This window comes from Janthinobacterium sp. AD80 (assembly GCF_002878455.1).
Lineage (GTDB): Bacteria > Pseudomonadota > Gammaproteobacteria > Burkholderiales > Burkholderiaceae_D > Janthinobacterium.
The window spans coordinates 1-57,346 of sequence record NZ_NRDQ01000060.1 but is presented as its reverse complement, the minus strand read 5'-3'; the positions used below and the strand labels follow the sequence as shown (position 1 = coordinate 57,346).

Here is a 57,346-nt window from a genome sequence, read left to right as displayed (position 1 = left end):
CGGGCAGGCGGTTATTGCTGCCCATGAATTCCGCCGTGAACAGGGTGTCCGGCGTTTCATACATGCTTTGCGGCGTGCCCTGCTGCTCGATCTTGCCGTTATTGAGCAGCAAAATGCGGTCCGAGATCGCCATCGCCTCGCCCTGGTCGTGCGTCACCATCAGGGCCGACAGGCCCAGGCGTACGATCAGTTCGCGCAAAAAGGCGCGCGCCTCTTCCCGCAGTTTGGCGTCCAGGTTCGACAGCGGTTCGTCGAGCAGGATCACGGGCGGGTTGTACACCAGCGCGCGCGCAATCGCCACGCGCTGCTGCTGGCCGCCGGAGAGTTGATGCGGATAGCGCTCGCCCAAATGCCCCAGGCCCAGCTGCGTCAGCACCTCCTTCACGCGCCCGGCGATATCGCTCGTGCCCATCTTGCGCAGTTTGAGGCCGTAGGCGACGTTGTCGAACACGGTCTTGTGCGGCCACAGCGCATACGACTGGAACACCAGACCCAGGTTGCGCTGCTCGGCCGGCATCTCGAAGTGTTTCGCGCCATCGTAGACATTGCGCTCGCCGATCTCGATGGTACCCGCCTTCGGGCTTTCCAGCCCGGCGACGGCGCGCAGCAAGGTGGTCTTGCCGCTGCCCGAAGGCCCCAGCAGGGCCACCACTTCGCCTTTTTTCAGGTGCATGGAGACACCCTTCAGGATCTGGTTGGCGGAAGCGCCGGTGCCGTAGTCCAGGTACAGCTCATTGACGGTCAATTCATTCATGATGTGGTCTCAGTCTTTGTATTTAGTTATGCAGCTTGACGCCAAAGCGCAGCGCGATGCCCAGGCCGATGGCCACCAGGGTGATATTGATGAAGGACAGCGCCGCCACCAGGTCGGTCGAGCCGCCGGCCCACAGCGATACCAGCATGGCGCCAATCACTTCCGTGCCCGGCGACAGCAGGTACACGCCCGTCGAGTATTCGCGCTCGAAGATCAGGAAGACCATCAGCCAGGCACCCAGCAAGCCGTATTTGATCAGCGGCAGGGTGACGTCGCGCGTCACCTGGCCGCGGCTGGCGCCGACGGCGCGCGCCGCCTCTTCCAGCTCCGGCCCCACCTGCAGCAGCGCCGTGGAAATCAAACGCATACCGTAAGCCATCCACACCACCGAATACGCGAGCCACAGGGCGAAGATGGTCGAGCGCAGTTCGCGCAGCACGGGGATCGCATGGCCGCTCAGCCACAGGGCCACGCCGTTGTCCATGCCTTTCAATATGCCGTCAAGCCAGGCCGGCACGAAGAGGAACACCCACAGGAACGACAGGCCGGCCAACAGTCCCGGCACGGCGCGCGGCACCAGCACGCTGTAGTCGAGCAGGCGCGTGATGCCGTCCTGCTTGCGGTGCATGGCCAGCGCGATGAAGCTGTAGCAGCCCACGGCCAGCGCGCCGCCGACGACGCCGATCAGGATGGTGTTGACGATGCCGCGCACCAGCGACGGCTGGTCGAAGATGTCGCGGAAATGCTGCAACGTCAGCACGTCGGCCAGGTGCACGCCCTCGCCCCAGTACTGCACGAAGGAGCGCAGCACGATACCCGTCAGCGGCAGGATGATGGTGAAGATCAGCCAGCCGGCCAGCAGCGCGAACGCCAGCCACTTCCAGCGCCCCAGCGGCATGGCCTTGCTGCGCGCGCCCTTGCCCTTGATCGACACATACTTGTTGGCGGACTTGAGCAGCCAGCGCTGTATCATCACCAGCGGCATGGTCACCATCACCAGGCAGACGGCGACGGCGGCCATCAGGTGGTAGGACGGCGTACCCAGTTTATTCGTCAGCTTGTACAGATAGGTCGGCAGCACCAGGTGGCCTTCCGGATCGCCCAGTACCAGCACCAGGCCGAACACCTCGAAGCCGAGGAAACACACCAGCACGCCCGCATACGCCAGCGCCGGCATGATCATCGGCAGCGACACGTTCATCATCACCTGCACCGGCGAGGCGCCGGCCACGCGGGCCGCTTCTTCCACGTCCGAGCCCAGGCTTTTCAGGGCCGACGATGCATACAGGTAGACGTGCGGCACGTGCGTCAGGCCGGCGATGATGACGATACTGGTGAAGGAATAGATATTCCAGGGCACGAAGCCCAGCAATTCCTTGGCCCAGATCGAGTAAAAGCCCACGGGACCCATCGAGACGACGTAGCCAAAGCCCATCACCATCGGCGAGACGAAAATCGGCACCAGCAGCATGGGCGCCACCCAGCTGCGGCCGGGCAAATCGGTGCGCACCATCAAAAAGGCCAGCATACCGCCCAGCGGCACGGCGATGATCGTCAGCCCTATGGCCAGCATCAGGCCATTCTTGAAGGCCATCGAGAAATCAGGATCATCGAAGATGAAACGGTAGGAGTCAAAGCCGAATTCGCGCACCGGCATGAAGAATGGCGCGTTCAAAAAACTCTGGTAAAAAATCAGGAACAGCGGCAGGAAAATGGCGACCAGGGTGATCGCCACGACCACGCCGCGCGACCAGTTCAGGCGCGACAAGGGAGAGCGCGACCGTGCAGGCAGCGGCAAGATGGCAGTTTGCATGATGAATCCAATGAATGAAGGGTGCGGCATCCGTCCGCGGGCACGCGCCTGCGGACGGCCAGGACGGCGTTACTTCTTGCCGGCTGTCTCTTTCCACTGCTTCAGGAACGCCATGCGCTTGGCCGGCCCCAGAAATTGCAGGATGATCGGATGCACGGGAATCGGCTTGACGTTGGCCGCGCCGATTTCCTTGATCAGGTCGGCCGACGTCGTTTCGCCCGTGACGTCGGCGCGGATGGCAAACAGCTTGGCGCCGTTCGAGATGATGGTCTGGCCCCGGTGCGACAGGATGTAGTCGAGCCACAGCTTGCTGGCGTTGACGTTTTTCGCGTTCTTGTTGATGAACTGCACGCGCGACAGGATCAGGGTGTAATCCTTGGGCAGCACCACGCCGATCGACGGATCGGTCTTGGCGCGCACCAGGGCATAGGATCCCAGCACGTTGTAGCCAATCAGGTTTTCACCGGACGAAATGCGCTCCATCATGGTGCCTGTCGACGACTGCACGCGCACCTTGGCCGTGCCAAAGGCGTTTTGCAGGGCCAGGAACTGCGGATACTCCTTGGCATCCTGCGACATGAACATGAAGCCGACACCCGATTTCTCGATATCGTAGGTGGTGACCTTGTCCTTGAATTTTGGCGTCGTGATCAGCTTGGCGAAATCAGCGTGGTTCTTCGGCACTTCCTTGGGGTCGAGCAGGCGCTTGTTGTAGACGATGGCGGCCGGCTCGAACGTGGTGCCGTAGGCCTGGTCATCCCACATGGCCCAGCCGGGGATCTTCGCCGCTTCCACGGATTTGTATTTCAATGCATAGCCGTCCGAGGCCAGGCGCATCTGCAAGTCCATGGCCGACGACCACATCACGTCGGCCGTGTTGCCGCCGGCAGCCACTTCGGAAATGAAGCGGTTATACACTTCGGTGGAATTCATGTCGTTGTATTCGACCGAAATGCCCGGATACAGGGCGCTGAAATCCTTGATCAAAGGCGCGGCGGCCTTGCTGTCGGTGGCGCTGTAAATCACCACCTTGCCTTCCTTCTTGGCCGCGTCGATGATCTTCTGGTAGTCGGCCGGATAGCCGGGCGGCACTTGCGCGAAGGCGGCGCCGGCCAGGCTGGCGAACGCGGTGGCAATGGCGGCTTGAAGCAGGGTCTTGGTTTGCATGGGGGTGTCTCCGTCTGTCAATGTTTTTAATAAGTTGTCGTTCAACGCATCAGGCCAAGTTCAGTCGCCTGCCTGGCATACTCGTCGACGGCCTTGCGCACATACGCCGTCAGCTTCGGCCCCGTCAGGGCGAATGGATACAGGCCGGCCTGCGCGCGCCATTCGGCGAATTGCGGCGTGGCCATGGCGCGCTCGAAAGTGGCGACCCAGCGCTGGTAGTCCGCCTCGGGCACCTGTGGCCCCATCCACACGCCGCGGATGATGGGCCAGACCACGTCGACGCCCTGTTCGCGCGCCGTCGGCACGCCGGCCAGCACGCCGGGCAGGCGTTTTTCCGACAGCACCGCCAGCACGCGCGCGTGGTTGGCGCTGGCGTTCAAGGTGGCTTCGGAGGTGTCGCCCGAGACCACCTGCACGTAGTCGGCCTGCATCGCCGTGAACACTTCGCCGCCGCCTTCGAGTGCCACGAAACGCAGCACTTTCGGGTCGATGCCGGCGTGGCGCGCCACCAGCGCCATCTTCAGCCAGTCCTGGCTGCCGATGGTGCCGGAGACGCCGATCAGCACCTTGTCCGGATGCTGGCGCAAGGCTGCGATCAGGTCGGCCAGGCTTTTGTAGGGCGAATCGCTGCGCACGGCGATCATGCCGTAGTCGGCGCCCACGGCCGCCACCCAGCGCACATCGCCGGCCTTGGCGTTGCCGAACTTGCCCTGCGCCAGATTGAGCAGCGAACCGCCCGAAAAGGCCACCAGGGTGTTCGCCTCGGCGCGGCGGCGCTGCGACGCCATCGAATGCCAGGCCACGGCGCCGATGCCGCCGGGCAGATAGCTGATGCGCATCGGCGCCGCGGCACCCGCCACGCCCTCCTGCGCCAGGCTTTTTTTCGCCAGCTTGCAGGTCAGGTCCATGGCGCCGCCCGGCTTGGACGGCACCACGCACTCGGCGGGCGCGGACGCGGGCGCCTGTGCCGCCGCGATGGCGGGCAGCAGGCAGCACAGGGACAGGAACAGGGAGCGCAGCATGGCCATGGCTTAGAAGCGGTGCTGGATGCCGGCGATCAGGCCGCGCTGCGTGTCGCCGAAACCGGCGTCGTCACGCGACAGGCTGACCAGCTGATTGTGCTTGGCCTTGGCATAGGCGCCGGCCACATACAGGTCGGTGCGCTTGGACAGGGCATAGCGCACGCGCGCCACATACATGATCGGATCGGCATCCAGGTTGGACGCCACGTTTTTCACGTCCTGGTAGTAGATCACGCCCGTCAGTGTGACGACCGGCGTGGTCTTGTAGCTGACGCCGCCCCAGTACAGGGTACCGCGCACATCGGCCTTGCCGGTCGCTGCCGGGTCGAGCTTGTAGTCGCGCGCCGCCGCCTGCACCTTCCACGGGCCCTCGTCGTACATGGCACCCAGGTGGTAGACCGTGGTCTTGTCGCGCGCGCCACCGGGAACGGTATTGCCGTTGACCTGCTCGTACGTGGCCAGCAGGCTGACAGGACCCGTTTTATAGGTGACGGCCGTGGACAGCTTGGCGCTGTCCGAGCTGCCCGTCGTCTGCTCGCCGAAGCCGTACGATGCGCCGTAGCTGAAGCCACCGGTCTTGCCCGAATACTTGACCATGTTGTCGAAGGCGGTCGTCATGCCATACTTGCTGGGCCCCGTAGCGTTGGCCGAAGTGGCCCACGAATAGAAAGGCGCGTACGCCATCGGGTCGAAGGGCAGCACGAAGTCGTACACGGTGGTAAACGAGCGGCCCAGCACGACGCGGCCAAACGCACCTTCCAGGCCTACGTTGGCCTGGCGCTTGAACAGCGCGCCGTCAGCCGCGCCCGTGTCGACCAGGATGCCGCCTTCCAGATTGAACACGGCTTTCAGGCCGCCGCCCAGGTCTTCGCTGCCCAGGATGCCCCAGCGCGAAGTGTTCATGCCGCCCGAGCTCACTTGCGTCATCGAGCTTTTGTTCGGACCGGCATTGCTGGTATTGCTGATGCCGGCGTCAAGACGGCCATACAGGGTGACGCTCGATTGGGCCTGGGCGCTGCCGGCGGCGACTACCGCCATGGCGGCCAGCGAGAATGCTGTTTTCTTCATGTAGAGTGTCTCCCTCAGATATAGTTATTGGTGATATGCCTGATCAATTTCATGAATCAGGATCACACTATATGAGCGCGATCCTTTCAATTCGCTTTCAGACTGACAGGTGTCGCCGGCCAGCCACAAGCGGTACAAACATATTCATGCACGCCCTGTCGGCAACGCCCCGGCAGGCTTACACTGCACCAATTCAAACGAATGGCGGAGACCATGCGCATATTATTAGTGGAAGACCATCTGGAGCTGTCGCACTGGCTGGCAAAAGCCCTGCGCGACGCGCACCTGACGGTGGAGACGGCCCACAACGGCGCCGATGCCGACGCCCTGCTGCACACGCAGGAATATTCGCTGGTGCTGCTCGACCTGACCTTGCCGAAAATGGATGGCCTCGACGTGCTGCGCCGCCTGCGCGCGCGCGGCGGCACGCGCGGCAAGACCCCCGTCATGATACTCACGGCGCGCGGCGGCCTGGATGAAAAAGTGCAGGGCCTGAACCTGGGCGCCGACGACTACATGGCCAAGCCGTTCGAGCTGGCCGAACTGGAAGCACGCGTCAAAGCCCTGCTGCGCCGCAGCCAGGGCAACGAAGCGCTGGTGCATACCTGCGGCGCGCTCAGTTTCGACACCGTCACGCGCATGTTCAGCTATAGCGGCGCGGCGCTGGCCCTGACGCCGCGCGAACATGCCGTGCTCGAAGCGCTGATCACGCGTTCCGGACGCGCCGTGTCGAAGGAAAAACTCTTCGACGAAGTCTTCGCGCTGGCCGACGACGCCAACCTGGATGCCATCGAACTGTACATCCACCGCGTGCGCAAGAAACTCGAGAACGGCGTGGAAAGCGGTTCGCCCGACGGCGCCGTCATCACCACCCTGCGCGGCATCGGCTACCTGCTGCAGCCGCGCAGGGCCATGGCGCCAGCCGCGCCAAAATGAACGTGCCCCGTCAGCCGCTGGCCGAGCGCCTGCGCCGCTACGCGCATGGCAGGCCACTGGGCAGCCTGCGCAGCCAGCTGCTGCGCTGGCTGCTCATCCCGCTGGTGATGCTGGTGCTGCTCGACGCCTTTTTCGTCTACCGCAATGCGCTCGACGCGGCCGACATGGCGTATGACCGCTCGCTGCTGGCGTCGACGCGCGCGCTGGCCGAGCGCGTCTCCATCGTCGGCGGCAAGGTGGTGGCCGAGGTGCCGTACGTGGCGCTCGACAGCTTCGAGACCGATACGCTGGGGCGCATCTACTACAAGGTCACGGGCATCAACGGCGAGCTGGTGTCGGGCTATGGCGACTTGCCGGCGGTGCCGAAAAACGTGCCCCGCTCGCAGAATTATCCGGCCCTGGTGCGCTTCTACCACGCCGATTACCACGGCAAGCCGATCCGCATCGCCGCCCTGCTGCAGCCCGTGTACGACGATTCGATGCGCGGCATCGCCCTGATCCAGGTAGGCGAAACGCTGGACGCGCGGCGCGGCCTGTCGAACCAGATCCTGTTCGATACCCTGAGCTGGCAGGCGGCGATGATACTGGTGATGGCGGCACTCGTCTGGTTTGCCGTGCGCCTGGTGCTGCAACCGCTGATGCGCTTGAAAACGGAAGTCGAGACGCGCGCCCTGTCCGACCTGTCCGACGTCGATCCCACGCTGGTGCACAAGGAAATGCGTCCGCTGGTGAGCGCCATGAACGGCTCCATGTCGCGCCTGCAGCAGCTGATCGCCAGCCAGCGCCGCTTCATCGCCGACGCCTCGCACCAGCTGCGCACGCCGCTGACGGTACTGAAAACCCAGGCCGAACTGGCCTTGCGCGCGTGCGACCGGCAAGGCGCTGCGGCGCAGGACGTGGCAGCCCTGCGCGACATCGTGCGCTCGATCGCCGCCACCACCGATTCGACCGTGCTGCTGGCCAACCGCCTGCTGACGCTGGCGCGCATCGAGCATGGCGGCGAGAACCTGGCTATGGAAACGGTGCCCTTGCGTGAGGTGGCGCAGCAGGTGGGGCTGGAAATGGCCATGGTGGCCGTCGGCAGGCATATCGACCTGTCGCTGGAAGCCCCCGATGACGCACCCGTGCATGGCCAGGCCCTGCTGCTGCATGAACTCGTAGCCAACCTGGTCGACAATGCCCTGCGCTACACGCCGCACGGCGGCAGCGTGATCCTGCGCGTGCGCGCCGCGCAGGCGGCGAGCGGACAAGAATACGGCGCCGTGCTGGAAGTGGAAGACAGCGGCAAGGGCATCGCGCCGGCCGAGCGTGAGCGCGTGTTGACACCGTTCTACCGGGTCGGCGCGGCGCTCGAGAGCAACCCCGGCGGCGCCGGCCTGGGCCTGGCCATCGTGCGCGACATCGCCGCCCTGCACGGTGCCCGGCTGGAACTGGCGACGGCGGGCAATGGCCATGGCTTGAAAGTGCGCGTGCATTTCGCCGCCGCGCCAGTCGGTGCTACCATCTCGCCCTGAGATTTTAAGGAAGGCACCTAGCCATGATGACCAAAGACGACGTAACCGAACTGTTTGCCAATATCGCCGAGAACGCGCCATGGGACTTGTCCCAGCCGCTGCTGTGGGGCTATTACTTCACCAACCCCACGTCCGCACCGCTGGAACAGGCGGCCGCCCTGCTGGCGGTCGAGGGCTATCGCCCGGTGGAACTGTACCAGCCGGAACTCGACGATCCTGCCGCCGCCCCCGTCTGGGTGCTGCACGTGGAAAAGGCCGAAGTGCACGGCGTCGACAGCCTGCATGCGCGCAATGGCGAACTGATGGCGTTTGCGCAGGAAAACCAGCTGGCCAGCTATGACGGCATGGACGTCGGCCCCGTCGCCGCACATTGAGCGGTGTACGAGCAGGTCGTCAGGTCCGAAGGGCCGTAATCCGACAGCACCATCGGCCATGCCAACAAGGTTGTCGGATGACGTGCGGCCTTGCCGCACCAATCCGACCTGCTGGCCATGACCACATGGACGTGGGCGCCGTCATCCGGCAACATCACGCATAAAAAAACGGCGCCCGCGGGCGCCGTTTTGCATGGCTCGCTGCAAACGCTCAGCTGAGGTTTTCCAGGCGGATCTTGGTGACCGTGCCCACCACGCTGTTCAACGCTTCCATTTTTTCGATGGCGGCCGTGACGTTCTTTTCCTGCGTCTGGTGCGTCAGCATGATGATGTCCGTGTGCGTCTCGCCCTCGGCCGGCTCTTTTTGCAGCATGGCATCGATCGAGATGCCGCGTTCGGCCAGGATGCGCGTCAGGTCGGCCAGCACGCCGGGCTGGTCGGCCACGTGCATGCGCAGGTAGTAGCTGGTGGTGATTTCCGACATCGGCAAAATTTCGATGTTGGTCATGGCATTCGGCTGGAACGCCAGGTGCGGCACGCGGTGTTCCGGATCAGCAGTCGCCAGGCGGGTGATGTCGACCAGGTCGGCGATCACCGACGACGCTGTCGGCTCGGCGCCGGCGCCGCGGCCCGAATACAGGCTGGCGCCAACGGCGTCGCCATGCACCAGCACCGCGTTCATCGCGCCTTCGACGTTGGCAATCAGGCGCTTGGCCGGGATCAGGGTCGGATGCACGCGCAACTCGATGCCTTCCACGCCATTGACGGTGGTGCGCTTGGTGATGCCCAGCAGCTTGATGCGGTAGCCCAGCTGCTCGGCATAGCGGATGTCGATGGCATTGAGGTTGCTGATGCCTTCCACGTAGGCTTTGTCGAACTGCACCGGGATGCCGAAGGCGATGGCCGACATGATGGTGGCCTTGTGCGCGGCATCGACGCCTTCGATGTCGAAGGTGGGATCGGCTTCCGCGTAGCCCAGTTCCTGCGCCTGTTTCAGCACGGTGGCGAAATCGAGGCCCTTGTCGCGCATTTCGGAGAGGATGAAATTGGTGGTGCCGTTGATGATGCCGGCGATCCATTCGATGCGGTTGGCCGTCAAGCCTTCGCGCAGCGCCTTGATGATGGGGATGCCGCCGGCGACAGCCGCCTCGAAGGCCACCATCACGCCCTTGTCCTGGGCGGCGGCGAAGATTTCATTGCCATGCACGGCCAGCAGGGCCTTGTTGGCCGTGACCACGTGCTTGCCGTTGGCAATCGCCTGCATGACCAGGGTTTTCGACAGGTCGTAGCCGCCAATCAGTTCGACGACGATGTCGATCTCGGGATCATTGACGATGATGGCGGGGTCGTTGACCACCTTGCAGGCGCCGGCGACGAGCGCTTCGGCGCGCGCCACGTCGCGCACGGCGACGGCGACGACTTCAATGCCGCGGCCCGCGCGGCGCTTGATTTCTTCCTGGTTGCGTTGCAGGACGCTGAACGTGCCGAAGCCGACATTGCCCAGGCCCAGCAGGCCGATCTTGATGGATTTCATAGTGTGCTTGACTGCTCATTAAGTGGCGCCGCCAAGTGCGGCGCCAGGTTGATCGGTATGGTTGATCGAGATTGCCGCTGGCCGGCTCAGCCCCGGCTGTGGCGCTTGCGGTAACCTTCGAGGAAGCGCGCGATGCGGCCCATGGCCTCGGTCAGGTCATCGGAATTGGGCAGGAAGACGACGCGGAAATGGTCGGGCGCGATCCAGTTGAAGCCCGTGCCCTGCACGATCAGGACCTTCGCTTCGGCCAGTAATTCATAGGCAAACTGCTGGTCGTCGGCGATCGGGTAGATAGCCGGGTCCAGCCGCGGGAACATGTACAGCGCGGCCTTCGGCTTGACACAGGTGACGCCCGGAATATCGGTCAGCAGCTTGTGCGCCAGGTCGCGCTGTTTCAACAGGCGCCCGCCAGGCCCCACCAGGTCTTGTATGCTCTGGTAGCCGCCAAGCGCCGTCTGGATGGCGAACTGCCCCGGCGCGTTGGCGCATAGCCGCATCGAGGCCAGCATGTTGAGGCCCTCGATGTAATCCTTGGCGTGCCGCTTTTCACCCGAGACCACCATCCAGCCGGAACGGTAGCCGCAGGAGCGGTAATTCTTCGACAGGCCGTTCATGGTGATGAACAGCACGTCGTCGGCCAGCGAGGCGATCGACACGTGCTCGGCTTCGTCGTACAGCACCTTGTCGTAGATCTCGTCGGCGAAAATGATCAATTGATGCTGGCGCGCCAGTTCGACGATCTGCAGCAGCACTTCCACCGGATACAGCGCACCGGTAGGATTGTTCGGGTTGATGACGACGATGGCCTTGGTCTGCGGCGTGATCTTGCGGCGCATGTCGTCGATGTCGGGATACCATTCGTTCTGCTCGTCGCACACATAATGCACGGGATTGCCGCCGGACAGGCTGACGGCCGCCGTCCACAGCGGATAGTCGGGCGCCGGCACCAGCACTTCATCGCCGCTGTTGAGCAGCGCGTTCATCGACATGACGATCAGCTCCGAGGCGCCATTGCCCAGGTAGATGTCATCGATGGTGACGCCGGCGATACTCTTGCCCTGCGTGTAGTGCATGACGGCCTTGCGCGGCGCGAACATGCCCTTCGAATCCGTGTAGCCTGCCGCGTTCTGCAGGTTGAGCATCATGTCGCGCACGATCTCGTCGGGCGGATCGAAGCCGAATACGGCCAGGTTGCCAATATTGAGCTTGGTGATCTTGTGGCCTTCTTCTTCCATTTGCCTGGATTTTTCCAGGACCGGGCCGCGGATGTCGTAGCAGACGTCCGCCAATTTATTCGATTTCTGAATCGGTCGCAAAATAAATCCCTGTCGTGATGCGGCGCGGCCGGCCTACGCTTGCAGCATGAAAGCCGCGCCAGAACTGTGAACCCGTGAGACTGCAATGCGAAAACAACCATTCTCGCCGAAAGCAGGCCATTTTATCAAATTAAACATGGCAAATTGCAGCATTTCGCGCTGTTTATGCCACGCCCGGCGGCGCGCGCGGGCATTTTCCGCCGCGTCATCTTCATCTTCCCTTAATCTTTGCCTACTACTATGGCAAGCGCCGTGTGCCACCGTTGCAGCGAAGATTGCAAATTGGAAAGGTTGTTGCTTTTCAGTCGCTCTTTTCTGTCATTTATGGCATGCTTACGCCCTTGGCCGCAGCGCCCATCCGCACAGCGCGCGCACCGATCAACCGACACGAACAGCTCTCACATCGCCATGAAACTCCATGCCAGCAGTACCCAACAATACCAAACCGTCACAGGCTACGATGAAAATGGCGTGGAGATCAATGCCCAGCCCTACCACTATAGCCTGATCGTCATGCCGGAAGCGCCGCCGCGCGCCTGGGAAGTGGCCAGTTTCGAGCAGCTGAGCGAAGCGCATTTCGCGCAAATCCTCGAGGACGCGCCCGACGTGGTGATCCTCGGCACGGGCGAACGCCAGCGCTTCGTGCATCCGAAGCTGACGGCCGCGCTGACCATGCGCCGCATCGGCGTCGAATGCATGGATAGCCAGGCCGCCTGCCGTACCTACAATATCCTCATGGGCGAGGGCCGCAAAGTGACCCTGGCGCTGATCCTGGCACCGGGCGCAGGCCAGGCCAAATGAAAATCAATGTGAACGAGCTGCACGCCTCGCGCGTGCTGATGTGGTCCTTGCTGGGCATCTTCATCGTCGTGACCCTCTATGCGCTGGGCATCCGCACCCTGGTGCCGCCCGACGAAGGGCGCTACGCCGAGATGGCGCGCGAAATGTTCGCCACGGGCGACTGGATCACCACGCGCCTGAACGGCATCAAATACTTTGAAAAGCCGCCGCTGCAAACCTGGATGAACGCGCTCACTTTCGCCGCCTTCGGCCTGGGTGAATGGCAGGCACGGCTGTGGACGGGCCTGTGCGGCATCATCGGCGTCTGCATGACGGCGTATGCCGGCAAGCGCGTCTTCGGTCCGCGCGTGGGCCTGTATGCCGGCCTGGTGCTGGCATCGAGCCTGTTCTGGCTCGCGTCGGGCCAGATCAATTCGCTGGACATGGGCCTGTCGGGCATGATGACGGTTACCCTGGCCAGCCTGCTGGTGGCCCAGCGCGACGAGGCAAGCGAAACCGAGCGGCGCAACTGGATGCTGGTGTGCTGGGCAGGCATGGCGCTGGCCGTGCTGTCCAAGGGCCTGATCGGCATCGTGCTGCCTGGCGGCGTGCTGGTGCTGTACTCGCTGTGCGCACGCGACTGGCGCATCTGGACCCGCTTGCACCTGGTCAAGGGCTTGCTGCTGTTCTTCGCCATCGCCACGCCGTGGTTCGTGCTGGTGGCCCAGCGCAATCCCGAACAGCCATATTTCTTCTTTGTCCACGAGCACTTCCAGCGCTTCCTGATGAAGGGCCACAAGCGCGAAGGCGCCTGGTACTATTTCCTGATCCTCCTCATTCCCGGCATCCTGCCATGGATAGGCGTGCTGCCGCAAAGCCTGGCGGCCGCTTTCAAGCGCCAGGAAGGCGCCTTCCAGCCGCGCCTGATGCTGCTGATCTGGGCCGTGTTCATTTTCTTTTTCTTCAGCTATTCCACCTCGAAGCTGCCCGGCTACATCGTGCCCGTCTTCCCGGCCCTGGCGCTGCTGATCGCGCTGTTCCTGGAATCGGCCTCGCGGCGCCAGCGCATGCTGGCCGCCAGCCTGCTGTGCGTGCTGGGTGCGGCCATCCTGATCGGCGGTCCGATCGCCTTCGGCAAGGCCAGCGCGCGCGATCCCGCCGCCCTGATCGCCCTGAAAGGCTATCAGCCCTGGCTGATGGCGGCCGGTTTCTTCGCCCTGGCCGGCGGCGCGCTGGCCCTGCTGCATGCGCGCCAGCTGCGCCGCGACATGACCGTGCTGACCATCGCCGGTGCCGGCTTCCTGGCGACCCACTGCATCCTGGCCGGCTCCGAGCTGTATGGCCAGAACCGCGCGGGTACCGATCTGCTGCCGCAGATCCAGGCCGAGCTGACGGCCGATACCAAGCTCTATTCGGTAGGCATCTATGAACAGTCGCTGACCTATTATTTGCAGCGGCCCGTGATCCTCGTCGCTTACTGGGATGAGTTTACGTTTGGCCTGAAACAGCAGCCGGAACTGTCCATACCGACCATCGAGCCTTTCATCACGCAATGGACCGACGATGCCAACGCCGGCGTGCGCGACATGGCCATTATCAGCCTGGACCGTTACAAGGAACTGCAGCAACGTGGCGTTCCCATGCGTGTAGTGGCCGAGGATGCCCGCCGCATGGTAATTGCCAATAAGTAAGAGAGAAAAGTAAGAGAGAATCGTACAACAGGACGCGCGCCACGCTGGCGGCGTCCGCCGGCGCGCCTGCCCCGCCCCCGCATCAGCGAAGCAAGTCCCCGCTGAAACGGCTGCGCCGTCACATTAACGTTTTAAAATAGTCATGCCAGCCTGCGGCCATTGTTACCGCCGGCGGCTGCCGCGACGCCGATACACCGATACACATTTACCCAAGAACAAGACGAGCGACCCATGACCTCTGCCCTGCCCTTTTTGCCTTTTTCCAAACCCACCATCGACGAGGCAACCATCGCCGCCGTCGGCGAGGTGCTGCGCTCAGGCTGGATCACCAGCGGCCCGAAAGTGCAGGCCTTTGAAGCCCAGCTGTCCGAATACTTTGGCGGACGCCCCGTGCGCACCTTCAATTCGGGCACCTGCACCATGGAAATCGCACTGCGCATCGCCGGCATCGGGCCAGGCGACGAAGTCATCACCACGCCCGTGTCGTGGGTAGCGACGGCGAATGTCATCATCGAAGTGGGCGCGACGCCCGTGTTCGCCGATATCGATCCCGTCACCCGGAATATCGACCTCGACAAGCTGGAAGCGGCCATCACGCCCCGCACAAAAGCCATCATCCCCGTCTACCTGTCGGGCTTGCCCGTCGACATGGACCGCCTGTATGCGATTGCCGACAAGTACAAGCTGCGCGTCGTGGAAGACGCGGCGCAGGCCTTCGGCTCCGAGTGGAAGGGCAAGCGCATCGGTTCGTTCGGCGACTTCGTCTCGTTCAGCTTCCAGGCCAACAAGAACATCACCACGGGCGAAGGCGGCGCGCTGGTGCTGAACAACCTGGAAGAGGCGCGGCTGGCCGAGAAATACCGGCTGCAGGGCGTCACGCGCAGCGGCGTCGACGGCATCGATGTCGACGTGCTGGGCGGCAAGTACAACATGAGCGACATCATGGCCGCCATCGGCCTGGGCCAGTTTGCCAATATCGACGCGATCACGGCCCACCGCCGCGCGCTGGCGCGCCATTACTTTGCGCAGTTCGGCAGCGACTTCGAGGCGGCCAGCGGCGCCCAGCTGCCCGTGCAGGACTTCGACAACAGCAACTGGCATTTGTTCCAGATCATCCTGCCCGATCAGGGCCCCGGCACGCGCGCCGCCTTCATGCAGGCCATGGCGCAGCAAAACGTGGGAACGGGCTATCATTACGCACCGATCCACCTGTTTACCATGTACCGCGAACGCGGCTTTACCGAAGGCATGTTCCCCGTCTCGGAAAAGATCGGCCGCCTGACCGTGACCTTGCCCATGTTCTACGCCATGACCACACAGGACGTGGAACGCGCCGTCGCCACCGTCAAATCCATTCTCATCAAGTGAGCAGCGCGCCGATGAAACCTGAACTGTCCATTATCATTCCAATCTACAACGAGCAGGATGGCCTGGCCAGCCTGTTCGCCCGCCTGTATCCGGCACTCGATGCCTTGCAGACGAGCTACGAGATTATCTTCATCAACGACGGCAGCCGCGACAACTCGGTTGCCATCCTGGCCGAACAGTTCCGCCAGCGCCCCGACGTCACGCGCGTGGTCCTCTTCAACGGCAACTATGGCCAGCACATGGCCATCCTGGCCGGCTTCGAGGCATCGCGCGGCGATATCATGGTGACGCTCGACGCCGACCTGCAAAACCCGCCCGAGGAAATCGGCAACCTGGTGGCGAAGATGCGTGAAGGCTACGATTACGTGGGCTCGATCCGGCGCAAGCGGCAAGATTCCGCCTGGCGCACGCTGGCATCGAAGTTGATGAACCGCTTGCGCGAGCGCATTACCAATATCAAGATCACCGACCAGGGCAACATGCTGCGCGCGTATGGCCGCAACGTGATCGACCTGGTCAACCAGTGCGCGGAAGTCAACACCTTCGTGCCGGCGCTGGCCTACACCTTCGCCCGCAAGCCGACGGAAATTACCGTCGAGCACGAGGAACGCTCGGCCGGCGAGTCAAAATATTCGCTGTACAGCCTGATCCGCCTGAATTTCGACCTGGTGACGGGCTTTTCGCTGATCCCGCTGCAAATCTTCTCGATGCTGGGCATGCTGCTGTCATTCAGTTCGGCCGTGCTGGTGATCTATCTGCTGGCGCGCCGCTTCCTGTTCGGCGCCGAGGCGCAAGGCGTGTTTACGCTGTTTGCCATCGCCTTCTTCTTTATGGGCGTGATCCTGTTCGGCATCGGCCTGGTGGGCGAGTACGTGGGCCGCATCTTCCAGCAAGTGCGCGCCCGTCCCCGCTACGTGGTGCAAACCATCTTGCAGGACGGCATGGCCCAGGCGCAAGCGGAAGCAGAACCGCACGTGCGCCTGGAAAAGCGCCAGGTGGCCCGCTGATGGCCGCGCCACGCGCCGTCGTCTTCGGCTATCACAACGTCGGCGTGCGCTGCATCAAGGTGCTGCTGGCAGGCGGCGTCGATATCGCCCTGGTCGTGACGCACGAAGACAGCCCCACGGAAAACCTGTGGTTCGAATCCGTCGCCAGCCTGTGCCGCGATGAAGGCATCCCGTACATCACGCCGGGCGACGCCCGTTCGCCCGAACTGCTGGCGCAGGTGCAGGCGGCCCGGCCGGACATGCTGTTCAGTTTTTACTACCGCCACATGCTGCCGGCTAGCATCCTGGAAGTCGCTCCCGCCTACAACATGCACGGTTCGCTGCTGCCGCAATTCCGCGGCCGCGCGCCCGTCAACTGGGCCGTGCTGCATGGCGCCACGCAGACGGGCGCCACCCTGCACGAGATGACGGTCAAGCCGGACGCAGGCGCCATCGTGGCGCAGACGGCCGTGCCCATCCTGCCCGACGACACGGCCTTTGAAGTCTTCGGCAAGGTCACCGTGGCGGCGGAGCAAACCCTGTGGGGCGTGCTGCCCGCCTTGCTGGAAGGCACGGCGTCGCGCCAGCTCAACGATTTGCGCCAGGGCGGCTACTTTGGCGGACGCACGCCGGAAGACGGCCGCATCGACTGGACATTACCGGCGCAGCAAGTCTACAACCTGCACCGGGCCGTCGCGCCGCCGTATCCGGGCGCATTTACCGAAGTCAACAATGTCATTTACATCATCGAAAAAGCCCGTTTAAGCCCACTGCCTGCGGGAAGTTTGCCACCGGGCTTGGCGGTAGTGGATAATTGCATCTTTGGCGTCTGCGGAGACGGCCGCATGCTGGCCATTTCCGCGCTGAGGGCTGCCGGGGAGCCGATTTCGGCTCAGCAACTGCAAGCGAGTCTGACCACCCACGTCAGCACACACTGATATCACTCAAGAGAATCTCACATGAAAAAAGTCCTCATCTTAGGCGTCAACGGCTTCATCGGCCACCACCTGTCCAAGCGCATCCTGGAAACCACCGACTGGCATGTCTACGGCATGGACATGAACACGGACCGCATCAGCGAATTGCTGGAAGACGACAACTACAAGTCGCGCATGCATTTCTTCGAAGGCGACATCACGATCAACAAGGAATGGGTCGAGTACCACGTCAAGAAATGCGACGTGATCCTGCCCCTGGTGGCCATCGCCACGCCATCGACCTACGTCAAGCAGCCGCTGCGCGTATTCGAACTGGACTTCGAAGCCAACCTGCCGATCGTGCGCTCGGCCGCCAAGTACGGCAAACACCTGGTCTTCCCGTCGACCTCGGAAGTGTATGGCATGTGCCATGACGAGGAATTCGATCCGGAAAACTCGGAACTGATCTGCGGCCCGATCAACAAGCCGCGCTGGATCTATTCGAACGCCAAGCAGCTGATGGACCGCGTGATCTGGGGCTACGGCATGGAAGGCCTGAACTTCACCCTGTTCCGTCCATTCAACTGGATCGGCGCCGGTCTGGACTCGATCCATACGCCAAAAGAAGGTTCCTCGCGCGTGGTCACGCAATTCTTCGGCCACATCGTGCGCGGCGAAAACATCTCGCTGGTCGACGGCGGCGCGCAGAAACGCGCGTTCACCTACATCGATGACGGCATCGATGCGCTGATGCGCATCATCGCCAACAAGAACGGCATCGCCAGCGGCAAGATCTACAACATTGGCAATCCGGTCAACAATTACTCGATCCGCGACCTGGCCGGCATGATGCTGACCCTGGCCGCCGAGTACCCGGAATACGCCGAAGGCGCGAAACACGTGAAAATCGTCGAAACGACGTCGGGCGCGTACTACGGCGCCGGCTACCAGGACGTGCAGAACCGCGTGCCGAAGATCACGAATACCTGCGACGAGCTGGGCTGGGCGCCATCCACCTCCATGGCCGATTCCCTGCGCAATATTTTCGACGCCTACCGCAGCCAGGTAGCCCAAGCCAAAGCCCTGATGGATTAATGTTGAGCAAGCCGTTCCTGACCCTGAAGATCGACGTCGATACCTATCGCGGCACCCGTGTAGGCATGGGCAACCTGGTGCGCATGTTGCTGGCGCACCAGGCCAACGCCACTTTCCTGTTCTCGCTGGGCCCCGACCATACGGGCTGGGCCTTGCGGCGCGCCTTGCGGCCCGGGTTTTTCAGCAAGGTATCGCGCACCTCGGTGGTCGAGCACTACGGCTTGAAAACATTGATGTACGGCACCTTGCTGCCGGGCCCCGATATCGGCAAGCAATGCGCGGCGCAACTGCGCGCCGTGCGCGATGCCGGTTTCGAGTGCGGCATCCACACCTGGGATCACACCCTGTGGCAAGACAACGTGGCCAAGCGCAACGCCGCCTGGACCATCAACATGATGCGCAAGGCCGCCAACCGCTACGAGCAGGTGTTCGGCAGCGAGCCGCACACGCACGGCGCTGCCGGCTGGCAAATGAATGTCAGCGCCTTTTTCGAGCACGATACTGCCGGCTACCGCTACGCTTCCGATGGCCGCGCCATGCTCGACGCGCGCGGCGCCATGGCGCAGCCGGCGCAAGGCCCGCACCGCGTGCGCAATGGCAACACCATCCTGCAATGCGTGCAACTGCCCACCACCCTGCCCACCCTGGATGAATTGCTGGGCTGCGAAATCGACGGCAAACTGATCACGGTGAGCAATGTTGCCGCGCACATATTGTCGCTGACGGCGGATAATGTCCGCGATCACGTGTATACCTTGCATGCGGAACTTGAAGGACAGAAACTTGCCCCCATTTTCGAGCAACTGCTGGCTGGCTGGAAAGCCCAGGGCTATCAGTTCGCCTCGATGGGCGATTATTATGAAAAGATAAAAAATACGGACTTGCCCGTTTGCCCCATCACCTGGGATGAATTGCCAGGCCGTTCGGGACGCCTGATTGTGCAGGGCAAAGCGGCCTGAATGCTGTATTGTTGCACCTGGATGCGTTGCCAGGTTAAAAACAGCGCTGATGATCACCGTTCAGGAGAGAACCTGTGGCTGATAGCCAATCCCTCGTTAGCATACCCGACTTTACCGCCGCCATGACCAGCGGCAAGACCTTTCAGTTGCTGGGCCGTCCGGCCAAGGCCACGGTGCTGTTTTTCTATCCGAAGGACAATACCCCGGGCTGCACCACTGAAAATATCGCCTTCCGCGATGCCTATCCGCAGTTCGTTACCGCCGGCGTGGAAATCTACGGCATCAGCCGCGATTCCCTGCGCTCGCACGAAAGCTTCAAGGCCAAGCTGGACCTGCCGTTCGAGCTCATTTCCGACCCGGACGAAGCCGTTTGCCAGCTGTTTAACGTCATGAAGATGAAACAGATGTATGGCAAGACGGTCCGTGGCGTCGAGCGCAGCACGTTTGTGATTGACGCCCAGGGCCGATTGGTGAAAGAATGGAGAGGCGTGAAGGTCGCAACTCACGTGGAAGAAGTGCTGGAATTCGTAGCGCATCTGAAATGATCAGCTGTCCTGATCACATGCGCGTTGCCGGCTTCCAGCGAGCTTAGTTCAACCGCAGTTCAGTTCACGGTACCTATCGCCATTTTGAGTCAACGAAGCGCCTCCACCCACTGCGCCAGGCGGGCCACCAGCCCGCCGATGGCGTCCATGACCGGCCTTGCTGCCGGCCTTCCGGCAGTTATTCGTCCTGTAGCATTGTTGTTCCCCCGCATCCACCCCATGAGAAGTGCCGCCAGAAGCTGGCTGCCCATGGGCGATTCATTCCAGAAATTTTTTGATTGAGATCCTGATGCCACTGCCAAAATTACCGAGCAAGCCAGCCACCATCCTGGCCACCCAAGATTACCCAACCGCAGGCGCAGCGCGCCCGGCCACCAAAACCCCGGCAGCCAAGAAAGTGGCTGCACCGATTATTGAAGCGGCGATCGCCGAAGTTGCCAAGCCGGTCCGCAATGCGGCCACGAAGATCAAGCAAGTAGCGGCCCTGATGGTCGCCAAGCCGGCACCTGCACCAACGCCTGCACCAGCGCCAGCGCCGGCCGCTGCCGCGCCTGTTGCCAAAGCCAAGCCGGCAGCCAAGGGCAAGGTCGCGCCGATCAAGTCCGTCAAGCAAGCCGAGCAGCCACATCCGGCCAAGCACAAGGCGGTCGAAGTACAGCTCAAGTCGTCCGTCAGCCGCGCCGCCGACCAGCGCGGCCTGTCGAAACTGTTCGTGCTCGACACCAACGTGCTGATGCACGATCCATCGTCGCTGTTCCGCTTCGAGGAACACGATGTGTACCTGCCGATGATGACCCTGGAAGAGCTGGACAACCACAAGAAGGGCATGACGGAAGTGGCGCGCAACGCCCGCCAGGTGTCGCGCACCCTGGATGCCCTGATCAGCAACACGGACGACGATGCCATCGAGCACGGCATCCTGCTGTCCAAGCTGGGCAACAAGGATGCCAAGGGCCGCCTGTTCTTCCAGACGCGTTTGCAAAGCGCCGACCTGCCTGCAGGTTTACCAGTAGGCAAGGCCGACAACCAGATCCTGGCCGTCGTGCGCTCGCTGGAAGCGGAACAGGAAGGCCGCCCGGTGGTGCTGGTGTCGAAGGACATCAACATGCGCATCAAGGCGCGCGCCCTGGGCTTGCCGGCCGAAGACTACTTCAATGACCATGTGCTGGAAGACACGGACTTGCTGTATTCGGGCATCGTGCAGCTGCCGGACGACTTCTGGAACAAGCATGGCAAGGATATGGAGTCCTGGCAGGAAAGCAAGAACGGCTACAGCTCCACCTTCTACCGTGTGACGGGCCCGTTCATTCCATCCTTGCTGGTGAACCAGTTCATCTACCTGGAACCGAAAAACGGCGAAGCGCCGTTCTATGGCCAGGTGAAACAGATCAATGGCAAAACGGCCGTGCTGCAAACCCTGCGCGACTTCAGCCACACGAAGAACAATGTGTGGGGCGTGACGGCACGCAACCGCGAGCAGAACTTCGCCCTGAACCTGTTGATGAATCCGGAATGCGACTTCGTCACCCTGCTGGGCCAGGCCGGTACCGGCAAGACCCTGCTGGCCCTGGCCGCCGGCCTGGCGCAAGTACTGGAAACCAAGCTCTACAATGAAATCATCGTCACCCGCGTGACGGTGCCGGTAGGCGAAGACATCGGTTTCCTGCCGGGTACGGAAGAAGAAAAGATGTCGCCATGGATGGGCGCCTTCGACGACAACCTGGAAGTGCTGAACAAGTCCGACTCGGATGGCGGCGAATGGGGCCGGGCGGCAACGCAAGACCTGATCCGCTCGCGCATCAAGATCAAGTCGCTCAACTTCATGCGCGGCCGCACGTTCGTGAACAAGTTCCTGATCATCGATGAAGCGCAGAACTTGACGCCGAAACAGGTCAAGACCCTGGTCACGCGCGCCGGTCCTGGCACGAAGATTCTGTGCCTGGGCAACATCGCCCAGATCGACACGCCGTACCTGACGGAAGGCTCCAGCGGCCTGACCTATGTGGTCGACCGCTTCAAGGGCTGGTCGCATAGCGGCCACGTCACCTTGGCCCGCGGCGAGCGTTCGCGCCTGGCCGACCACGCCAGCGAAGTGCTGTAAGTCGCATCCGCGCGGCTGAACCGCCGCGTGCAGTATCGAAAGCCCCGCCTGCAGCGATGCCGGCGGGGCTTTTTTCATGTGCGCGCGTTTTCCTCGCGGCATGTTCTAATACCGCTCTTTTTTCCAGGACACCTAGCCCGATGCATCCCGCCTTCCAGTTGCTGCTCTGCCTGATCCTCTTCATGCTCATCCACATTTCCGTCATGGCCATCTGCGCCCGCGCATTCGGCATCACCGTGCGCAGCATCAGCTACGGCGTGGGCCCGACCCTGCTGGCCGTGGGGAAAGTCCACTTCAAGCTGCTGCCGCTGGCCGGCAATATGCTGCTGAAGGATACGCGCGAGGAAACCTTGTACGTTGACGACCCCTGCCTTGACGCCTACAACTTCCAGCCCCTGTGGAAACAGGTACTGCTGCCGCTGAGCGGCGTGTCCGTGCTGCTGGCCTTGTCGCTGGGGATCCTGGGGGCGCAAGGCTGGCAAGCTTTCGCCGCTGCCTTCGGACAGATCATCCACGGCGCGCTGGCGCCATTGTCGACGGCGCAGGCATTGCTGGATGCCGGCGAATCGTTTGCGCGCACGCACGGTTTTGCGCTGGTGTTCGCCGTGCTGTCATTGAAACTGTGCGCGTTCAACCTGCTGCCGTTTGCCGGCTTGAACGGCGGACAGGCGCTGCTGGCCATCGCGCGCGGCGGCAAGCCGTATGTGGCGTGGGAAGAAAACGCGACGCGGTGGCTATTGCTGCCGGGGCTGGCGGTTTTGCTGGCGTGGCTGCTGGCGTTCGGCTGGCATGCCTGGAAAAGCATGGCAGCCTAGGCCGCTGGCGCTATTATTTTTTGGACACTTGCCGTATGCTCGCAGCATCGTCTTGACGCTCTCGGCAAAGGAGCTGGCATTTTCTCGTTCGACACCTGCGGCAAACGCCTGGCCCTGTGGGCCATTCGCGCCTACCAGCGCTACCTGTCGCCCTACAAGGGGTTTTCCTGCGCCTACCGCGTGCTGACGGGGCGCGACAGTTGCTCCGCCTATGGCTACAAGGTCATCGCGCGCCACGGCTTGCGCGCAGGCTTGCCCTTGTTGCAGCGCCGCTTGCGCGCCTGCGGCGAGCGGCATCGCCAGTATCGCGCACTGCAGCCGCAGGAACGGCGTAGCAGCAGACATCTGGCCCAGGCGGGATTTTGCGATTGCGACATCCCGACGCCGGACTGCCATCATTGCTCCTGTACCCCTTGCGACTTGCTCGATTGCGACTGGCCCAGACGAAAAAAGAAACAGTGACTTCAATAGTTATATAAATTTTCATTACAAATGAAATATTCATTCATGAAATGAATAGCACCCATTATCACTGTGAATTGGCTGGAAACGAGTCTGCGGCCTATACTCAAGCCGTCTCCTCTACTCTGCCTCCCATGTACACCCTGCTCAGCCCGCATACCTCGCGGGCTTTTTGTTCCCGGCCATTGCCATTCTGTCTTATCCCTTTTAACGGCCACCGAGCCCGCGTTTCCCCGCCAGCCCAAGCCCCGACAGGGAGAACAGCATGATCGTGCGCGAGCGTCCTTCGGCGCTACGGCTGTTCCTGGTGGTACGCGGCTCCGTCCTGCCGCGCATCCGCACCACCCTCATCGTCAATACCCTGATCGCCACCATCGTCACCTGGTGCCATGGCACCCTGTTCGACCACAAGGTCATCCTTACCACCATTCCATTTACCCTGATCGGCTTGCCGCTGGCCATCTTCCTGGGCTTCCGCAACACGGCCGCCTACGACCGCTACTGGGAAGCGCGCAAGCTGTGGGGTGAGTTGGTCTTGCGCAGCCGCAACTTCTCGCGCCAGTGCCAGACCATGATACGCAGCGACACCCCGGCCCACGCGAAGCTGGGCCTCGACGATGTGCGCGTGCGCATGATCTACCGCGCCATCGCCTTTTGCCACGCGCTGCGCCACCAGTTGCGCGACACGCGCGGCCCGGCCGACTTGCAGCCGCTGCTGCGCCCGGCCGAGTGGCAGGCGGCTTGCCAGGCGTCGAACCCGTCCGACTACCTGATGATGCAGATGGGCCACGACCTGGCCGACTGCGTCAAACAGGGGCGCATCGACAGCATCCTCGCCACGCAGATCGATAACACGGTCTCGGCCATGGTGGGTGCGGGCGCTTCATGCGAACGCATCCGCAGCACGCCGATCCCGTTCTCGTATTCGCTGCTGCTGCACCGCACGGCGTATCTGTACTGCTTCCTGCTGCCTTTCGGTCTCGTCGATTCGCTGGGCTTCATGACGCCGTTCGTCGTCGCCATCGTCGCCTACACCTTCTTTGGCCTCGATGCGCTGGGCGACGAGATCGAGGAGCCGTTCGGCGAAGACGCCAACGATTTGCCGCTGTCGGCCATGTGCCGCGCCATCGACATCAGCCTGCGCGAATCCCTGCAGGACGAGAACGTGCCGCCGCCCATGCAAGCCGTCGATTTTCTGCTGCACTAAGCTTGACCTTACCATTGGGGTAAGGCTTACAGTGGACACACTTAACCATTCAAGGAGTGCTTGCCATGTACCAGTTACAAGTTGAAAACATGAGCTGCGGCCATTGCGTCGGCTCGGTCACGAAAGCGGTGCAAGCCATCGACCCCGCCGCCCAGGTGCAGATCGACCTGGCCAGCAAGCGCGTCACGGTGGAATCGACCAGCGAACTGGGCGCCATCAGCGCCGCCATCGTGGACGCTGGCTTTCCCGTTAGCAGCGCACAGTAACCGCCACAGCAGCGTCACGACAGCCGGCCATTGCGCCGGCTTTTTTTATTTACGCGTCCTGTTTACCCGTCCAGTTCGGGGTAATGCCGGAAGATGCCATCTTCATTGAAGGGTATCCTGCGCTTCGACTTCAGGTAACGGGCGATGTTCGGCCGCGCCGCCACGGCATCGTGCAAGGCGAACAGGGCGGGATACTCGGGCGCCAGGCGCGCCATGGCTTGCGGAAACGCGTAGCGCAGGCCCGCCAGCATCTGGAACAGCGACAGGTCGCCATACGTGATTCTGGCACCCACCAGGTAGTGGCCGCGGCTGCTGTTGCTCAGCAACACTTGCGTGAAATAATCGAGGAACTTCGGCAGGCGGGTGGCGCGAAAATCCGCGCTGCGCAGCATGGCCGCCTGCTTTTGTTCCCCGTAATATTGATTCATCGATAGCGGATGGTGCGTGTCGTGCACTTCCGTCAGCCAGTCGGCCATGGTCAGCTGCAGCTGGTTCAGCCACAAACGGCCACTTTCCGCGCGCGGCGCCAGCCCCAGGCGCCGGCCCAGGTAAAACAGGATGTTCGGCGTCTGGCCGATCAGCAGTTCGCCATCGCGCAGCACGGGCGGCGCATAGGCCGGCTGGGGCGTGCTGCCGCCATCGAGGCAGGCCAGCATGGCGGAAACGCCTTGCCCCTTGCGCTCAGGCAAGCGGGCGATATCACGGTAATCCGCGCCCGCCTCTTCCAGGGCCAGCCGGATGAATTCGCCACGCCCCTGTATCGTAGGCCAGTAGTACAGTTCATACGCCATATGCACCTCCATTGACTTACATCAAGGGCAACATGCTTTCGCTTCCTTGTCACCAGCCAGGCCCAGGCTTTGCAGGATGGGGCAATCGGGCTTGTCATCGCCGTGGCACGACTGCGCCAGGTGGGCCAGGGTATCGCGCATCTCCGTCAGTTCGGCGATGCGCTGGTTCAAGTCCGCCACATGCGCCAGGGCGATGCCTTTCACGTCCGCGCTGGCGCGCTGGTCGTTTTGCCACAGCGACAGCAGCTCGCGGATCTGCTCCAGCGAAAAGCCCAGTCCCCGCCCGCGTTTGATGAAACGCAAGGCGTGCAAGTCGTTCGGCGTGTAGATGCGATAACCCGCGTCGCTGCGCGCGCTGGGCTTTAACAGTGCGATGCTTTCGTAGTAGCGTATCATTTTTGCCGAGACGCCCGTCTCGCTTGCCGCTTGGCCGATATTCATCCTATACCTCCTTGGTATGCGCACTGCGGGCTTTCCAGCGGCGCAGCAACAGGGCATTGCTGATCACGCTGACGGAACTGAAGGCCATCGCCGCGCCCGCCACCATGGGGTTGAGCAAGCCGAAGGCGGCCAGCGGAATGCCGATCATATTGTAGATAAATGCCCAGAACAGATTCTGCCGTATCTTGCTGTAGGTGCGGCGCGAGATATCGATGGCGTCCGCCACCAGAGCCGGATCACCGCGCATCAGGGTAATGCCGGCCGCATGCATGGCCACGTCCGTGCCCGTCGACATGGCGATGCCGACGTCGGCCGCCGCCAGCGCGGGCGCATCGTTGATGCCGTCGCCCACCATGGCCACCTTGGCTCCCTCGTTTTTCAGCGCCACAATTTTAGCGGTTTTATCGGCTGGCAGCATTTTCGCCGCCACCATGTCGATGCCCAGCAGCTTGCCGACGGCGTCGGCGCTGCCCTGGTTGTCGCCGGTCAGCATCACCGTCTGGATGCCCAGGGTATGCAGATGGGCAATGGCCGCCTGCGCGTTCGGCTTGACCTGGTCGCTGAAAGCAAACAGACCCAGCAGTTGCGTACCCGCGGACAGCCACGAAATCGTGTTGCCCGTGTTTTCCAGCGACAAGGCCTGCGCTGCCAAAGGCGTCATGTCCACATTCAATTCCTGCATCAGGCGCGTGCTGCCCAGTTTCAACTCCAGGCCGTCGACCTGCGCCGCGAGTCCCCGTCCCGGCAAGGCCGACAGGGCCGTGGCTGGCAAGGGTTCGATGTGGCGCGCACTGGCCGCCTCCAGCACGGCCGTGGCCAGGCTGTGCTCGCTGCCGCGCTGGATGCTGGCCGCCAGCTGCAGCAGCCGGCTTTCGTCGATGCCGTGCGCATGCAGGGCTGCCAGGGCCGGCTTGCCGATGGTCAGGGTGCCCGTCTTGTCGAACACGACGGTGGTGACGGCGTGCGCCACTTCCAGCGCTTCCGCGTCCTTGATCAGGATGCCGTAGCGGGCGGCCACGCCCGTGCCGGCCATGATGGCCGTCGGCGTAGCCAGGCCCAGCGCGCAGGGGCAGGCAATGACCAGCACGGCCACGGCATTGATGATGGCATTCTCCAGCTCGCCGGTAGCGAACCACCAGCCCAGCATGGTCAGCAGCGCCAGCACCAGCACCACCGGCACGAAGATGGCGCTGACCTTGTCGACCAGGTGCTGGATCGGCGCCTTGGCCGCCTGCGCGTCTTCCACCAGGCGGATGATGCGCGACAGGGTCGTCTCGCCGCCCACGGCCTGCGTGCGCACCAGCAGCAAGCCATCGGCATTGATGGAGCCGCCCGTCACCGTGTCGCCCGGATGCTTATCGACCGGCAAGCTTTCGCCCGTGATCAGGGATTCATTGATCTGGCTGGCGCCCTCCACCACCACGCCATCGACGGCCACCCGCTCGCCAGGGCGGATCACCACCAGGTCGCCCACTTTTACCTGTTCCACGGGCAAGTCGAGTTCCACGCCATCGCGGCGCACGCGGGCCGAATCCGGACGCAGCACTTGCAGGGCGCGGATGGCCGACGCCGTCTGGCGCTTGGCGCGGCTTTCCAGCCATTTGCCCAGCAGCACCAGGGTGATGACGACGGCCGACGCCTCGAAATACAGGTGCGGCAGCATCTCGCCTGCCGTCAGCCACTGGTAGATGGACAAGCCATACGCGGCGCTCGTGCCCAGCGCCACCAGCAGATCCATATTGCCGCTGCCGGCGCGCGCCGCCTTCCAGCCCGCCTTGTAGAAGCGCGCGCCAAAGTAAAATTGCACGGGGGTGGCCAGCGTGAACTGCAGCCAGCCAGGCAGCATCAGATGGATGCCGGCCCATTCCAGCAACATCGGCAGCATCAGGGGGAAGGCGAGGACGGCGGCCAGCGCCACCTTCAGCCCGTCACGGTTCGGCGCGGCAAGCGGTGCGCTGGCCTGGCTGGCGGCCGGCACCCTGGCGGCGTAGCCAGCCTTGTCGATGGCGGCGATCAGACTGCCCGCATCGGCATCGCCCGTCACCTTGATGCGCGCGCTTTCTGTCGCCAGGTTGACGCTGGCAGCCACCACGCCCGGTACTTTCAGCAGGGCTTTTTCCACCCGGCCCACGCAAGAGGCGCACGTCATGCCGGAAATATTCAGGTCGATTTCCCGCTGCACCACCGTGTAGCCGGCTTTTTCAACGGCCGCCTGCAGGGTGGCCAGGGAGAGCGGCGTGCTGGACGTGACACGGGCCGTTTCCGTGGCCAGGTTGACGCTGGCCCCGGTCACGCCAGGCACGGCGGCCAGGGCTTTTTCCACACGGCCCACGCAGGAGGCGCAGGTCATGCCTTCGATGGCCAGGGCCTGCGCGTGGGTGGCGGAGGAAGAAGTGTCGGGAGCGAGTGCGGTCTGGTGCATGGCAGATCCTGTACGAATGAATGACTGATACGGTCAGGATCTGCTATCCAACGATGGGAAGGTCAAGCCCTATTTCAACGGAAACAGGGGCTTGGCCGAGAAACCTAGCGCACCACGCAATCGATGGCGGCGGGCTTGCTGCCGCCAGCAGTGGCGCCGCCGCTGGCCGACGACGGGATGAAGGCCGCTGGCGGCGTGAACTGCAGGCCGGGATTGACGGGCAGCAGCACGGGCGGCTGCTGGAAGTTGGGCGTAAAGCCGAACTGGCCGGCGGCAAAGTTGAGCGTGCCGGCAGGATTGGTCACATGGATCATGCCGTCGAGCACCTGTACATACAGGCCGGGCGGCAACGCCGAAGGCGCCGGCGCCTTCGGCAGCGCGGGCCCGCCCGGTGCCGCTGGCGCCACGTAACTGGCAATGAAGGTGGTGCCGCGGATGCCGATGGTAGCGGCCGGCGTCTTCATCTCGAAGCGCTCCTTGTTGCGCTTGCCCAGCAGTCCCGTGACGGAACGCAAGCCGCCCTTGAGCAGGCTGAAAACGGCATGGTCGCCGTCGGGCTGCTCGGCCGTGTAGCTGAATTGCTCGATCACGAAGCTGGAATTGGGCTTCAGGGTGATTTCGCTATTGTCGATCAGCTTGATCAAGGCATAGCTGTCCTTTTCCGTCAGCAAGGTATCGCCCTGCTCCACTTCAGACCTGATCGCCAGCAGCTTCACCTTGCCATCGGCCTTCTTGGCCATCAGCGGGCCGCTCAGTTGCATGACCGTGCCTGCCACCAGGCCGGCCCAGGCCGGCGCACCGGCGCACAGCAGGGCCAGGCACAGCAACACCTTAGTTGCAATACATTTTTTTGCTCGGATCATCGAATTTGCTTCCTGTCGGTTTATTTGCGGCGCCACTGGCGTCCTTGTCATCCTTCTTGCCGGTGTTCGTCTCGGCCAGCGCCACCGGCGACATGATGTCGTTGGCCCGGTCCGCCTGCTTGATGATGGCCAGCGCATTGTCGATGGCCGCGCTGGTGGCGGGATCGATGACGGGCTTGTCGACCGTGGCAGGCAGGAAGACGGCGTCCGGCACGCTCACCGTGCCGTTCGGCGCCAGCAAGCTCACGTTGGCGCGCTGGCGCGCGATGCGCACGCCCGTGCCGCCCGTGATGCTGCCCGTTTTCGCCAGCAAGCTCATGCTGGCCGCGGCCGGCACCGTGAAGCTGGCGCTGCCGCCCAGGCGCACATGGTCCTGCGCGCTGGCGGCAAAGTTGCCGCCGCTGGCCACACTGGCGTTGCCATCGATGCCGATGTCGCGCCCGGCCGCCAGGCTGATGTCGCGCGCGGCGGCCAGCTGGGCGCCGTCGCCCAGCAGCACGTCCGTGCTGGCATTGAGGGCGATATCGTTGCCTTCGATCTTGCCGTTCACGCTGATGGGGCTGCGCGCCGTCAACGACACATTGCCGCCATTGGCGTTGATATTGCCAGCCGCGATGCCGCCCGTGTTATTGATGGCAATATCGCCCGCGCCGGTGGCCAGGGAACCCAGCGCCAGGGTGCCGGGCGCCGAGGTATTGTTCAGCACGATGCCGCCGCCCGCGCTGTTGCTGGCGCTGAAACTGCCCAGCTGGTTGCCCGCATGGCCCAGCACGATGCCATTTTTCGCCTGCGCAGCCAGGCTGCCGGCCAGCAGCGCACCGTCCTGGCCGATGGCGCCGTTCAGTGCGGTCAATGTCACCGCGTTCGCCGCCAGGCTGGCGAAGCGCAGATCGCCCGCCGCCTGCGTGATGGCCAGCTGGCCCGCCAGGCGGATGGCGCCGGCCGCCTGGCTGAAGCTATTGGCGACGAGCAAGTTACCATTGCCGCTCAACACGCCGCCGCCTTGCGCATAGCGGTCGGCCGACAGGCTGCCATTCAGCAGGAAATTGCCGCCGCTGATTTCCAGGCTGGCCAGCAGGGAGCGGTCCTGCACGCCGTCCCCCACGGTCAGGCTGCCGCCCGTCAGCCGCAGGCCCGAGGCGGAGTTCAGGTTTTTCAGGATGGTACTGCCGGCCGCCGCGCTGTACGTGACGATGCCGTTGCTGCGCGAGAAATCCACGGCCAGCACATTGGCCCCTTCCGGCACCACGCCGCCATCCCAGTTGGCCGCGTCGCTCCACAAGCCGTTGCCGCTGCCCACCCAGGTGGACAATTGTTTTTGCGCAATCGTCGCCTGCGTCGTGCCGCCCGCCGAGGTCAGCACATAGTTGCCCGCATCGGCGCCGCCCAGGCCCATATTCGTCACGAACACCGTCTTGCCCGCGCCCGCATTCTTGTCGCCAAAGCTGGCCAGGGCCGAGACGTCCAGCCGGTCGCCTGCCACACGGTCGTCGCCGAAATTCAGTGCGGCGCCCGTCGTGCCGTCATAGGTTTTATTGATGCCGTTGAACTGCACATTGAGGGCGCGCGGCGTGATGTCGGCCGTGGTGCTGCCGCTGCCGCTGGCCAGCACATAGTTGCCCGCGTCGGCGCCGCCCAGGCCCATATTTGTCACGAACACCGTCTTGCCCGCGCCCGCATTCTTGTCGCCAAAGCTGGCCAGGGCCGAGACATCCAGCCGGTCGCCTGCGACGCGGTCATCGCCGAAATTCAGCGCGGCGCCCGTCGTGCCGTCATAGGTTTTATTGATGCCGTTGAACTGCACATTGAGCGCGCGCGGCGTGATGTCGGCCGTGGTGCTGCCGCTGCCGCTGGCCAGCACGTAGTTGCCCGCATCGGCGCCCTGCAGGTTGCTGCTGTCATAGCTGTAATTGACGTTCTTGCCCTTGCCCGCGTTCTTGTCGCCGAAGCTGGCCAGGGCGCCGGACAAGGCCACCTGGTCGTTGCCGACCAGGCCTTCAAACAGGACGCTGAGGCTGGCGCTGGTATTGCCGTCATACACCTTGCTGGCGGCGCTGAAGCCACCCGCGTTCAGCACGGCGCGGCTGATGTCGGCAACGCCGCTGGCGTCGGCAGCAATGCTGTAGTTGCCCAGGTCGTTGCCGGACAAGCTGATGCCGCTGGCATTGACCACCTTGCCGCTGCCCGCGTTCTTGTCGGCAAACACGGCCGTACCCTGCGCGCTGACGCTGTCGCCATTGACGACATTGCCCAAGGTGAAGATGGCGCCGCCAAAGCCCAGATGGCCATCGTAGACCTTGCTGCCGCCGATGCTCACCGTCAGCGTGCGCGGCGTGATGGCCAGGGTGGTGCTGCCGCCCAGGCTGATGTCGTACTTGGTCGACCACAAGCCCGTCAGCCCATAGCTGCCGACGTTGCGTGCATTGCCATAGCCAAGGCTGCCATTCGCGCCCGTATCGCCGTCAAGCAAGCCCGAATAGCTCAAGCTGCCAAGGAAGCTGGCCAGCTGGCCATCGTAGACCTTGCTCGCATCGGCCGTCACGGTCACTTGCAGCGGCTTCAAGAAGGCTTTCAGCATCGGCGTCGTGTAGCCGTCATAAATGCGCCAGACGCTGTTGAAATTGTAGTCGTTGAAACTGCCCTGCTGGCGCATCTCCGCCGTCGTGAGGCCTCTGGCGCCACCCCGGTCCAGCATGGTGCCGGCCGTTTCATAGTTCCAGAAACCGTACGCCACGCCAGCACCCGCGTCGGCCCGGCCCACCAGGCCGCCCACCGTGCCGCCGGCAAAGCCGTTGCCGGCCACGGCGCCGCTGCTGTAGACGTGGCTGGCGGTGCTGCCGGCCTCGCTCCAGCCAATCAGGCCGCCCAGGTTTTCATGCGCCACTTGCGGGTCGCTGCTGCCGGAGGCCGCCACGGCACCGGTGGCGTAGGCATTCTCGATGCTGCCGGCGTTGCGCCCCACCAGGCCGCCGATATTCGCCGCGCCGCTGACGGCACCCGCAGCGTAGGACTGCGTCACGGCGCCAGCGTTATGGCCCACGAGGCCGCCAATATTGGCGCGCGCCCCCGTCACGCTGCCCGTCGCGTACGAGGCCGTGATGCTGGCGCCAGCCTGGTTCATGCCCGCCAGGCCGCCGATGTTGCCGGCGTTATCCGCATTCACGCCTGCCACATCGCCGCTGGCGCTGGCATTGCGCACGCTGCCGCCATTGCTGCCCACCAGGCCGCCGGCCGTGTTGGCGCCGACCACGGCCGTGCCGCTGTGGACGTTTTCCAGCGTGCCGCCCAGGCTGATGCCGGCCACGGCCCCCACATTATTGCTTCCCGTCACCCGGCCATTTTGCAGGCCGAGGTTCTGTACAGTCCCGCCCTGCAGCTTGCCAAACAGGCCGACGCCCGAAGTCACGCTGGCGTTGCTGGCATTGATATACAAGCCGTTGATGCTGAAACCGGCACCATCGAACAGGCCCGCGTAGCCGGCACCGTCGCTGCTGGCGATGGGCACGAAACCGGCGCCCTGGTTCCAGTTCAGCGTGCCGCTGGCGTCGATGTTGCCCCCCAGGCGGTAGCTGTTGCCCAGGCCGAGGCTGCCGATGCCCTGCAAGCCGTAGATATCGGCGATCAGGTAGGGCGTGGCGGCACCGCCATCGCCGCCAGTCACGCGCAGGAAGCTGGCGCCTGGCGCGATGCTGAAGCCGCGCGCGGAAAAAGCCGCCAGGGCTGGCGCGTTCTGCGTCCAGGCACCGCCATCGAGCGCGAACTGGCCGCCCACGCTGACGGCGGCCGTGGCCGTGATGGCGGAAGCGGAATTGAAGCGCAGGTCGCCCGCCGTCGTCAAGGCATCCGATATCAGGATGCCGCCCGTGTTCGTGCCGTCGCCGATGGTCAGCGATGCGGCCGAAATGCCGGCCAGTTCGGCCGTGCTCAAGCCCAGGGCCGTGCCCGATTTGCTGCCCAGGTCGATGGCGCGCGCGCTGCTCAAGGGCTTGATGGTGACATTTGCACCGCCCGCCGTGCCGCCGGCCTGGATGCCGCCGGCCAGGGTGATGCTGTCGGCCTGCAAGGTGATGCTCTGGCCGCCGACGCCGCTGGCGACCAGCTGGCTGCCGCTGCCTGTCAGGTGAATGTCGCCCGCCGCCAGGTTGGCGCGCAGGGACAGGTTGCCATTGCCCGAGTTGAGCACGCCGGCGCCCGTGATGCTGGCGCCCGACAGGCTGATGTTGCCGCCGTGCGTGCTGACCGGCGCGGCCAGGTTGATGTTCGAGCCCAGGCCCAGCGCCGCGCCACTGCTGGCGTCGTTCGCCGACAGGTTCACGTTGCCGCCATTCGTGCTGATGGCCGCATACACATTGATCGTCTCGCCTGCCGTCGCGCTCAGGCCGACGCCGGCGTTCACCATGTTCACGGCACTGCTGAAATTGATGCGGTGCAGGGCTTGCAAGGTCACATTGCTGCTGGCGTTGGAAATCACGTCGGCGCCGATGCTGGTGCTGGTGGCGGGCGGGCCTTCGGCAAACTGGTCCACATCGCCCAGGCTGCCGCCAGCGCCTTGCACAACGTCAATATCGTAGGGATCGAGCAGCCAGTTGCCGCGCTTGCCGCGTCCCGCGCGCGCGGACGTATCGACGCGGATGGCATCGACGGCCAGGTAGCGGCCCGAGGTCTCGACGAAACCGCCGTCGCCACCCTGCGCGCCGCCGCGCGCGGAAATGCTGCCGTGTACCTGTGCCGATTCCGTGCCCCAGGCAATGACCTTGCCGCCGTTGCCGCTGCCGATGGCGTCCGCGGCAATGCTGGCATCCTTGTTGACCACCAACTGGCGCGCATTCTGCACGGCCGCATTCTTGCCCTGGTAGTCGCCGCCCAGCAAGACCGTACCGCCGCCCGTGCCGCCGCTGGCATCGACCCTGGCATTGCCGAACAGTCCCACCTGCTCGCCCAGCACCTGGATTTCGCCGCCCTTGCCCGCACCCGTCGCCGACGTCATGCTGCCGGCCGACAGCACCGTCTGGCCGCTGGCCTTGAGCACGATCTTGCCGTTCTCGCCGACAACGGCGCTGTTCGCATTGAGCACGCCGCGCTGGCTGACCAGCGCGCCGGCCATGCCGATGCTGCCGCCCTGGGCAATGATCTGCCCCAGGTTCAGCGCCTGGTCCGCTGGCGCCGACACCAGCACGCGCAGCTGCGGGTTGCCGGGGTCGGCCAGCTGCACGCTGCGCCCTGCCGCCAGGATCACTTCGCCATTCGGCGCCGTGATGATGCCCGTGTTTTCCACATTGGGCGCGATCAGCAGCACTTGCCCGCCCTTGCCACCATTGATGACACCCGCATTGCTGACGCCGCCAGCGGTAGCCCCTGCCGTGAAGGCACGCTTGCCGGACAGGAAATCCTCGTTCGACAAGCCCAGGCTGGACGCCACCAGGCCATTCACGTCCACCTTCGCGCCCTGGCCGAAGACGATGCCGTTCGGGTTGATCAGGAACACCTTGCCATTCGATTCCAGGCTGCCGAGGATCTTGCTGGGGTCCTGTCCCGTAATGCGGTTGAGCACGGCGCTATTGCCGTTTTGCTGGATGAAGCGCGTGATTTCCCCCGCATGGATGGAAAAACTCTGCCAGTTGATGATGGTGTTGGGCGTGTTCGTGATCGAGAAGATGTTGCCTTGCTGATTGAACGTCGCCTGGCCATTGACCACCTGCGGCAAAGCCGGGTTGGCCTGCGCCGCGCCGAAGCAGCTGGCCAGCAGCAGGGCCAGCGCCGTGCGGCGCATGGGCGGACCGCACGGTGGCAGCATCTGGGCGGAAACGGAAGCGTAGTGGACGCGGTTATGCATGGTGTTCATCCTGATGCTAGTAAGCCAAGGCAAGGCGGAAATGCAGGCGGTTGGCGCCACGCTGTCGCGTGTCGCCGCCGTTGACGACGTGGGCGTAATCGAGTTGCAGATTGGCGTAGCGGCTCAGCAGCAAGCGCAGCCCCAGCCCGCCGCTGCTGATGCCCTGGGAAGCGCTTTCGCCTGGCAGCGCATGGTTGCGGCGCAGCCAGGCCGTGTCATAAAAGGCCAGCGCGCGGCATTGATAGCCGGCCGCCTGCGCGCACCAGTTCGGCGTGTACAGTTCCAGGTTCAGGCTGGCGCCGGAATCATTCGATGCTTCGCGCTCGGCAAAGCCGCGCACGGACGAGGCGCCGCCGGCGCCGAACTGTTCGCCGGGCACCAGCGCGTCGGGCGTGAGCTGGGCATTGAACAGCGCGCGCCATTGCCAGTCGTCGGCCAGCACGCGCCCCGAGCTGGCGCTCAGGCGCACGGTGTTGTAGGCCGCCTTGGCATGCGCGCGCACGCGGTCGAAATCGGCTTGCGCGCCATGCTTGCCACCGGGGATGTTGTGCGCAAACGTGACGGCCACGCTGGTCTCGCCCGTGGGCAGCGACCAGGCGCCGATGTAGCTGATGCTGAGCGGATGCACGGTGACGTCGGCGCCCAGTTCCATGCCGAACAGCTGCACGCTGTTGCGGTAGGCCTTGTAGTCGATGCCGTACACGAGCTTGGGTTCGAAGTCGTCGCGGCGGGCAAAATTCTGGTTGTAGCGGATGCCCGCCATGCTGCCCTGGCCGCTGACGGCCAGGTCGAAGATGCCGGCCGAGACGCTGCCCGAATCGACGTTCGAGTAGCTGGCAAAGAAATCCATCGAGTCGCCCAGCGCATACAGCGGCAAGTGGTAGCCGGCGCCATACACGCCCACCTTGTCCGGCTTTTCCAGGCTGCTCGTGTATTGCAGGCTGGCGACATGGTCGCGGCCCCACAGATTGGCATGCTGCAGCACCACGCCCACGTGCGTCTTGCCCGTCTGCGCATTGCCCGTGTTGTCCACATTGAGCATGGCCTTCCACGCCTTTTCATCGGCCACCGTGACGGCGGCGTCAATGGCCTGCGCCTGCTCGTCGGCCTGCAGGCGCACTTCGATCTTGCGCGCCGGGTTTTCATTGGCCAGCTTCAGGCTTTGCGACAGGGCGTTCAGGTTGGGCGTTTCGCCTTCGCGCAGAGCCGGCAAGGCGCGCCGCACGTTGGCGTCGTCGACATGCGTGTTGCCGCTGATGGCGACCTTGCCCAGCGGCGTTTGCAGCACGCTCAGGCGCACCACGCCGCGCTGCAGTTCCTGCTCGGGCAATTGCACCTGCACGGCGCTGTAGCCGAGGGCGCGGTAGGCCGCTTCCAGCGTCTCGACGGCGCGGGCGATATCGGAAAAATCGCGCTGGCGGCCCGTGTACGGCGCCAGCAAGGCTTGCAGCCTGGCCTCGTCCAGCAGGGTATTGCCCTGCACGTCAAAGCGGCTGATGTCGAAACGGGGAATGCCGTCCTCGGCCGCCGTCGGCGCGGCGGCGTCCATGGAAACGGCGGCGCCGGCGGCGCCGACAGCGAACAGCAGCGCGGAACCCGCAAGCAGGTGCACCAAACGATATGTCATGTAAAGGATTTCTTGTGTAGCCGGACCAGCGCGCGGCCCGCAGGCGACAGCGGCAGCGTGTCCAGCAGTGGATTGAAGACAAATTTTAGACGGCTTTTAGTTTCCAGTCAGAAATTTCTAAGGTTTTCTCCCGTTTTTTATCGCGCCGCAGCATACATCGTCCGTACAAGGATGAAACATGGCTTGATCATTAATATTTTCCATGTTGCCCACTATTTATTTGCTATCCAGGGCCGTCACGCCATCCCAGTCCGGCGCGGGGGGCGTGCGGCGGTATTCGTCGAGGCGCGCCGCATACAGCCGGTACAGTCCATCGGCGGGAAAATCCGCTTGCAGCGCGTCGATCAGTGCGCCGGCGCCGGGCCAGTCGCGCGCGCGCAGCCGGGCCAGCGCCGCGTGCCAGCGCTCCAGCTGGGCCAGTTCCCCAGGCGTGGCGTCAGCCAGCAGGCCGCGCGGCTCGAAGATGGCGACGGCTTCCTGCTTGCCCAGCACGCGCACCAGGTCCAGTTCGCGGTACAGGAATTCGGCGGCGGCGGCGCGCGTGGAGGCGCCCGCCACGATGCCCACGCCATAGCGCTTGCTGGCCCCCTCCAGGCGCGCGGCCAGGTTGACGCTGTCGCCCATCACGGTATAGGCGCGGCGGATGCGCGAGCCCATGTCGCCCACGTGCATGGCGCCCGTGTTGATGCCGATGCCGATGCGCTGATCAAGGAAACCCATATCGCGGCCGCCGGCGGTGTCAGCCAGGCCCTGGAAAACGCGCGCAACCTCGACGCGGGCGTGCCCGTGCAGATCGAAGTGGAAACCCTGGCGCAATTGCAGGAAGCGCTCGACGCGGGCGCCGTCTCCGTCTTGCTCGATAACTTCAGCAACGACATGATGCGCCAAGCCGTGGCCCTCACCAACGGGCGCGCCCTGCTGGAAGCGTCGGGCGGCATCAATGTCGATACCGTGCGCGCCATTGCCGAGACGGGCGTGGACCGCATCTCGATCGGCAGCCTGACCAAGGATGTGCGGGCCACCGATTACTCCTTGCGCATCGTCGGCTGATGAAAAGAGCGGGGCGCTTGCTGGCCCTGGCGCTGCTGTGGCCGGTGCTGGCCACCCCCCAGCAGGCGCCGGCCCGCGAGCTGCTGGCCGTGGGCGCGCAGTTCGAGCGCGTGTTCGAATACCAGGCCAGCGGCGAATATGCGGGACTGGGCGTGGAACTGCTGCGTCTGATGGCATCGCGCACGGGCAATACCGTGCGGTTCCGCATGGTGCCGTGGGCGCGTGCGCAAGCCATGCTGGTGCAAGGCCAGGCCGATATCCTCATTGGCCCCTACAAGGCGCCGGACCGCATCGCCAGCATGGCGTTTTCCGAGAAGCCGTTTTACCAGGACCAGATCGTTTTTTATACGCGCCAGGATGCCAGCTTTGGCTGGGATGGCGATTACAGCGTGCTGAAGAACCGCAGGATGGTGCTGCTCAATGGCTGGGCTTACGGTTCGGACTGGGAGCGCGTGCGCCCCGGTTTGCAGGTCAGCGTGGCGAACAATGTGGAAAATGGCTTGAAGATGCTGGTGCACAACCACGTCGACGTGTTCGTCAGCAACCGCCGCAATACCGACCCCGTCATCGCCCGCCTGGGCTATGGCCGCCAGGTGAAACCGCTGCCAAAAGTCATCGAAGTGCAGAATGGCTACTTTGCCTTTCCCCGCTCGCCAACCTTTGACAAGCTGCGCCTGCAGTTCGACCAGGAACTGAATAACCTGATCGAGACGGGCGAATTGAAAAAGCTGGGCAAACGCTACGACGTCAGCGTGCCCTGACAGGTCGGCATGCCGCCGCGCCGGGCGGCATGCCAGGGTTTGCTCTACAGCTGGCGCGCCTCAAACGTGTTGCACTGGGAAATCTGCCCGCTCTCGATACCCTTGCTGAACCAGCGCACGCGCTGCTCCGAAGTGCCGTGGGTAAATGAGTCGGGCACGACATGGCCTTGCGCCTGGCGCTGCAGCGCATCGTCGCCGATGGCCGTGGCCGCTTTCAGGGCCGCTTCCACGTCGCCCTGTTCCAATATCTTGCGGTCGGCGTTGGCGTGATAGGCCCACACGCCGGCGAAGCAGTCGGCCTGCAATTCCAGGCGCACGGACATGGCGTTGGCTTGCCGTTCCGATTGCGTGCGGCGCGCATTGTCGACCTTTTCGGACAGGCCCAGCAGGTTCTGCACGTGGTGGCCCACTTCATGCGCGATCACATACGCCTCGGCAAATTCGCCGGAAACCTTGAAGCGCTGCTGCATCAAGTTGAAGAAATCCAGATCCAGGTAGACCTTCTGGTCGCCGGGGCAATAAAAGGGACCGCTGGCGCTCTGGCCCGTGCCGCACGCGGTCGGGGTGCTGCCCGAGAACAGCACCAGCTTGGGCTTCACGTAGGCGCCGCCTTCGGCCTTGAACAGGGCGCTCCAGGTGTCTTCCGTATCGGCCAGCACGGTTTTCACGAAGCGCGCCATCTCGTCGGATTCCGGCGGCTGCTGCGCCGGTGCCTGGCTTTGCTGGGTGCTGATTTGTCCGCCGCCGCCACCGCTGAGCAGGTTGAGCAGGGTGAGGGGGTTGACGCCCAGCACGTATGAACCCACCAGGGCGATGACGATGGTGCCGATGCCGATCGAGCGTCCGCCAAAACCAAAGCCGCCGCCCCCGCCGCCACTGCCGCCTTCGCCACGGCGGTCTTCCACATTGTCGCTTTCGCGATTACCTTCCCATTTCATGATATTGACTCCTGCTGCGATTGCGATTAATTGATGACGCCTCAAGATGTCTCTTCAGGCGAGTCTTATCATTATCGCAGCAAACTGCGCCGCGACAGGAGCGACAGTGTTACGCTTTGCAACTTTCCACCCTGATCACAACAGCCATGAACACGATGCTTGCCAACGATACACCTATTTCGCCCTCCACGGTGGTCCAGGCCCAACTGGACGCCTACAATGCCCATGACGTGCCGGCCTTGCTGGCCATCTACGCGGATGACGCACAGCAATTCGAGCACCCGGCCACCTTGCTGGCCACGGGCGGCGCGCAGATCGGTGCGCGCTTTGTCGCCCGCTTTGCCGCCAGCCGGCCGCGGGCGCAGTTGCTCAACCGCATCGCCTGCGGCAAGCTGGTGATCGACCATGAGATCGTCCACGGCGACACGGACGATGGCGTGTCCGCGCAGGAACTGGTGGCGACGTATGAAGTGGAGCAGGCGCGCATCACGCGTGCCTGGTTCAGCTTTGGCACGTTGACGCGCCTGCGCGTCGCGTTGCCTGCCGATGTGCCGGCCATGAATGCGCTGATCGCCCGCTCCGGCGTGGAACTGAGCGCGGGCTTTTATACGCCCGAGCAAGCGGACGCCGTCACCCGCCACGTCTTCGGCGTCGATACGCAGCTGGTTGCCGACCAGACATATTTTGTGATCGAACGCGATGGCGCCATGCTGGCCTGCGGCGGCTGGAGCCGGCGCGCCACCCTGTATGGCGCCGACCGCGCCAAGAGCGGGCCGGACCCGCTGCTCGACCCGGCCAGCCAGGCCGGACGCATCCGCGCCTTCTTTGTCGAGCCCGCTGCCGCGCGCCAGGGCCTGGGCAGCATGCTGATGCGCCATTGCGAGCGCCAGGCGCGGGCCGCCGGTTTCAGCACCCTGGAACTGGCCGCCACCTTGCCCGGCGTGCCGCTGTACCTGGCCAGCGGCTTTGCCGTGACGCAGGAGTTTCACCTGGACTTGCCGGACGACATACAACTGCCGCTGGCGCGCATGCACAAGCGGCTGTAAAGCCCGGCAGGCAGACATTTAGCCTGGCTGGTGCTTCATGGCCTCGCGGTAGCTGAGTGCTGACAGCCGCTGGCGGTGCGCGTTGGCAAAGGCCGCCACGGTTTCGGGCGCGTGGCGCGCATAGTCGCGCAAGGCCCAGCCGATGGCCTTGCGGATGAAAAACTCGTCTTCATGCGCCAGCGCGAGGGCCGTGTCAAATAGCCTGCCCGCATCCGTGTCGCCGCGCCAGCCCAGCTGGTGCAGCATGGCGATGCGGCGCAGCCAGAAATCGTCATGGCGCAAGGCCTCCGCCATGTGTGCATGGACATCGCCGCCGCGCCGCCGTTCCGCCTGCAGCACCGCGCCGACGATGCCGGCCATGCCGTCGACGCTGTCCCACCAGGCGCGCTGGCGTACCAAGGCCAGCAGGGTCGGGAGGTGGGAGACGTCCAGCTGGCGCCGGTGCAGGGCCAGCATGTCGAGCGCCACGTGCTGGTACTCGCGCTGCGGCTGCTGCCACAGCCGTTGGGCGTGTTCCAGCAAGGTCGCGGCATCGATGCCCTTCAAGCTTGCCAGCAAGCCCTTGGCGGCCATCCGCCGCTGCGGCGCGGGCACGCCCAGGAAAATGAACTGGTCGCGCATATAGGCTTGCATGGGCGCCGCGCGGCCCGGTTCGGCCGCCGCTTCCAGCGCGATTTTTAATTCTGCATGTAGATTCATGGCATCTCCAGGCGTAAAAAAGGCGCTCCGTGGAGCGCCTTTTCATCTTCAACCGATATTACTGGATTTTTGCTTTCTTCATCAATTCATCGCGGTAAGCGGCGAGTTTCTTCTGTTGCAGCGACTCGGCCACCTGGCCCTTGACTTCTTCCAGTGCCGGCAGCTTCGTCGGACGGGTTTCTTCCAGCTTGATCACGTGGAAGCCGAATTGCGATTGCACCGGCGTTTGCGTAACCTGGCCTGGTTTCAGGGCCACCATGGCGTCGGCGAATGGTTTTACGTACGACGCCGGGCTAGCCCAGTCCAGGTCGCCGCCATTGGCAGCGGAACCGTCTTTCGATACTTTGGCCAGCTCTTCGAACTTGGCGCCGCCTTTCAGCTTGGCGATGATGTCTTTCGCTTCGGCTTCGGTGGCCACCAGGATATGGCGTGCATGGTATTCCTTGTCGCCGGCTTGCGCCTTGAACTTGTCGTACTCAGCCTTGATTTCCGCGTCCTTGACGGGATTTTTCTTCACGTAGTCGGCCAGCAGGGCGTTGATGATGATGCTTTGACGGGCATTGTCGATCTGCGACTTGACTTCCGGACGCGTGCCGTAGCCTTGCTTGTCGGCTTCCTGGATCAGCACTTCGCGGCCGATCAGGTCTTTTTTGATGGCTTCGCGCAGTTGCGGCGAATCCGCTTGCTTGCCTTGGGCGACGACTTGCTTGACGACCTGGTCGACGCGCGACGACGGGATGGCCTTGCCATTCACGGTGGCCACGTTTTGCGCGAACGCAGGGATCGCTACAACGGCTACCAAGGCTAAGATCAGGCGGGCTGGCTTCAAAATCATGTTCATTCCTAATAAGTATACAAAAAACCGGTACAAAAGAATGGCCTGCAATCAGGCACATTCAGACGCAGAATACACGACCGGCGCCGAAAAGGGCGCCGGGCAGGTCAGTTCTTATTGAACTTTCGCTTTTTTGATCATTTCTTCCTGATACGCTTGCAGTTTCTTTTGCTGCAGCGACTCGGCGATCTGTGGCTTGACTTCTTCCATGGTCGGCAGTTTTGCCGCGCGGGTGTCGTCCAGCTTGATTACGTGGAAACCGTTAGGCGTTTGCACGGGGGTTTCCGTGACCTGGCCTTTTTGCAGTTTCACGAAGGCGTCCGAGAACACTTTCGGGAACGACGATGGGGCTGCCCAGTCCAGGTCGCCGCCATTGTCGGCCGAACCCGCATCTTTCGATTGCTTGGCCAGGTCTTCAAACTTGGCGCCGCCTTTCAGCTTGGCGATGATGTCTTTCGCTTCGGCTTCGGTGGCCACCAGGATGTGGCGCACATGGTATTCCTTGTCGCCGGTCTGGGCCACGAAGCGGTCGTATTCCGCCTTGATTTCAGCGTCGCTGACCGGGTTCTTTTTCAGGTAGTCGCCGACCAGGGCGTTGATGACGATGGCCTGGCGTGCGTTCTCGATTTGCTGCTTGACGGCTGCATCTTTGCCGAAACCTTTGTTTTCCGCTTCTTGCATCAGCACTTCACGGCCGATCAAGTCTTTCTTGATCATTTCGCGCAGTTGCGGCGAATCCGGTTGCTGGCCTTGGGCGACGACTTGCTTGACGACTGCATCAACGCGCGACGATGGGATAGGCTTGCCATTCACAACGGCAACGTTTGCGCAAAAACAGGTACCGCGACAACGGCGAGTAGTGCGATCAGCAAGCGGGCTGGCTTAAAAGTCATTATTAAATCCTGTTAGGGAAAGTTTCGTAAAAAACGCATGGAAAGAAAAACATGCCATGGCGCCAGTTGCGGCGCACCCAAGTGATTCGGGTACGCCAAAAACGCCATCCTTATGCTACTTCGGACGGCGCCAACGCAACAATCGCCAATGCATGTATCTCATTATGCATCATATCGTGCACGGAATCATACACCAGTCGATGGCGCATGACGAGTCTGAGGCCTTCAAATTGACTAGAAATAATGCGCAGATTGTAATGGCCTCCGCCCGAGGCGGCGCCCGCGTGGCCCCGGTGGCGCGCCGAGTCGTCTTCCAGCACGCATTCCACTGGGGAAAGTGCCGTTTCCAGGCGTGAACGGATGCGCTCCATGCGCGTTGCCGGCGCGGCCGTATTGTCGATATTCATCATGCGTCTTCCTTGATATGTTTGGCCAGGAACAGCGTTTGCGCCACGATGAAGGCAAAGAAGATGCCCGTCGCGCCAAAGGCCTTGAAACTGACCCAGGCGGCCATGTCGCCCTTGTACAGCACGAAGGCAACGAACAGGTTCAGAGCGCCGATGGCGCCAAAGAAGATGATCCATGCGGCCAGCAGCTGGTTCCACACGGCATCGGGCAATTGCACTTGCGCTTCCATGGTCTTGCGGATCAGGTTTTTCTTGAAGCCCACATAGGCGATCAGCAGAGCCAGGCCGGACAGCCAGTAGATCAAGGTCGGCTTCCATTTCAGGAAGAAGTCGTCATGCAGGTAAATGCTGGCGCCGCCGAACACGACAAAGATGAACAGCGACAGCCACAGCATGCCGTCCACCTTGCGCCCGCGCAGCAGCAGGTAGCTGACCTGGCAGGCCGTGGCGATGATGCCGACCAGCGTCGCCAGGATCCACGGGGCCTGGTCAGCCTTGATCAGGCCGCCCGAGACAAAGCCGGACAGATATTGCTGCACGAAATCGTGCGTGGCCGCTTCATACATGCCGCCCAGCTTGAAGGCGGCGAAGAAGGCGATCAGGGGGAATAGGTCGAATAGAAATTTCATGGCGAGACTTTACTATGATCGTGGTGTAAACATCTTAGGAATGACTTAGGAGCAACATTCGCTTCCCGGGTCATTCCCGTGGCATCAAGGCTGCGGGTCGAAGCGCAGCGAGGCCGAATTGATGCAGTAGCGCAGTCCGGTGGGCGGCGGGCCGTCCGGGAAGACGTGGCCCAGGTGGGCGTCGCAGACGGCGCAGACGATTTCCGTGCGCAGCATGCCGTGGCTGCGGTCGGTGATTTCCGTCACGTTGGCCGGGTCGAGCGCCTGGAAATAGCTGGGCCAGCCGCAGCCGGAATCGAACTTGGTGTCCGACGCGAACAAGGGCGTGTTGCAGCAGACGCAGGTGTAGATGCCATGTTCATGGTGGTCCCAGAACTTGCCCGTGAAGGCGCGTTCCGTTGCCGCATGGCGCGTCACTTCGTACTGCATGGAATCGAGCATGGCGCGCCATTCGGCGTCGGTCTTTTTGACTTTATTGGTGGTCATGGTAATACCTCAGGATGAGCAACTGACTTCAAGGTGGCTGGCCCAGTCGGGCGGCAGGGCCGCATAGTGCTGGTGTTCGGGCTGTTCGTCAAATGGCTTTTGCAAAATTTCCAGCAATTTTGCCACTTCCGTGTAATCGTGCTGCTGGGATTTCTCGATCGCCACTTGCGCCAGGTAGTTGCGCAGCACGTATTTCGGGTTGACCAGGTTCATGGCAACTTGCCGTTCCGTATCGACGCTGTGCTCTTGCAGCAGGCGCGCGCGGTAGCTTGCCGCCCACGTGTCGAACGCGGCGCGGTCGATGAACATGTCGCGCAGCGGGGCATCGCTTTCCGGCTCCGCCACCCGCAGTGCAGACAGGCTGCGGAAGAACTGCGTGAAATCCACGTGGTTTGCCTGCATCAGCGCAAACATGCCGTCGAACAGCTGGGTATCTTCGTCGTGCGCGGTGCGCAAGCCCAGCTTGGCGCGCAGCAGGGCGTTCATCTTCGCGGCAAAAGCCGGCTGGTAGCTGTCCAGCGCCGCTTGCGCCTCTTCCACTTCACCGATCAGCGGCAGCAGGGCCTGGCCCAGCGCATAGCAGTTCCAGTGGCCCACCTGCGGCTGGTTGCTGTAGGAATAGCGGCCTTGCTGGTCCGTATGGTTGCAGATGTGCTCGGCGTCAAACGCTTCCATGAAACCGAAGGGGCCGTAGTCGATGGTCAGGCCCAGGATCGACATATTGTCCGTGTTCATCACGCCATGCATGAAGCCCACGGCTTGCCACTGCGCCATCAGCTCGGCCGTGCGCACGCACACTTCCGCCAGCAAGCCCTGATATGGATTTGATGCAGCGCGCAAATGCGGATAAAAGCCGTCGATGATGTAGTCGGCAAGGATTTTCAGCTCGTCCGGCTTCTTGCGGTAGAACCAGTGCTCGAAGGAACCGAAACGCACGAAACTGGGTGCCATGCGCGTGACGACGGCCGCCGTTTCCAGCGTTTCGCGCATGATGCCTTGCTGCGAGCCCATGATGGCCAGCGCGCGCGAGGTGGGAATGCCCAGCGCCGCCATGGCTTCCGAGCACAGGAATTCGCGGATGGACGAGCGCAGCACGGCGCGCCCGTCGCCCATGCGCGAATACGGCGTGGCGCCCGCGCCTTTCAGCTGCAGCTCCATGGGGCCGTTTTGCGTGGCGATATCGCCCAGCAGGATGGCGCGGCCATCGCCCAGCTGGCCGGCCCAGACGCCGAACTGGTGGCCCGAATACACGGCCGACAAGGGGATCGAGCGCTCGGCCACGGTATTGCCGCTCAGCAGTTCGACGTAGTCAGGCTCGGCCAGGCGCGCGGCATCGAGGCCGATCAGGCTGGCGGCCGGCGCGCTGGCGGCAATGAAATACGGCGCGGGCAGGGGCGTGGGCATCAGCCGCGTATAGAACGCGGGCGGCAAGGCCGCGAATGCATTGTCCAGTGGTAAGGTATGAGCGCTGATGGCAATTCCAGTCAAAGTGGATGCGCCGGCTTGAAAAGAAAGCGCCGGCCAAAAGGCGATTTTACCGCACAGCGCCAGGGCGTGCGTCGGCTCGCCAAGGGGCGCTGACGGAGGGTGGCGGCACGCTGCAAAACGGAATCAAAAATTCCATGCTGCATCGCAATATCGAAATGCGTTGACGATTTCCGCACGACCGTACGAAACTAGTTCATCGTCGTTAACACCCAATTAACACGCAAGAAAAAAGCGGGCCGTTCCCGGCTGCTTCCCATTCGCATACCAGGAGACACGATGTCGGCATTTCCCATGAGTCCAGTAATGGGCCAGATGATGAACCAGCCCCTGCTGATTTCCAGCATTCTCGAGTTTGCAGCGCGTCATTATGGCAGTGGCGAAATCGTCTCGCGGCGGGTGGAAGGCGATCTGCACCGCTATACTTACCGCGATTGCCACCAGCGCACGCGGCGCCTGGCAAATGCCTTGCACGGCCTCGGTATCGGCATGGGCGACCGGGTCGCCACCCTGGCCTGGAATGGCTACCGCCACCTGGAAGCGTACTATGCCGTGTCCGGTTCGGGCGCCGTCTTGCACACGATTAACCCGCGCCTGTTTCCCGAACAAATCGCCTACATTTCGAATCATGCGGAAGACCAGGTGCTGCTGTTCGACCTGACCTTCCTGCCCGTGGTGGAGAAAATCGCCGCCGACTGCACCTTCGTGCGCCATTTCGTGCTGATGTGCGACCGCGACCGCATGCCCGCCAGCAGCACCATACCCGGCCTGCTGTGCTATGAAGACCTGATCGCCACGCACTCGGACGAGTACGAGTGGCCCGTGTTCGATGAAAACTCGGCCGCCGCCCTGTGCTACACCTCGGGCACCACGGGCAACCCGAAGGGCGCCTTGTATTCGCACCGCTCGACGGTGCTGCACGCCTATGCCTCGGCCATGCCCAGCGCCCTGAACGTGCGCGCAACCGACACGGTCCTGCCCGTCGTGCCCATGTTCCACGTGAATGCCTGGGGCTTGCCGTATTCGGTGCTGCTGTCGGGCGCGCGCATGGTGTTTCCCGGCGCGGCGCTCGACGGCAAGTCGCTGTATGAACTGTTCGAATCGGAAAAAGTGACGTTCTCGGCCGGCGTGCCCACAGTCTGGCTGGGTTTGCTGAACTACGCCTTGCAGAACGGCCTGAAGTTTTCCACCTTCCGCCGCACGGTGATCGGCGGCGCGGCGTGCCCGCCGGCCATGATGGATACCCTGATCGACCAGTTCGACGTGGAAGTCATCCACGGCTGGGGCATGACGGAAATGTCGCCACTGGGCACCACGGGCGGCTTGCAGACCAAGCACCTGGCCATGAGCAAGGAAGCGCAGCGCGACATCCTGCACAAACAGGGCCATGCGATCTATGGCGTGGACATGAAGATCGTCGATGACGACGGCAAGGAATTGCCATGGGATGGCGTGGCCTATGGCCACCTGCTGGTGAAAGGGCCGTGGATCATTGCCGCGTATTACAGGAACGAGGGCGGCGACGTCTTGCAGGATGGCTGGTTCCCCACGGGCGACGTGGCCACCATCGATGCGGACGGCTACATGCAGATCACCGACCGCAGCAAGGATGTGATCAAGTCGGGCGGCGAGTGGATTGGCACCATCGACCTGGAAAACCTGGCCATGGCGCACCCGGCCGTGCTGCAGGCGGCCTGCATCGGCGTGTTCCACCCGAAATGGGATGAGCGCCCCGTGCTGGTGGTGGTGCTGCGCCCCGGCATGGATGTCACGCGCGAAGCCTTGCTGCAGTTCTTCGAAGGCAAGATCGCCAAGTGGTGGACGCCCGACGACGTGCTCTTCATCGACGCCTTGCCCATGGGCGCGACGGGCAAGATCCAGAAGAACAAGCTGCGCGAGCAGTTCAAGGGGCACAAGCTGCCGGGGCTGTGATGCATCAGCGAGCCCATGCGTGATTGATCCGGCGGCAAGGGCCGGGGGCGGAGCCTGAGGGTCCGACCACGGTATTTTTACGCCCTTGGCTTGATGGCTGCCTTTCACGCCGCCTGCGGCAGCGCCGAACCCAGCTTTTCCAGCAAGTGGTCAACCTGGAACACGGACAGGGTCTGGCGCTGTTCGTCCGTGCCGATGTCGATCATTTCATCCATTTCGCTGCGCAAATCCTCATGGCTGCCCGTGCGGATGATTTGCGGCGCGGCGAAGCGCTGGCTGTCGGAGATCGTCATGATGTTGTCGACCTTGTCGACCAGAAAGCCGTAGCGCTCAGTGCCCCGTTCCACGATCAGGATCTTGCCGGCGCCCGTGTCGGGCAAGGGTGGCATGGCGTACAGCTGGCGCAGGTCGATGATGCTGATCATTTGCTGGCGCAGGTTCAGCATGCCGCGCATGCAGGCCGGCATGCCGGGCGGCGTGGTGATGGCGCCGCTGAAATCGATGATTTCGCGCACTTGCCCGATCTCCACGGCGAATGGCGTTTCCACGGTAAACGTGATGTACACGCGGCGCTGGGCCTTGTGCGTGGCGGCCGCCGCCGTTTCCGTCTGGTCCGGATAGAGCCGCTTGTGGCCGTCGCGCATCTCGACGATTTCCGCTCTCGACAGGATCTCCTGGTGGTGCAGGAAAATGATGTCGCCCAGGCCTTCCCTGGTGATGCAGCCGGCAAACATGGCGGCGCGCGATTTGCTCAGCAGGGGAATCGGCAAGACTTCATCGCTGAAGAAATGCACGATGCTGTCGACGGAGTCGACAAGGAAGCCCACTGTCGTGTCTTCCAGGCGCACGACGATGATGCGCTGCTCCGGCGTCGGCCCCTTGCCGCTCTGGGCCGCTTGCAGCAGGGCTGCGAAATCGACGACGGCCACCTGGCTGCCGCGAAAATGCATGCGTCCCAGGCACAGTTCGCTGTTCAGGATGGAACTGTGCAGCTCGGGCACCTTGATGATTTCCTGGATGGCCAGCATCTCGAAGGCGAACGTGGCGCCCGCCGCATGGAAGCTGACGCACTGGCGGCGCTCGCTCTGGGCATGGTAGCGGGCCGTGCTGAGCTTGCTACCGCTCGCCTGCAGGGCCAGCACATGGGGCACGTTTTCGATGCGCAGCATGGCTTGCGGGTCAAGAATTTGCAGCAGGCGCGCGCCGCCGTCGAGCAAGATCGTGCCGGCGATCACGGCATGCGCGTCGCCGGCCGCATACTGCAGGGCACTGCGGGCGCTGGCCGGCACGCGCAGGATTTCGCCCGTATCCTGGAAAACGATGCCGATCAGCACTTGCTGAAAATCGAGGATGGCGATCTTGTCGGTGGACACGGCGCGCGGCGCCTCGGCGCGGAACAGCCGGCCCAGGTTGACCACCGGAATGACGCTGCCGCGCAAGGTGAACATGCCTTCCAGATACGCCGGCGACAGGGGCAGGGTGGTAACTTTGGCCGGGTAATTCACCACCTCGCGGATGCAGTGGGCGGGCAGGGCGAATTCATCGCCCCCCAGGTAGAAGGAGCCGAACAGTTCCGTGGCAGCGCCGCCGCCCGCTTGCGCTTGCAAGCCCGTCGCTTCATGCATGTCCATATGCGCCTTCCTTGCGTTGAATCAAGCCGGGTTGCGCCAGCACGTCCGTGACGGCAAAGCTGAGGTGGGCGCAATCGATCAGCAACTGGCGGCCATGGCGCCCGCCCAGCGCGCAAAAACTGACCTGCAAGCCGCACTGGTCCAGGTATTTCTGTGCCGCCTGCGCGTTTTGCCGACCCACCTGCAGGCGGCCGCGTCCATTGTCGGGACCGAACATGCTGGCGCCACCTGCCAGCACCACTTCGATATCGGCGTAGTCGGCCTGGCGCACGCCCATCAGGCGCAGCAGCGATGGCACGGCCTGGCTCACATAGCGCGCGCCGATGGAATGGTCGCTGCCTGGCGCTTCCGGCAACAGGCAGTGGGCCAGGCCGCAGCGATGGCCTTTCTTCCAGATGAAGCCGATGCCGATGCAGGAGCCGAGCAGCGCTTGCAGTTGTTCACCGTGCGTGCCTACGCTGAGCTGTCCCATGCCGACATGCTGCAGGGGCGCCACGTGGTCATGGCTGGCAACGATACTCATGCCGTCCCCGCTTTATAGATCATGGGAAACTCGAATTGGTAGCCGGTACCGAGGCGGGCGATGGTTTCCGACTCGCCCAGGATCAGCCGGCCATCATCCTTCAGGCTGGAACGGGCCTGGCGCAGCACGGTTTCCTGGTGTTCGGCGTCGAAATAGATCAGCACATTGCGCAGGAATACCAGGTCGAACTGCTGGCCCGGCTTGAGGGGCAGCGCTTCGAGCAGGTTATGCTGTGTAAAGCTGACGTTCTGCCGCAGTTCCTCGTTGACCTTGACCCCATACGGCGAGGGTGTGAAGTATTTGCGCAGCAAGTCCGGGTGCGACAGGCGGATGCGCTCGACGGAGCGCCCGCTGTACTGGCCGGCCCTGGCCGCGCCCAGGATTTGCTGGGAAATATCGCTGGCCAGGATCTGGTAGCGGAAGGCCGGCGTCTGCAGCTTGAATTGCTCGCACAGCATGGCGATCGAATACAGCTCTTCGCCGCTGGCCGCGGCGGCCGACCACACGCGCAGGCACGCACCGGGATGGGCGCGCGCCCAGGCGGGCAGGTAGCGGTCGCGGAAATAATCCCAGATCTGCGGCGTGCGGAAGAACAAGGTGTCGTTGGTTGTCACCAGGTCGATGAAATGCGCCACTTCATCGCGGTCGCTGGCCACCCGGTCCAGATAAGCCTGATAGCTGTGCAGGGACAGCGCCTGCAGCCGGGGCTGCAAGCGCCGTTCCAGCAAGACACTTTTTCGCGGCGTCATGGCGATGCCCGTATGCTCGCGCACCAGCGCGATCAGGGTCGTCAATACCTCGGGCGTCAGGCTGGCCGCGTGGCTCATGGCTTACACCACGAAGCCGGAGACAGTCTGGTTCAGGCTGCCAGCGCGCTCGTTCAGCCCATCCGTCGAGCGGGCGATGCTGTCGCAGTTGGCGGCCGACTTCTCCGTTTCCTCGGCGATGTACTGGATCGCCGTGGACACTTCGCGCGCCGTCAGCAGCTGCTCGTTGGCCGCCTTCGAGATATCCGAGATGGCCAGGGTGGTTTTCGCCACGCCCGAGACGATCTTGTCGAAAGCATCGCTGGCCTGGCGCGAGATTTCGCTGCCGGTGGACACGCGCTTGACGGACTCGTTGATCAGCTTGGAAATTTCCTTGGTTGCCTGCGAGGAACGCTCGGCCAGCTTGCGCACCTCGTCGGCGACGACGGAAAAGCCCAGGCCATGTTCGCCCGCGCGCGCCGCCTCGATGGCCGCGTTAAACGCCAGCATATTGGTCTGGTTGGCGATCTCGCTGATGACCTTGACGATTTCGCCGATGTCTTCCGACGAGCGGTTGATCAGGTCCATCGCCTCGATCGACTTGGCGACGGCGCGCGCGCCCGCTTCGGCTTCCTGCTGCGTGGCTTTCGCCAGGTAGTCGGCGTTCGAGGTGTTTTCCGCGATGGAATTGATGGAAAAGGTCAGGCCGTCGATCGAGGCGTTCATTTCTTCCACCGTGGCGCCCAGCGCCTGCGTGCCCACGGCCACGCCCGTGGCCCGTTCGGCGATGGTGTGCGAGGCTTCGGCAAAGCCGTTCGCAGCTGCCACCACGTCGCCGATCACGCCGCGCAGGTCGACGATCATCTTGCTGATGCCGCCCGCCAGCAGATCGATCGGTTCGTCGCCTTCGGGCACGATATTGCAGGTCAGGTCGCCTTGCGCGGCGCGCGCCACGCAGGCCAGCAGGGCCTCGACCTTGCGGCTGTCATTGGCGGCCTTGGCCTGGATGCCGGTTTCCATGTTGACCTGGTCGCTGATGTCGATGGCAAATTTCACCACCTTATAGGGCTTGCCGTTGAGGTCGAGGATGGGGTTGTAGGTGGCCTGTATCCACACCACCTTGCCATGGCTGCCCAGGCGCTTGTAGCGTCCCGTGTCGAATTCGCCCCGGTTCAGCTTTTGCCAGAATTTCTTGTAGTCGGCGCTGCTGGCGTACTCGGGTTCGCAAAACATGCGGTGATGCTCGCCCTGGATGTCGCCCAGCTCATAGTCCATGACGGAGAGGAAATTTTCGTTCGCGTCCAGCACGTTGCCCTGCATGTCGAATTCGATCACGGCTTGCGCCTTGACGATGGCGCTGACCTTGCCCTCGTATTCGGCATTGCGCTTTTTCAGCGCCGTGACATCGCTGGCGAACTTGACGACCTTGAAGGGCCGGCCTTCCGCGTCGAAAATCGGGTTGTACGAGGCGTTGAGCCAGATTTCGCGGCCATCTTTCGTCACGCGCTTGTATTCGCCCGAGTCGAATTCACCCTTGGCCAGCTTTTGCCAGAACTGCGCGTATTCCTCGCTCTTGGCATATTCCGGCTCGCAGAACATGCGGTGGTGCCGGCCTTCGATTTCCTCCAGCGAGTAGCCGACGGCCTTGAGGAAATTGTCGTTGGCGCGGATGACGGTGCCGTCGAGCTTGAACTCGATCACGGCTTGCGCCTTGCTGATGGCGTCGATCTTGCCTTCGTAATCGGCATTGCGGCGCTTGCTGGCCGTGATGTCGGTGGCGAACTTGATGACTTTATAGGGCTTGCCGTCGGCGTCCAGGATAGGGTTGTAGGAAGCATTGATCCACACCTCGCGCCCGTCCTTGGTCACGCGCTTGTATTCGCCCTGGTCGAATTCGCCGCGTGCCAGCCGGGCCCAGAAGGCGCGGTATTCGTCCGTCTTCACATAATCAGCGTCGCAGAACATGGCGTGGTGCTTGCCCTGCACGTCCGCCAGGGTATAGCCGACGACGCGCAGGAAATTGTCATTCGCATGCAGGATGGTGCCGTCGAGTTCGAATTCGATCACGGCCTGAACACGGTTGAGCGCAGTATTTATCGCTTGTAAGTCCAGATCCTGGGAGTGGCTGACATGGCTGGCTGCGTCCATAAAATATCCTTCAGTGTGAGTCGAGGAATGGGTGGCGCTAATGCAGTGACAATGATATAAAACGGCTCGAAAATGATATAGACATGCGGCGATGTGATAATCGGTGAGAATCTGCGCAAGATAATGCAGGCCCTCTCCGGCAACGCCGCTGCGTAATATTAGATCAATTGCAGAGTATTGATTTGAATCAATAATTTTATTATTCCCCAGCCCCTGGCGAAAAACAAGGGGCGTGAATAAATAATGCGAAAAGTGTCGCTATTGGCCAGTGCACGGATATACATGCATATTTATCGCATAATAAAACATTGTTTTTATTATTATGCTTTTATTATTTTTATGAATATCCATCCGATAGCTGCTGCACCCGGCGGGGCGGGTGCCCGCATATGCTCGGGCGATGCTGTAAGATGACCACCACCTGTGGCGGCGCTCCATGGCGGCGTGCCCGCCAAGACAAAAATAATACGAGCGTTCTTTTATGCGGTATAGTGAAGCTTCATCCCTTGCAACCACCTCATACATTGAGTAAAACCAATAAGGAAGAGACATGAGCGCTGAATATCAAGTGAACGGTGCCGTTGCCGTCATCACCCTGGCCAATCCACCCGTCAACGGCATGGGCCTGGCGACCCGTACGGCTGCCGTGGCGGGCATCCGCCAGGCGCTGGCCGATGCGTCCGTCAAAGCCATCGTCATCACGGGCGCCGGCAAGGCATTCTCGGGCGGCGCCGACATCAAGGAATTCAATTCGCCCAAGGCCCTCACGGAGCCGACCCTGCATACGCTGATCAACGTCGTCGAACAATCCACCAAGCCGGTGGTGGCGGCCATCCACAGCGTCTGCATGGGCGGCGGCCTGGAGCTGGCGCTGGGCTGCAACTACCGCGTGGCCGCGCCGGGCGCGCAAATGGCCTTGCCTGAAGTTAAACTCGGCATCTTGCCGGGCGCGGGCGGCACGCAGCGCCTGCCTAGAGTGCTGGGCCTGGAAACGGCCCTCAACATGATTGTCTCCGGCACGCCCGTGGCATCGGAAAAGCTGGCTGGCACGGCCCTGTTCGATGAAGTCATCGCCCCTGGCGCGGACTTGCTGGCCGCCGCCGTGGCCTTTGCGACGAAAGTAGCCGAGCTGCGCCCGCTGCCGAAAGTGCGCGAGCGCAAGGTCGATTACCCGAACCACGAAGCGTTCCTGCAGTTTTCGCGCAATACCGTCAAGGCCATGTCCGGTCCGTTCCCCGCACCGCTGAAATGCGTCGATGCCGTGGCCGCTGCCGTGACGATGAAATTCGACGATGGCCTGAAGTACGAGCGCGAACTGTTCATGCAGCTGGTGCAGTCGCCTGAGTCGAAAGCCCTGCGCCACGCCTTCTTTGCCGAGCGCGTGGCCAGCAAGGTGCCCGACGTGCCGGCCGATACGCCGGTGCGCCCGATTGCCAGCGCGGCCATTGTCGGCGCCGGCACCATGGGTGGCGGCATCGCCATGAACTTCGCCAACGCCGGCATCCCCGTCACGTTGCTGGAAACGCGGCAGGAAGCGCTGGACAAGGGCCTGGCCACCATCCGCAAGAACTACGAAAACACCGTCAAGAAGGGCAAGCTGACGCAGGAGAAGGCCGAGCAGCGCATCGCGCTCGTTTCCGGCACTTTGGCGTATGAAGATATCGCGCAAGCCGACATCGTCATCGAAGCCGTCTTCGAGGAACTGGGCGTCAAGGAAACCGTCTTCAGGCAGCTCGACGCCGTCATGAAGCCGGGCGCCATCCTGGCCTCGAACACCTCCACCTTGGACCTCGACAAGATCGCCGCATTTACCAGCCGTCCACAGGACGTCATCGGCACGCATTTCTTCAGCCCGGCGAATGTCATGAAGCTGCTGGAAATCGTCCGCGGCAAGCAAACGGGCAAGGATGTGCTGGCTACGGCGCTGGCGCTATCGAAAAAGCTGAAAAAGACGGGGGTCGTTTCGGGCGTGTGCGATGGCTTCATCGGCAACCGCATGATCGAACAATACAGCCGGCAAGCCGGTTTCCTGCTGGAAGAAGGCTGCCTGCCGGAGCAGGTCGACAAGGCGGTGGAGAAATTCGGTTTCGCCATGGGCCCGTTCCGCATGGGCGACCTGGCCGGCAACGACATCGGCTGGGCCATCCGCAAGCGCCGCTATGTGGAAAAGCCGGAGGTGACGTATTCGAAGACGGCCGACCTGCTGTGCGAACTGGGGCGGTTTGGCCAGAAGACGGGCGCCGGCTGGTATGACTACAAGGCGGGCGACCGCAAGGCCTATCCTTCGGAGCAGGTCAACGCCATGATCATCCAGCATTCCGCCGACCTCGGCGTGGCGCGCCGCAAGATCAGCGACCAGGAAATCGTCGAGCGCCTTGTGTATGCGCTGGTCAATGAAGGCGCGCGCATCCTGGAAGAGGGCATCGCCCTGCGCGCGTCGGACATCGACATGGTGTATCTGACGGGCTACGGTTTCCCCCTGTTCCGCGGCGGCCCGATGTTCTACGCGGATAGTGTGGGCTTGCCGAACGTGCTCGACACGATCAACGGTTACGCGCAAGGCCGCCACGGCGAAGCGTGGACCCCGGCACCGCTGCTGGTGAAACTGGCGGGCGAGGGCAAGGGTTTTAATGGCTGATGCGACGCTGCCATTGAAGCCAGCAATGTTGTCGGATTACGCGTGGCTACGCCACGCTAATCCGACCTACGTCTTATGCGCTTTTACACAAGGTTCCAGAGCCGGGTAGGTCGGATTAGCGCGCAAGCGCGTAATCCGACACGACCACCGACGCCAGCAAGATGGTCGGATGACGCGGTTGTTGTACGTGGTGTTGCGCGGGGTTCCAGAGCCGGGTAGGTCGGATTAGCGCGCAAGCGCGTAATCCGACGCCACCACCGACGTCAACCTCACTGCCGGATGACGCGTTTTATTTCTTCCGCGTCACCATCTTGACCGCCTCGTTGACGATGACGGGATTGTCCTTCTGAATGTAGTAGCCGGTGCCCGTGATGCGCTCGATGGCTGGCGCACCGGACAGGCGCTGCCAATCCTTTTCCTGGGCCCGCACCAGGTTCTCGAATGAGCCCGTTTCCTCGATGCCGAATTTGTCGCGCACCAGCAGCATGGCCGGTATGCGCAGGGGGCTGGTCATGTCGACATGCTGCAGGCACTGTGCCTGGGCGTCGAATTCCGCCGATTCCGCGCTGTTGAACATCAGCTTGCGCCGCGTCTTCAGCAGCATCGCGTAGGTGCTGGCCTCTGTCTGCATGCGGCTCCATTGCTGCGGGTGCGTGGGGTCGAGCAGCACCAGGCCCGCCACGTCCTGCGGGTACAGCCTGGCATACACATACTGGTACAAGCCTCCCAGGCCATGGCCGACCAGCACATACGGCGGCTTCAGGCCCGCCTGCGCCAGCAGGGCGCGCTGCTGGGCTGCAATGGTGCAGGGATCGCGTGGTGTGCTGGTCTTCTGGCTGTCGCCGTAGCCCGGACGGTCATACACGAGCACGCGGTGCTGCTGCGCCACTTCAGGCACGACCTTGGCCCACACATCCTTGCCATCGCCCATGGCCGACTGGAACACCACGGGCACGGCGCCGTGGCCAGCGAGCGTATAGGCGATGGTGGCGTCGGGCAGGGCGGCCGTGGCCGGCACGCCGGGCGCGGCCGGTTTGGATGGCATCAGCGAGCAGGCGGACAGCAGCAGGCCGGCACTGCCCAGGAGAATGGTGCGCGCGGGGCGGCCGACAAATAAATGATGCATGAAGTTCCTTCTTGGTTCATGGACCGGGGACCGGTATGCGTGCCAGCCATTATAGGCAAATCATGTGAAAGTGAAAATGCCGAACAGAACGGGGATTGCGCCTCTGTCAGCCGGCGTCGGCGCGGTGGCAGACGGCTTCGATGCGGTTGCCGTCCGGATCGAACAGAAACGCGGCGTAATAGCTGGCGTGGTAGTGGCGCAAGCCGGGCGCGCCCAGGTCGAAGCCGCCGTGGGTCACGCCTGCCTGCCAGAAAGCATCGACGGCCGCGCGTGTGCTGGCCTTGAAGCAGTAATGGCGGCGCGGCGCGTCGTCCGGCGCCGGGCCCAGGCGCACGGAAAAATAGCTGCGTTCAGGGTGGTCGGCATCGCTGCGTTCGCCATAGCCGATCCAGGCATCGGCATGGTCGCTGCCCACCTTGGGCACGTCCAGGGCGGCAAAGATGGCATCGTAGAAGTGCTCGGCGCGCGCCAGGTCGGCGACGGTGAGGGAGACGTGATCGAGCATGGATACTCCACAGTAAACAAGGACGGCCATAGCATAGCCCGGATCGGGACGGCCGTGGGCATTCCTGTGGGGGAGTGACCGAGTCGCACTGGCGGCGGCAAACCGGCGGTCAAGGCCGGCTTGGGGGGAAGGCGGGAAGGAGCCAGTGCCGCTCAGCGGGCGCACGAACACGGAGCCGCCGGCGTGCCGGCCGGGGCAGGC

47 protein-coding genes and 2 pseudogenes (1 of these 49 cut by a window edge) are annotated in these 57,346 nt (G+C 63.1%); 21 read left to right on the top strand and 28 right to left on the bottom strand.

Translation table 11 applies throughout. The features are described 5' to 3' along the window. From JaAD80_RS13190 to JaAD80_RS13170, 5 genes are all read right to left on the bottom strand, one after another. Window positions 1-754: the 5' portion of an ABC transporter ATP-binding protein gene (locus JaAD80_RS13190; protein WP_102294608.1), read on the bottom strand. Its footprint begins 320 nt before the window's first position; only the first 754 of its 1,074 coding nucleotides appear in the window; its start codon is at window positions 752-754; the stop codon falls past the left edge of the window. Window positions 755-776: 22 nt separating this feature from the next. Then, window positions 777-2,567 (bottom strand): iron ABC transporter permease, encoded by a 1,791-nt coding sequence (locus JaAD80_RS13185; protein WP_102294622.1) that lies wholly within the window; start codon window positions 2,565-2,567, stop codon window positions 777-779. 69 nt (window positions 2,568-2,636) lie between these two features. Then, window positions 2,637-3,734 (bottom strand): ABC transporter substrate-binding protein, encoded by a 1,098-nt coding sequence (locus JaAD80_RS13180; RefSeq protein ID WP_102294606.1) that lies wholly within the window; start codon window positions 3,732-3,734, stop codon window positions 2,637-2,639. 41 nt (window positions 3,735-3,775) lie between these two features. Then, entirely contained in the window at window positions 3,776-4,762 is a 987-nt protein-coding gene (locus JaAD80_RS13175; RefSeq protein ID WP_102294604.1) for a tripartite tricarboxylate transporter substrate binding protein, read from the bottom strand. A gap of 3 nt (window positions 4,763-4,765) precedes the next feature. Beyond that, window positions 4,766-5,824 (bottom strand): porin, encoded by a 1,059-nt coding sequence (locus JaAD80_RS13170; protein ID WP_102294602.1) that lies wholly within the window; start codon window positions 5,822-5,824, stop codon window positions 4,766-4,768. A 213-nt stretch (window positions 5,825-6,037) separates the two neighbouring features. Here JaAD80_RS13170 and JaAD80_RS13165 point away from each other — a divergent pair, with 213 nt between their 5' ends. Genes JaAD80_RS13165 through JaAD80_RS13155 form a run of 3 tightly spaced genes read left to right on the top strand, consistent with a single transcriptional unit; the run spans window position 6,038 to window position 8,648 of the window. Further along, window positions 6,038-6,760 (top strand): response regulator, encoded by a 723-nt coding sequence (locus JaAD80_RS13165; RefSeq protein WP_102294620.1) that lies wholly within the window; start codon window positions 6,038-6,040, stop codon window positions 6,758-6,760. Then, window positions 6,757-8,274, top strand: coding sequence for a sensor histidine kinase (locus JaAD80_RS13160; protein WP_102294601.1), 1,518 nt, complete (start codon window positions 6,757-6,759; stop codon window positions 8,272-8,274). Before JaAD80_RS13165 ends, JaAD80_RS13160 begins: the two co-directional genes overlap by 4 nt. A 23-nt stretch (window positions 8,275-8,297) precedes the next feature. Continuing rightward, window positions 8,298-8,648, top strand: coding sequence for a ribonuclease E inhibitor RraB (locus JaAD80_RS13155; RefSeq protein ID WP_102294599.1), 351 nt, complete (start codon window positions 8,298-8,300; stop codon window positions 8,646-8,648). A 211-nt stretch (window positions 8,649-8,859) separates the two neighbouring features. Here JaAD80_RS13155 and JaAD80_RS13150 read toward each other — a convergent pair whose 3' ends face one another. Next, window positions 8,860-10,182, bottom strand: a complete 1,323-nt coding sequence (locus JaAD80_RS13150; protein WP_102294597.1) for a homoserine dehydrogenase — start codon at window positions 10,180-10,182, stop codon at window positions 8,860-8,862. 86 nt (window positions 10,183-10,268) lie between these two features. Beyond that, window positions 10,269-11,498, bottom strand: a complete 1,230-nt coding sequence (locus JaAD80_RS13145; protein WP_102294595.1) for a pyridoxal phosphate-dependent aminotransferase — start codon at window positions 11,496-11,498, stop codon at window positions 10,269-10,271. A gap of 408 nt (window positions 11,499-11,906) precedes the next feature. Between JaAD80_RS13145 and JaAD80_RS13140 the strand changes: the two genes are divergently transcribed. The 13 genes from JaAD80_RS13140 to JaAD80_RS13080 all read left to right on the top strand — a co-directional run bounded on the left by JaAD80_RS13140 (window position 11,907) and on the right by JaAD80_RS13080 (window position 24,690). Further along, the gene (locus JaAD80_RS13140; protein ID WP_102294594.1) at window positions 11,907-12,299 is read left to right on the top strand and encodes an Mth938-like domain-containing protein; all 393 of its coding nucleotides are present in this window, start codon (window positions 11,907-11,909) and stop codon (window positions 12,297-12,299) included. After that, window positions 12,296-13,969: a glycosyltransferase family 39 protein gene (locus tag JaAD80_RS13135; protein WP_258002967.1), complete on the top strand. Its 1,674-nt coding sequence runs from the start codon at window positions 12,296-12,298 to the stop codon at window positions 13,967-13,969. The genes JaAD80_RS13140 and JaAD80_RS13135 overlap by 4 nt, the downstream gene beginning before the upstream one ends. Window positions 13,970-14,200: 231 nt before the next feature. Next, complete coding sequence (locus JaAD80_RS13130) at window positions 14,201-15,337, top strand: DegT/DnrJ/EryC1/StrS aminotransferase family protein (protein ID WP_102294592.1); 1,137 nt, start codon at window positions 14,201-14,203, stop codon at window positions 15,335-15,337. An 11-nt stretch (window positions 15,338-15,348) separates the two neighbouring features. Further along, window positions 15,349-16,344: a glycosyltransferase gene (locus JaAD80_RS13125; protein WP_102294616.1), complete on the top strand. Its 996-nt coding sequence runs from the start codon at window positions 15,349-15,351 to the stop codon at window positions 16,342-16,344. Next, a complete protein-coding gene (locus tag JaAD80_RS13120; RefSeq protein WP_102294591.1) occupies window positions 16,344-17,261 on the top strand; it encodes a formyltransferase in 918 nt (305 codons plus the stop codon). The genes JaAD80_RS13125 and JaAD80_RS13120 overlap by 1 nt, the downstream gene beginning before the upstream one ends. A gap of 21 nt (window positions 17,262-17,282) precedes the next feature. After that, on the top strand, window positions 17,283-18,335 hold the full coding sequence (locus JaAD80_RS13115) for a bifunctional UDP-4-keto-pentose/UDP-xylose synthase (protein WP_102294589.1): 1,053 nt from the start codon (window positions 17,283-17,285) through the stop codon (window positions 18,333-18,335). Then, window positions 18,335-19,294, top strand: a complete 960-nt coding sequence (locus JaAD80_RS13110; RefSeq protein WP_102294587.1) for a polysaccharide deacetylase family protein — start codon at window positions 18,335-18,337, stop codon at window positions 19,292-19,294. The genes JaAD80_RS13115 and JaAD80_RS13110 overlap by 1 nt, the downstream gene beginning before the upstream one ends. 74 nt (window positions 19,295-19,368) lie before the next feature. After that, the gene (locus JaAD80_RS13105; RefSeq protein ID WP_102294585.1) at window positions 19,369-19,839 is read left to right on the top strand and encodes a peroxiredoxin; all 471 of its coding nucleotides are present in this window, start codon (window positions 19,369-19,371) and stop codon (window positions 19,837-19,839) included. Between the two features lie 289 nt (window positions 19,840-20,128). Continuing rightward, complete coding sequence (locus tag JaAD80_RS13100; protein WP_102294614.1) at window positions 20,129-21,940, top strand: PhoH family protein; 1,812 nt, start codon at window positions 20,129-20,131, stop codon at window positions 21,938-21,940. A 140-nt stretch (window positions 21,941-22,080) separates the two neighbouring features. Continuing rightward, a complete protein-coding gene (locus tag JaAD80_RS13095) occupies window positions 22,081-22,755 on the top strand; it encodes a site-2 protease family protein (protein WP_102294583.1) in 675 nt (224 codons plus the stop codon). Between the two features lie 12 nt (window positions 22,756-22,767). Next, window positions 22,768-23,217 (top strand): membrane protein insertion efficiency factor YidD, encoded by a 450-nt coding sequence (gene yidD / locus JaAD80_RS13090; RefSeq protein WP_308410599.1) that lies wholly within the window; start codon window positions 22,768-22,770, stop codon window positions 23,215-23,217. Window positions 23,218-23,482: 265 nt separating this feature from the next. Beyond that, a complete protein-coding gene (locus JaAD80_RS13085) occupies window positions 23,483-24,424 on the top strand; it encodes a bestrophin family protein (protein WP_102294579.1) in 942 nt (313 codons plus the stop codon). A gap of 65 nt (window positions 24,425-24,489) precedes the next feature. Next, on the top strand, window positions 24,490-24,690 hold the full coding sequence (locus tag JaAD80_RS13080) for a heavy-metal-associated domain-containing protein (RefSeq protein WP_102294578.1): 201 nt from the start codon (window positions 24,490-24,492) through the stop codon (window positions 24,688-24,690). 62 nt (window positions 24,691-24,752) lie between these two features. Here JaAD80_RS13080 and JaAD80_RS13075 read toward each other — a convergent pair whose 3' ends face one another. The 7 genes from JaAD80_RS13075 to JaAD80_RS13045 all read right to left on the bottom strand — a co-directional run bounded on the left by JaAD80_RS13075 (window position 24,753) and on the right by JaAD80_RS13045 (window position 37,324). Beyond that, complete coding sequence (locus JaAD80_RS13075) at window positions 24,753-25,481, bottom strand: glutathione S-transferase (RefSeq protein WP_180979409.1); 729 nt, start codon at window positions 25,479-25,481, stop codon at window positions 24,753-24,755. A 21-nt stretch (window positions 25,482-25,502) separates the two neighbouring features. Continuing rightward, window positions 25,503-25,922, bottom strand: a complete 420-nt coding sequence (cueR, locus tag JaAD80_RS13070) for a Cu(I)-responsive transcriptional regulator (protein ID WP_102294576.1) — start codon at window positions 25,920-25,922, stop codon at window positions 25,503-25,505. 1 nt (window position 25,923) lies between these two features. Beyond that, the gene (locus tag JaAD80_RS13065; protein WP_102294574.1) at window positions 25,924-28,344 is read right to left on the bottom strand and encodes a heavy metal translocating P-type ATPase; all 2,421 of its coding nucleotides are present in this window, start codon (window positions 28,342-28,344) and stop codon (window positions 25,924-25,926) included. Between the two features lie 104 nt (window positions 28,345-28,448). Continuing rightward, window positions 28,449-29,174, bottom strand: a complete 726-nt coding sequence (locus tag JaAD80_RS13060) for a FecR family protein (RefSeq protein ID WP_308410598.1) — start codon at window positions 29,172-29,174, stop codon at window positions 28,449-28,451. A gap of 1 nt (window position 29,175) precedes the next feature. Continuing rightward, the gene (locus tag JaAD80_RS30320; RefSeq protein ID WP_146012379.1) at window positions 29,176-35,040 is read right to left on the bottom strand and encodes a YDG domain-containing protein; all 5,865 of its coding nucleotides are present in this window, start codon (window positions 35,038-35,040) and stop codon (window positions 29,176-29,178) included. Between the two features lie 16 nt (window positions 35,041-35,056). Further along, a complete protein-coding gene (locus JaAD80_RS13050) occupies window positions 35,057-36,667 on the bottom strand; it encodes a ShlB/FhaC/HecB family hemolysin secretion/activation protein (RefSeq protein ID WP_102294571.1) in 1,611 nt (536 codons plus the stop codon). A gap of 216 nt (window positions 36,668-36,883) precedes the next feature. Beyond that, window positions 36,884-37,324, bottom strand: a complete 441-nt coding sequence (locus tag JaAD80_RS13045) for a hypothetical protein (protein ID WP_258002970.1) — start codon at window positions 37,322-37,324, stop codon at window positions 36,884-36,886. Window positions 37,325-37,366: 42 nt separating this feature from the next. On the opposite strand from JaAD80_RS13045, the pseudogene JaAD80_RS13040 reads away from it, so the two are divergent. Continuing rightward, window positions 37,367-37,717: pseudogene (locus JaAD80_RS13040) on the top strand (nicotinate-nucleotide diphosphorylase); the annotation flags it as partial. Beyond that, window positions 37,717-38,478 (top strand): ABC transporter substrate-binding protein, encoded by a 762-nt coding sequence (locus JaAD80_RS13035; protein WP_102294568.1) that lies wholly within the window; start codon window positions 37,717-37,719, stop codon window positions 38,476-38,478. The pseudogene JaAD80_RS13040 and the gene JaAD80_RS13035, both read left to right, overlap by 1 nt. Before the next feature lie 44 nt (window positions 38,479-38,522). Here the strand turns inward: JaAD80_RS13035 and JaAD80_RS13030 are convergent, their stop codons facing one another. Beyond that, entirely contained in the window at window positions 38,523-39,416 is an 894-nt protein-coding gene (locus JaAD80_RS13030) for a neutral zinc metallopeptidase (protein ID WP_102294567.1), read from the bottom strand. Window positions 39,417-39,562: 146 nt separating this feature from the next. Here JaAD80_RS13030 and JaAD80_RS13025 point away from each other — a divergent pair, with 146 nt between their 5' ends. Next, the gene (locus JaAD80_RS13025; protein WP_102294565.1) at window positions 39,563-40,462 is read left to right on the top strand and encodes a GNAT family N-acetyltransferase; all 900 of its coding nucleotides are present in this window, start codon (window positions 39,563-39,565) and stop codon (window positions 40,460-40,462) included. An 18-nt stretch (window positions 40,463-40,480) separates the two neighbouring features. Here the strand turns inward: JaAD80_RS13025 and JaAD80_RS13020 are convergent, their stop codons facing one another. The 7 genes and pseudogenes from JaAD80_RS13020 to JaAD80_RS12990 form a co-directional block, all read right to left on the bottom strand. Continuing rightward, a complete protein-coding gene (locus JaAD80_RS13020) occupies window positions 40,481-41,161 on the bottom strand; it encodes a DNA alkylation repair protein (RefSeq protein ID WP_102294563.1) in 681 nt (226 codons plus the stop codon). Between the two features lie 58 nt (window positions 41,162-41,219). Beyond that, window positions 41,220-41,996, bottom strand: coding sequence for a peptidyl-prolyl cis-trans isomerase (locus JaAD80_RS13015; protein ID WP_102294561.1), 777 nt, complete (start codon window positions 41,994-41,996; stop codon window positions 41,220-41,222). A 114-nt stretch (window positions 41,997-42,110) separates the two neighbouring features. Continuing rightward, a pseudogene (locus tag JaAD80_RS13010) lies at window positions 42,111-42,889 on the bottom strand (peptidyl-prolyl cis-trans isomerase). Between the two features lie 110 nt (window positions 42,890-42,999). Continuing rightward, window positions 43,000-43,299: a BolA family transcriptional regulator gene (locus JaAD80_RS13005; protein WP_258002966.1), complete on the bottom strand. Its 300-nt coding sequence runs from the start codon at window positions 43,297-43,299 to the stop codon at window positions 43,000-43,002. Then, window positions 43,296-43,925 carry a septation protein A gene (locus tag JaAD80_RS13000; protein ID WP_102294559.1) on the bottom strand — a complete coding sequence of 210 codons (630 nt, stop codon included), beginning with the start codon at window positions 43,923-43,925 and terminating at the stop codon, window positions 43,296-43,298. Before JaAD80_RS13000 ends, JaAD80_RS13005 begins: the two co-directional genes overlap by 4 nt. Window positions 43,926-44,009: 84 nt before the next feature. Further along, window positions 44,010-44,411 carry a peptide-methionine (R)-S-oxide reductase MsrB gene (gene msrB, locus JaAD80_RS12995; protein ID WP_070288499.1) on the bottom strand — a complete coding sequence of 134 codons (402 nt, stop codon included), beginning with the start codon at window positions 44,409-44,411 and terminating at the stop codon, window positions 44,010-44,012. A gap of 9 nt (window positions 44,412-44,420) precedes the next feature. Next, window positions 44,421-45,899, bottom strand: a complete 1,479-nt coding sequence (locus tag JaAD80_RS12990; protein ID WP_102294557.1) for a YdiU family protein — start codon at window positions 45,897-45,899, stop codon at window positions 44,421-44,423. A 276-nt stretch (window positions 45,900-46,175) separates the two neighbouring features. Here JaAD80_RS12990 and JaAD80_RS12985 point away from each other — a divergent pair, with 276 nt between their 5' ends. Next, window positions 46,176-47,828, top strand: coding sequence for a 3-(methylthio)propionyl-CoA ligase (locus JaAD80_RS12985; RefSeq protein ID WP_102294556.1), 1,653 nt, complete (start codon window positions 46,176-46,178; stop codon window positions 47,826-47,828). Between the two features lie 104 nt (window positions 47,829-47,932). Here JaAD80_RS12985 and JaAD80_RS12980 read toward each other — a convergent pair whose 3' ends face one another. Genes JaAD80_RS12980 through JaAD80_RS12965 form a run of 4 tightly spaced genes read right to left on the bottom strand, consistent with a single transcriptional unit; the run spans window position 47,933 to window position 52,876 of the window. Beyond that, window positions 47,933-49,459: a chemotaxis protein CheW gene (locus JaAD80_RS12980; protein ID WP_258002965.1), complete on the bottom strand. Its 1,527-nt coding sequence runs from the start codon at window positions 49,457-49,459 to the stop codon at window positions 47,933-47,935. Beyond that, a complete protein-coding gene (locus JaAD80_RS12975; protein ID WP_102294554.1) occupies window positions 49,446-49,982 on the bottom strand; it encodes a chemotaxis protein CheD in 537 nt (178 codons plus the stop codon). Before JaAD80_RS12975 ends, JaAD80_RS12980 begins: the two co-directional genes overlap by 14 nt. Further along, window positions 49,979-50,809 (bottom strand): protein-glutamate O-methyltransferase CheR, encoded by an 831-nt coding sequence (locus JaAD80_RS12970; RefSeq protein ID WP_102294553.1) that lies wholly within the window; start codon window positions 50,807-50,809, stop codon window positions 49,979-49,981. Before JaAD80_RS12970 ends, JaAD80_RS12975 begins: the two co-directional genes overlap by 4 nt. A 3-nt stretch (window positions 50,810-50,812) precedes the next feature. Continuing rightward, window positions 50,813-52,876 carry a PAS domain-containing methyl-accepting chemotaxis protein gene (locus tag JaAD80_RS12965; protein ID WP_102294551.1) on the bottom strand — a complete coding sequence of 688 codons (2,064 nt, stop codon included), beginning with the start codon at window positions 52,874-52,876 and terminating at the stop codon, window positions 50,813-50,815. 550 nt (window positions 52,877-53,426) lie between these two features. Between JaAD80_RS12965 and JaAD80_RS12960 the strand changes: the two genes are divergently transcribed. Further along, window positions 53,427-55,514, top strand: a complete 2,088-nt coding sequence (locus JaAD80_RS12960; protein ID WP_102294550.1) for a 3-hydroxyacyl-CoA dehydrogenase NAD-binding domain-containing protein — start codon at window positions 53,427-53,429, stop codon at window positions 55,512-55,514. Window positions 55,515-55,803: 289 nt separating this feature from the next. Here JaAD80_RS12960 and JaAD80_RS12955 read toward each other — a convergent pair whose 3' ends face one another. Both JaAD80_RS12955 and JaAD80_RS12950 read right to left on the bottom strand, forming a co-directional pair. Further along, window positions 55,804-56,640 (bottom strand): alpha/beta fold hydrolase, encoded by an 837-nt coding sequence (locus tag JaAD80_RS12955; protein WP_102294548.1) that lies wholly within the window; start codon window positions 56,638-56,640, stop codon window positions 55,804-55,806. A 106-nt stretch (window positions 56,641-56,746) separates the two neighbouring features. Beyond that, window positions 56,747-57,145, bottom strand: coding sequence for a VOC family protein (locus JaAD80_RS12950; RefSeq protein WP_102294547.1), 399 nt, complete (start codon window positions 57,143-57,145; stop codon window positions 56,747-56,749). Window positions 57,146-57,346 lie beyond the last annotated feature (201 nt).

Excerpts from the sequence above, each read along its gene's own strand:
- JaAD80_RS13185 (WP_102294622.1), bottom strand. The coding sequence starts at position 2,567 with ATGCAAACTGCCATCTTGCCGCTGCCTGCACGGTCGCGCTCTCCCTTG.
- JaAD80_RS13180 (WP_102294606.1), bottom strand. The coding sequence starts at position 3,734 with ATGCAAACCAAGACCCTGCTTCAAGCCGCCATTGCCACCGCGTTCGCC.
- JaAD80_RS13175 (WP_102294604.1), bottom strand. The coding sequence starts at position 4,762 with ATGGCCATGCTGCGCTCCCTGTTCCTGTCCCTGTGCTGCCTGCTGCCC.
- JaAD80_RS13170 (WP_102294602.1), bottom strand. The coding sequence starts at position 5,824 with ATGAAGAAAACAGCATTCTCGCTGGCCGCCATGGCGGTAGTCGCCGCC.
- JaAD80_RS13165 (WP_102294620.1), top strand. The coding sequence starts at position 6,038 with ATGCGCATATTATTAGTGGAAGACCATCTGGAGCTGTCGCACTGGCTG.
- JaAD80_RS13160 (WP_102294601.1), top strand. The coding sequence starts at position 6,757 with ATGAACGTGCCCCGTCAGCCGCTGGCCGAGCGCCTGCGCCGCTACGCG.
- JaAD80_RS13155 (WP_102294599.1), top strand. The coding sequence starts at position 8,298 with ATGATGACCAAAGACGACGTAACCGAACTGTTTGCCAATATCGCCGAG.
- JaAD80_RS13150 (WP_102294597.1), bottom strand. The coding sequence starts at position 10,182 with ATGAAATCCATCAAGATCGGCCTGCTGGGCCTGGGCAATGTCGGCTTC.
- JaAD80_RS13140 (WP_102294594.1), top strand. The coding sequence starts at position 11,907 with ATGAAACTCCATGCCAGCAGTACCCAACAATACCAAACCGTCACAGGC.
- JaAD80_RS13135 (WP_258002967.1), top strand. The coding sequence starts at position 12,296 with ATGAAAATCAATGTGAACGAGCTGCACGCCTCGCGCGTGCTGATGTGG.
- JaAD80_RS13130 (WP_102294592.1), top strand. The coding sequence starts at position 14,201 with ATGACCTCTGCCCTGCCCTTTTTGCCTTTTTCCAAACCCACCATCGAC.
- JaAD80_RS13125 (WP_102294616.1), top strand. The coding sequence starts at position 15,349 with ATGAAACCTGAACTGTCCATTATCATTCCAATCTACAACGAGCAGGAT.
- JaAD80_RS13120 (WP_102294591.1), top strand. The coding sequence starts at position 16,344 with ATGGCCGCGCCACGCGCCGTCGTCTTCGGCTATCACAACGTCGGCGTG.
- JaAD80_RS13115 (WP_102294589.1), top strand. The coding sequence starts at position 17,283 with ATGAAAAAAGTCCTCATCTTAGGCGTCAACGGCTTCATCGGCCACCAC.
- JaAD80_RS13110 (WP_102294587.1), top strand. The coding sequence starts at position 18,335 with ATGTTGAGCAAGCCGTTCCTGACCCTGAAGATCGACGTCGATACCTAT.
- JaAD80_RS13100 (WP_102294614.1), top strand. The coding sequence starts at position 20,129 with ATGCCACTGCCAAAATTACCGAGCAAGCCAGCCACCATCCTGGCCACC.
- JaAD80_RS13095 (WP_102294583.1), top strand. The coding sequence starts at position 22,081 with ATGCATCCCGCCTTCCAGTTGCTGCTCTGCCTGATCCTCTTCATGCTC.
- JaAD80_RS13085 (WP_102294579.1), top strand. The coding sequence starts at position 23,483 with ATGATCGTGCGCGAGCGTCCTTCGGCGCTACGGCTGTTCCTGGTGGTA.
- JaAD80_RS13080 (WP_102294578.1), top strand. The coding sequence starts at position 24,490 with ATGTACCAGTTACAAGTTGAAAACATGAGCTGCGGCCATTGCGTCGGC.
- JaAD80_RS13075 (WP_180979409.1), bottom strand. The coding sequence starts at position 25,481 with ATGGCGTATGAACTGTACTACTGGCCTACGATACAGGGGCGTGGCGAA.
- cueR (WP_102294576.1), bottom strand. The coding sequence starts at position 25,922 with ATGAATATCGGCCAAGCGGCAAGCGAGACGGGCGTCTCGGCAAAAATG.
- JaAD80_RS13065 (WP_102294574.1), bottom strand. The coding sequence starts at position 28,344 with ATGCACCAGACCGCACTCGCTCCCGACACTTCTTCCTCCGCCACCCAC.
- JaAD80_RS30320 (WP_146012379.1), bottom strand. The coding sequence starts at position 35,040 with ATGCATAACCGCGTCCACTACGCTTCCGTTTCCGCCCAGATGCTGCCA.
- JaAD80_RS13050 (WP_102294571.1), bottom strand. The coding sequence starts at position 36,667 with ATGACATATCGTTTGGTGCACCTGCTTGCGGGTTCCGCGCTGCTGTTC.
- JaAD80_RS13045 (WP_258002970.1), bottom strand. The coding sequence starts at position 37,324 with ATGGGCTCGCGCATCCGCCGCGCCTATACCGTGATGGGCGACAGCGTC.
- JaAD80_RS13035 (WP_102294568.1), top strand. The coding sequence starts at position 37,717 with ATGAAAAGAGCGGGGCGCTTGCTGGCCCTGGCGCTGCTGTGGCCGGTG.
- JaAD80_RS13030 (WP_102294567.1), bottom strand. The coding sequence starts at position 39,416 with ATGAAATGGGAAGGTAATCGCGAAAGCGACAATGTGGAAGACCGCCGT.
- JaAD80_RS13025 (WP_102294565.1), top strand. The coding sequence starts at position 39,563 with ATGAACACGATGCTTGCCAACGATACACCTATTTCGCCCTCCACGGTG.
- JaAD80_RS13020 (WP_102294563.1), bottom strand. The coding sequence starts at position 41,161 with ATGAATCTACATGCAGAATTAAAAATCGCGCTGGAAGCGGCGGCCGAA.
- JaAD80_RS13015 (WP_102294561.1), bottom strand. The coding sequence starts at position 41,996 with ATGATTTTGAAGCCAGCCCGCCTGATCTTAGCCTTGGTAGCCGTTGTA.
- JaAD80_RS13005 (WP_258002966.1), bottom strand. The coding sequence starts at position 43,299 with ATGATGAATATCGACAATACGGCCGCGCCGGCAACGCGCATGGAGCGC.
- JaAD80_RS13000 (WP_102294559.1), bottom strand. The coding sequence starts at position 43,925 with ATGAAATTTCTATTCGACCTATTCCCCCTGATCGCCTTCTTCGCCGCC.
- msrB (WP_070288499.1), bottom strand. The coding sequence starts at position 44,411 with ATGACCACCAATAAAGTCAAAAAGACCGACGCCGAATGGCGCGCCATG.
- JaAD80_RS12985 (WP_102294556.1), top strand. The coding sequence starts at position 46,176 with ATGTCGGCATTTCCCATGAGTCCAGTAATGGGCCAGATGATGAACCAG.
- JaAD80_RS12980 (WP_258002965.1), bottom strand. The coding sequence starts at position 49,459 with ATGGACATGCATGAAGCGACGGGCTTGCAAGCGCAAGCGGGCGGCGGC.
- JaAD80_RS12975 (WP_102294554.1), bottom strand. The coding sequence starts at position 49,982 with ATGAGTATCGTTGCCAGCCATGACCACGTGGCGCCCCTGCAGCATGTC.
- JaAD80_RS12970 (WP_102294553.1), bottom strand. The coding sequence starts at position 50,809 with ATGAGCCACGCGGCCAGCCTGACGCCCGAGGTATTGACGACCCTGATC.
- JaAD80_RS12965 (WP_102294551.1), bottom strand. The coding sequence starts at position 52,876 with ATGGACGCAGCCAGCCATGTCAGCCACTCCCAGGATCTGGACTTACAA.
- JaAD80_RS12960 (WP_102294550.1), top strand. The coding sequence starts at position 53,427 with ATGAGCGCTGAATATCAAGTGAACGGTGCCGTTGCCGTCATCACCCTG.
- JaAD80_RS12955 (WP_102294548.1), bottom strand. The coding sequence starts at position 56,640 with ATGCATCATTTATTTGTCGGCCGCCCCGCGCGCACCATTCTCCTGGGC.
- JaAD80_RS12950 (WP_102294547.1), bottom strand. The coding sequence starts at position 57,145 with ATGCTCGATCACGTCTCCCTCACCGTCGCCGACCTGGCGCGCGCCGAG.